At 71.6% G+C, this 57,671-nt stretch carries 42 protein-coding genes (1 of these 42 running past the window's edge); 18 read left to right on the top strand and 24 right to left on the bottom strand.

The genetic code is table 11. From position 1 onward, the window contains the following. Positions 1 to 1,473, top strand: the end of a protein-coding gene (locus tag ACFKCF_RS53680) for a protein kinase (RefSeq protein ID WP_394504195.1). The gene continues 1,836 nt to the left of window position 1, outside the view; the window shows 1,473 of its 3,309 coding nt (coding positions 1,837-3,309); its start codon lies beyond the left edge, outside the window; the stop codon is at positions 1,471 to 1,473. 2 nt (positions 1,474 to 1,475) lie between these two features. On the opposite strand, the gene ACFKCF_RS53675 is transcribed toward ACFKCF_RS53680, so the two are convergent. Genes ACFKCF_RS53675 through ACFKCF_RS53665 form a run of 3 tightly spaced genes read right to left on the bottom strand, consistent with a single transcriptional unit; the run spans position 1,476 to position 5,377 of the window. Beyond that, positions 1,476 to 3,248, bottom strand: coding sequence for a protein kinase (locus ACFKCF_RS53675; protein ID WP_394504167.1), 1,773 nt, complete (start codon positions 3,246 to 3,248; stop codon positions 1,476 to 1,478). 58 nt (positions 3,249 to 3,306) lie between these two features. After that, entirely contained in the window at positions 3,307 to 4,308 is a 1,002-nt protein-coding gene (locus ACFKCF_RS53670; protein ID WP_394504165.1) for a hydroxyacid dehydrogenase, read from the bottom strand. Between the two features lie 34 nt (positions 4,309 to 4,342). Beyond that, the gene (locus tag ACFKCF_RS53665) at positions 4,343 to 5,377 is read right to left on the bottom strand and encodes a LacI family DNA-binding transcriptional regulator (RefSeq protein WP_394504163.1); all 1,035 of its coding nucleotides are present in this window, start codon (positions 5,375 to 5,377) and stop codon (positions 4,343 to 4,345) included. A gap of 99 nt (positions 5,378 to 5,476) precedes the next feature. Between ACFKCF_RS53665 and ACFKCF_RS53660 the strand changes: the two genes are divergently transcribed. From ACFKCF_RS53660 to ACFKCF_RS53650, 3 genes are all read left to right on the top strand, one after another. Then, the gene (locus ACFKCF_RS53660; protein ID WP_394504162.1) at positions 5,477 to 6,583 is read left to right on the top strand and encodes a winged helix DNA-binding domain-containing protein; all 1,107 of its coding nucleotides are present in this window, start codon (positions 5,477 to 5,479) and stop codon (positions 6,581 to 6,583) included. 9 nt (positions 6,584 to 6,592) lie between these two features. Next, positions 6,593 to 7,549, top strand: a complete 957-nt coding sequence (locus tag ACFKCF_RS53655; protein ID WP_394504161.1) for a sugar kinase — start codon at positions 6,593 to 6,595, stop codon at positions 7,547 to 7,549. A gap of 67 nt (positions 7,550 to 7,616) precedes the next feature. After that, positions 7,617 to 7,874, top strand: a complete 258-nt coding sequence (locus tag ACFKCF_RS53650) for a DUF1876 domain-containing protein (RefSeq protein ID WP_185067965.1) — start codon at positions 7,617 to 7,619, stop codon at positions 7,872 to 7,874. A 1-nt stretch (position 7,875) separates the two neighbouring features. On the opposite strand, the gene ACFKCF_RS53645 is transcribed toward ACFKCF_RS53650, so the two are convergent. The 5 genes from ACFKCF_RS53645 to ACFKCF_RS53625 are packed head-to-tail and all read right to left on the bottom strand — an operon-like array spanning position 7,876 to position 14,257. Continuing rightward, complete coding sequence (locus ACFKCF_RS53645; protein ID WP_394504159.1) at positions 7,876 to 8,781, bottom strand: dihydrodipicolinate synthase family protein; 906 nt, start codon at positions 8,779 to 8,781, stop codon at positions 7,876 to 7,878. After that, positions 8,778 to 9,767 (bottom strand): oligopeptide/dipeptide ABC transporter ATP-binding protein, encoded by a 990-nt coding sequence (locus ACFKCF_RS53640; protein WP_394504157.1) that lies wholly within the window; start codon positions 9,765 to 9,767, stop codon positions 8,778 to 8,780. The genes ACFKCF_RS53645 and ACFKCF_RS53640 overlap by 4 nt, the downstream gene beginning before the upstream one ends. Continuing rightward, positions 9,760 to 11,700 carry a dipeptide/oligopeptide/nickel ABC transporter permease/ATP-binding protein gene (locus ACFKCF_RS53635; RefSeq protein ID WP_394504156.1) on the bottom strand — a complete coding sequence of 647 codons (1,941 nt, stop codon included), beginning with the start codon at positions 11,698 to 11,700 and terminating at the stop codon, positions 9,760 to 9,762. Before ACFKCF_RS53635 ends, ACFKCF_RS53640 begins: the two co-directional genes overlap by 8 nt. Next, entirely contained in the window at positions 11,697 to 12,656 is a 960-nt protein-coding gene (locus ACFKCF_RS53630; RefSeq protein ID WP_394504155.1) for an ABC transporter permease, read from the bottom strand. The genes ACFKCF_RS53635 and ACFKCF_RS53630 overlap by 4 nt, the downstream gene beginning before the upstream one ends. After that, positions 12,653 to 14,257, bottom strand: a complete 1,605-nt coding sequence (locus ACFKCF_RS53625) for an ABC transporter substrate-binding protein (protein WP_394504153.1) — start codon at positions 14,255 to 14,257, stop codon at positions 12,653 to 12,655. The genes ACFKCF_RS53630 and ACFKCF_RS53625 overlap by 4 nt, the downstream gene beginning before the upstream one ends. A 133-nt stretch (positions 14,258 to 14,390) precedes the next feature. On the opposite strand from ACFKCF_RS53625, the gene ACFKCF_RS53620 reads away from it, so the two are divergent. Next, positions 14,391 to 15,101, top strand: a complete 711-nt coding sequence (locus tag ACFKCF_RS53620; RefSeq protein WP_394504151.1) for a FadR/GntR family transcriptional regulator — start codon at positions 14,391 to 14,393, stop codon at positions 15,099 to 15,101. Here the strand turns inward: ACFKCF_RS53620 and ACFKCF_RS53615 are convergent. Further along, a complete protein-coding gene (locus ACFKCF_RS53615; RefSeq protein WP_394504149.1) occupies positions 15,098 to 15,685 on the bottom strand; it encodes an HD domain-containing protein in 588 nt (195 codons plus the stop codon). The two genes, ACFKCF_RS53620 and ACFKCF_RS53615, sit on opposite strands and share 4 nt — an antisense overlap. A 38-nt stretch (positions 15,686 to 15,723) precedes the next feature. Between ACFKCF_RS53615 and ACFKCF_RS53610 the strand changes: the two genes are divergently transcribed. Then, entirely contained in the window at positions 15,724 to 16,581 is an 858-nt protein-coding gene (locus tag ACFKCF_RS53610; protein ID WP_394504147.1) for a DUF4429 domain-containing protein, read from the top strand. 53 nt (positions 16,582 to 16,634) lie between these two features. After that, positions 16,635 to 17,063 carry a nucleoside deaminase gene (locus tag ACFKCF_RS53605; protein ID WP_394504145.1) on the top strand — a complete coding sequence of 143 codons (429 nt, stop codon included), beginning with the start codon at positions 16,635 to 16,637 and terminating at the stop codon, positions 17,061 to 17,063. Positions 17,064 to 17,146: 83 nt separating this feature from the next. On the opposite strand, the gene ACFKCF_RS53600 is transcribed toward ACFKCF_RS53605, so the two are convergent. Continuing rightward, positions 17,147 to 18,355: an NADP-dependent malic enzyme gene (locus tag ACFKCF_RS53600; protein ID WP_394504143.1), complete on the bottom strand. Its 1,209-nt coding sequence runs from the start codon at positions 18,353 to 18,355 to the stop codon at positions 17,147 to 17,149. Positions 18,356 to 18,662: 307 nt separating this feature from the next. Here ACFKCF_RS53600 and ACFKCF_RS53595 point away from each other — a divergent pair, with 307 nt between their 5' ends. Then, positions 18,663 to 20,075, top strand: coding sequence for an acyl-CoA carboxylase subunit beta (locus ACFKCF_RS53595; RefSeq protein WP_394504141.1), 1,413 nt, complete (start codon positions 18,663 to 18,665; stop codon positions 20,073 to 20,075). A gap of 12 nt (positions 20,076 to 20,087) precedes the next feature. Further along, complete coding sequence (locus tag ACFKCF_RS53590; protein WP_394504139.1) at positions 20,088 to 20,297, top strand: DUF5988 family protein; 210 nt, start codon at positions 20,088 to 20,090, stop codon at positions 20,295 to 20,297. Positions 20,298 to 20,549: 252 nt separating this feature from the next. Here ACFKCF_RS53590 and ACFKCF_RS53585 read toward each other — a convergent pair whose 3' ends face one another. Continuing rightward, complete coding sequence (locus tag ACFKCF_RS53585; RefSeq protein WP_394504137.1) at positions 20,550 to 22,217, bottom strand: 2-isopropylmalate synthase; 1,668 nt, start codon at positions 22,215 to 22,217, stop codon at positions 20,550 to 20,552. A gap of 209 nt (positions 22,218 to 22,426) precedes the next feature. On the opposite strand from ACFKCF_RS53585, the gene ACFKCF_RS53580 reads away from it, so the two are divergent. Next, entirely contained in the window at positions 22,427 to 23,305 is an 879-nt protein-coding gene (locus tag ACFKCF_RS53580) for a UbiA family prenyltransferase (RefSeq protein ID WP_394504135.1), read from the top strand. Positions 23,306 to 23,321: 16 nt separating this feature from the next. Here the strand turns inward: ACFKCF_RS53580 and ACFKCF_RS53575 are convergent, their stop codons facing one another. Together ACFKCF_RS53575 and ACFKCF_RS53570 are read right to left on the bottom strand one after the other, a co-directional pair. Then, complete coding sequence (locus ACFKCF_RS53575) at positions 23,322 to 24,251, bottom strand: aldo/keto reductase (RefSeq protein ID WP_394504133.1); 930 nt, start codon at positions 24,249 to 24,251, stop codon at positions 23,322 to 23,324. A 209-nt stretch (positions 24,252 to 24,460) separates the two neighbouring features. Then, positions 24,461 to 27,205: an AAA family ATPase gene (locus tag ACFKCF_RS53570; protein ID WP_394504132.1), complete on the bottom strand. Its 2,745-nt coding sequence runs from the start codon at positions 27,203 to 27,205 to the stop codon at positions 24,461 to 24,463. 886 nt (positions 27,206 to 28,091) lie between these two features. Between ACFKCF_RS53570 and ACFKCF_RS53565 the strand changes: the two genes are divergently transcribed. The 3 genes from ACFKCF_RS53565 (at position 28,092) to ACFKCF_RS53555 (ending at position 30,550) form a co-directional block, all read left to right on the top strand. Next, positions 28,092 to 29,039, top strand: a complete 948-nt coding sequence (locus ACFKCF_RS53565) for a sensor histidine kinase (protein WP_394504131.1) — start codon at positions 28,092 to 28,094, stop codon at positions 29,037 to 29,039. After that, positions 29,026 to 29,688 carry a response regulator transcription factor gene (locus ACFKCF_RS53560; RefSeq protein WP_185067983.1) on the top strand — a complete coding sequence of 221 codons (663 nt, stop codon included), beginning with the start codon at positions 29,026 to 29,028 and terminating at the stop codon, positions 29,686 to 29,688. Before ACFKCF_RS53565 ends, ACFKCF_RS53560 begins: the two co-directional genes overlap by 14 nt. Before the next feature lie 133 nt (positions 29,689 to 29,821). After that, a complete protein-coding gene (locus ACFKCF_RS53555; RefSeq protein ID WP_394504129.1) occupies positions 29,822 to 30,550 on the top strand; it encodes a 4'-phosphopantetheinyl transferase in 729 nt (242 codons plus the stop codon). Positions 30,551 to 30,856: 306 nt separating this feature from the next. On the opposite strand, the gene ACFKCF_RS53550 is transcribed toward ACFKCF_RS53555, so the two are convergent. Both ACFKCF_RS53550 and ACFKCF_RS53545 read right to left on the bottom strand, forming a co-directional pair. Next, entirely contained in the window at positions 30,857 to 31,696 is an 840-nt protein-coding gene (locus ACFKCF_RS53550) for an ABC transporter permease (RefSeq protein WP_394504128.1), read from the bottom strand. A gap of 8 nt (positions 31,697 to 31,704) precedes the next feature. Then, positions 31,705 to 32,550, bottom strand: coding sequence for an ABC transporter ATP-binding protein (locus ACFKCF_RS53545; RefSeq protein WP_394504126.1), 846 nt, complete (start codon positions 32,548 to 32,550; stop codon positions 31,705 to 31,707). A 161-nt stretch (positions 32,551 to 32,711) separates the two neighbouring features. Between ACFKCF_RS53545 and ACFKCF_RS53540 the strand changes: the two genes are divergently transcribed. The 5 genes from ACFKCF_RS53540 to ACFKCF_RS53520 all read left to right on the top strand — a co-directional run bounded on the left by ACFKCF_RS53540 (position 32,712) and on the right by ACFKCF_RS53520 (position 38,809). Next, positions 32,712 to 33,428 (top strand): ABC transporter ATP-binding protein, encoded by a 717-nt coding sequence (locus ACFKCF_RS53540; protein WP_394504125.1) that lies wholly within the window; start codon positions 32,712 to 32,714, stop codon positions 33,426 to 33,428. Further along, entirely contained in the window at positions 33,425 to 34,147 is a 723-nt protein-coding gene (locus ACFKCF_RS53535; protein WP_394504123.1) for an ABC transporter permease, read from the top strand. Before ACFKCF_RS53540 ends, ACFKCF_RS53535 begins: the two co-directional genes overlap by 4 nt. After that, the gene (locus tag ACFKCF_RS53530) at positions 34,144 to 35,445 is read left to right on the top strand and encodes a sensor histidine kinase (protein ID WP_394504121.1); all 1,302 of its coding nucleotides are present in this window, start codon (positions 34,144 to 34,146) and stop codon (positions 35,443 to 35,445) included. The genes ACFKCF_RS53535 and ACFKCF_RS53530 overlap by 4 nt, the downstream gene beginning before the upstream one ends. A gap of 3 nt (positions 35,446 to 35,448) precedes the next feature. Next, positions 35,449 to 36,084, top strand: coding sequence for a response regulator transcription factor (locus ACFKCF_RS53525; protein ID WP_364758878.1), 636 nt, complete (start codon positions 35,449 to 35,451; stop codon positions 36,082 to 36,084). 220 nt (positions 36,085 to 36,304) lie between these two features. After that, the gene (locus ACFKCF_RS53520; RefSeq protein ID WP_394504119.1) at positions 36,305 to 38,809 is read left to right on the top strand and encodes a PEP/pyruvate-binding domain-containing protein; all 2,505 of its coding nucleotides are present in this window, start codon (positions 36,305 to 36,307) and stop codon (positions 38,807 to 38,809) included. 49 nt (positions 38,810 to 38,858) lie between these two features. On the opposite strand, the gene ACFKCF_RS53515 is transcribed toward ACFKCF_RS53520, so the two are convergent. From ACFKCF_RS53515 to ACFKCF_RS53475, 9 genes are all read right to left on the bottom strand, one after another. Then, complete coding sequence (locus ACFKCF_RS53515; RefSeq protein WP_394504117.1) at positions 38,859 to 39,833, bottom strand: methyltransferase; 975 nt, start codon at positions 39,831 to 39,833, stop codon at positions 38,859 to 38,861. Between the two features lie 11 nt (positions 39,834 to 39,844). Further along, positions 39,845 to 40,588: a thioesterase II family protein gene (locus ACFKCF_RS53510; RefSeq protein WP_394504115.1), complete on the bottom strand. Its 744-nt coding sequence runs from the start codon at positions 40,586 to 40,588 to the stop codon at positions 39,845 to 39,847. Beyond that, complete coding sequence (locus tag ACFKCF_RS53505) at positions 40,585 to 41,619, bottom strand: Gfo/Idh/MocA family oxidoreductase (protein WP_394504113.1); 1,035 nt, start codon at positions 41,617 to 41,619, stop codon at positions 40,585 to 40,587. Before ACFKCF_RS53505 ends, ACFKCF_RS53510 begins: the two co-directional genes overlap by 4 nt. Continuing rightward, positions 41,616 to 42,884 carry a saccharopine dehydrogenase NADP-binding domain-containing protein gene (locus ACFKCF_RS53500; RefSeq protein WP_394504112.1) on the bottom strand — a complete coding sequence of 423 codons (1,269 nt, stop codon included), beginning with the start codon at positions 42,882 to 42,884 and terminating at the stop codon, positions 41,616 to 41,618. Before ACFKCF_RS53500 ends, ACFKCF_RS53505 begins: the two co-directional genes overlap by 4 nt. Beyond that, positions 42,881 to 48,478, bottom strand: a complete 5,598-nt coding sequence (locus tag ACFKCF_RS53495) for an amino acid adenylation domain-containing protein (RefSeq protein ID WP_394504110.1) — start codon at positions 48,476 to 48,478, stop codon at positions 42,881 to 42,883. Before ACFKCF_RS53495 ends, ACFKCF_RS53500 begins: the two co-directional genes overlap by 4 nt. Beyond that, entirely contained in the window at positions 48,475 to 51,756 is a 3,282-nt protein-coding gene (locus tag ACFKCF_RS53490) for an amino acid adenylation domain-containing protein (protein ID WP_394504108.1), read from the bottom strand. The genes ACFKCF_RS53495 and ACFKCF_RS53490 overlap by 4 nt, the downstream gene beginning before the upstream one ends. A 130-nt stretch (positions 51,757 to 51,886) precedes the next feature. Then, the gene (locus ACFKCF_RS53485; protein ID WP_394504106.1) at positions 51,887 to 54,964 is read right to left on the bottom strand and encodes an amino acid adenylation domain-containing protein; all 3,078 of its coding nucleotides are present in this window, start codon (positions 54,962 to 54,964) and stop codon (positions 51,887 to 51,889) included. Between the two features lie 2 nt (positions 54,965 to 54,966). Then, positions 54,967 to 55,785: a hypothetical protein gene (locus tag ACFKCF_RS53480; protein ID WP_394504104.1), complete on the bottom strand. Its 819-nt coding sequence runs from the start codon at positions 55,783 to 55,785 to the stop codon at positions 54,967 to 54,969. 26 nt (positions 55,786 to 55,811) lie between these two features. Then, on the bottom strand, positions 55,812 to 57,671 hold a 1,860-nt coding region (locus ACFKCF_RS53475; protein WP_394504103.1), incomplete at its 5' end, for a type I polyketide synthase.

The raw sequence follows: 57,671 nt of genomic DNA, 5'->3' as shown, positions 1-57,671 counted from the left end.
ACCAGGGCCGCCTTCTCCAGCCTGAGCGGGCGGGTCGAGCTGTGGGAGCTGGAAGGGCGGACCAGGACCGGCACCGTCTCGGTCCAGCCGCCCACCGGGGCGGACGCGGCGGCGCCCGCCCTGGCGTTCAGCCCCGACGGGGCGACGCTGGCCGTGGCCGGGCGCGACGGGATCACGCTCGTGCCGGCCACGTCCCCGAGCCCCGTCTCCCCCAAGCGGGCGACCACGCCGAACCCCGCCGCGTCCGGAACGCCCGAGATGTTCCGGGCGGACGGGCGCACCGCCCAAGAGGCGGCGCGCGGCGTCGAGGTGGTCGGCGCCGACTCCCTCGGGCACACCTCGGCCGACCCGCCCGCCTTCAGTCCCGACGGGCGCCTGCTCGCCCTGCCCGGCGACGGCGAGGTCCGGGTCTGGAACGTCGCCGAACGCCGCCTCGCGGGCGCCTACCCTCTCAGGAACCCCGAGCGCGGTCTGGCCTTCTCCGCCGACGGACAGTCGCTGCGCTACCTGAGCGGCACCGGCTCCGTCGTCTCGCTCGACGTCTCGGGGCTGCCCGTGCCGTCCGAGGACGGCCCCTCCGCCGCCTTCTCCGGCAACGGGCGGGTCGCCGCCAAGGAGGTCGGCGACTCCATCGAGCTGACCGACACCGTGGAGCGCAAGCCGCTCGGCCGCATCGCCGCCGCCGGTGACCTGGCCTTCGACGCCGACGGCCGGCTGCTCGCCGTCGCGGGCGACCCGGTGACCGTGTGGGAGGTGACCAGCAGCCGGCGGGTCGCCGCCATCGACGCGGGCGGCGACGTGCTCGCCGTGGCCCTCTCCCCCGCCGGCGACACGCTGGCCACCGCGCGGGGCAGGACCTTGGAGACGTGGGACGTGGGCAAGGGGCGGCGCATCAAGGCGTACGAGGGCGCGGGCGACCTGGCGATGGCCTTCAGCCCCGACGGCTCGACGCTGGCCGCCGGCGCCAAGCTCCTCGACCTGCGCACCGGCGCGGTCACCCCCCTGGACCTCGACCGGTCCGCCGACGCCGGGGAGGACCCACCCGCGCCGACCGCGCTCGCCTTCTCCCCCGACGGGCGCACGCTGGCGTTCGGGCTGGAGGGCGGGCACGTGCTCCTCTGGGACCTGCGCAAGGGGAAGCCGCGGGGCACCATCCAGACGGGCACGGCCCCGGTGGACGAGCTCCGCTTCTCCCCCGGCGGCGACCTGCTGGCCATCGACGCCGCCCACACCTCGCTCTGGGACGCGAGCACGATGCGGGAGGTCGGCCAGGCGGGCTCGTGGGCCGCCGGACCGGCCTTCACCCAGGACGGCAAGCGGCTGCGCGGTGTCGGGCTGGACGGCACCGTACGCGAGAGCCCGGTCGATCCCGCGCTGGCGGCACAGGAGGTGTGCACCAAGGCGGGCGGGGCGCTGAGCAGGGCGGAGTGGACCCGGCTGATCCCGGAGAGCGGATACCAGAAGATCTGCTGACGCTACTCGCTCGGGTAGGTCCTGACCACCTTGCCCTGGAGGTTGGCGACCAGGTAGCCCGAGCCGTAGTCGTCGGACGCGTAGACGAGCAGCACCTGGCGCGGGCTGGCGAACGCGTAGTCGGGGTCCACGATCAGGTACCGCGAGGTCGGCTTGGCGACGCCGAGGTCCTTGTTCGCCTTCTTCAACAGGGCGGGGAGGGCGTCCCAGTTGTACTTCTGCAGGTCCACGGAAGGCGTGCCGCTCATCTTGCCGCCGGCGCTCGAGCGGGTGATCGCGCCGTCGCGGTAGAAGTACGTGTCGTAGACCGCCTTGTTGCCCTTGGCCGGTGCCTCGATCGAGGCATAAGTGGGGTACACGGTCATCCTGACGACCTTGGTGCCGCCGAGCTCGGTCTTGATCTTGGCGACCAGTGCCCGCATGCCCGAAGGGGTGTGCAGGTTGCCGGGCGTGGCAGGCGTGTCCGTGGTCGGGGACTCGGGATCCGTGACCTCCTGCGAGGTGGGGTGCGCGGACGGGTCGTCCTTCGTGGTGCTCCTCGACATGGAGGGGAGCACCTGCCACACCAGCACGCCCGCCACCGTGACCGCGACAGCCGACGTCACGATGCCCACGGTGCGGCCGCCGCCGCGGCGGCGCGAGTGTACGGTGGTCGCCTTCGGGATCGGCGCCGGTCCCCACGGGGGCTGCTGCGGCGCGTGCCCGTACCCGGGCGGCATGGTCTGCCCGGAGTGCCCGGCGATGGGCGGTCCTGTGTGGCCAGCCATGGGCGGCACCGTGTGCGCGGCGTGCGGCTGCCCGGGCGTCGCGGGACCCGTCGCGTGGCCCATCGCGGGGCCCGGGCCCATCGCGGGGCCCTGCCCCATCGCGGAGCCCATCGCGGGTCCCTGGGCGTGCGGGCCCGGCATCGGTGGGGCGGGGGCGGCGGGCATCGGGGGCGGCGCCGCGCCGGGGTCGGCCGCCGAGGCCAGCATGCGGTCGAGGGTCTCGGCGTCGGGACGGGCCGCCGGCTCGCGCCTGAGCAGCGCGCTCAGCACGGGGGCGAGCGCCCCGGCGCGCTCCGGCGGCGGCACTTCCTGGTTGAGCACGGCGGCCAGGGTCGCCAGCGTGGTGCTCCGGCGCAGCGGGTGGCGCCCCTCCACCGCCACGTACAGCATCATGCCGAGCGACCAGAAGTCGGAGGCCGGGTCGCCCTCGACGCCGTTGATGCGCTCGGGCGCCATGTACTCGGGCGAGCCGATGAACGACCCGGTGGCCGTCAGGCTCGTCGACTCGCGTACCGCCGCGATGCCGAAGTCGGTGAGCACCGACCGGCCGTCCTCGCGTAACAGGACGTTGGCGGGCTTGACGTCGCGGTGCTGGATGCCGACGGCGTGCGCGGCCCGCAGCGCGGACAGGACCTCCCGGCCCAGGCGCGCCACCTCGTGCGGCGCCATGGGCCCGCGCTGGATGCGGTCCTGGAGCGAGCCGCCCGTGACCAGCTCCATGACGATCCACGGGTAGCCCTGCTCGCCCGGGTCGACGATGTGGTGGATGGTGGCCACGTGCGGGTGGTTCAGCCGGGCCAGGGCGCGGGCCTCGCGCAGCACCCTGGCACGCAGCTCGCGGGCGCCCGCCGGGTCGTGCTCGTCCATGGAGGGGTCGGGCGGGCGTACTTCCTTGAGCGCGACCTCGCGGTGCAGGGCCACGTCCCAGGCCCGCCACACCAGGCCCATGCCCCCGCCACCGAGCCGCTCCGTGAGCTCGAAGCGGCCGTCGATCACCCGTTTGTGCATGCAGAGCAGCGTAGGGCCGACCCGCGGCCCGCGCCATGGGACCCCGGCAGTACGGGCCTCACGCGCTGGTCGCCAGCGACCCCGCTTCGACGCCGTACCGGAAGGGCAGGCCCTGGGCGTACCTGGACAGCTCGTCCAGCGCCTGGTGGGCGAGGCGGGACAGCTCGCCGCCGAGCGAACCGGCGATGTGCGGGGTGAGCAGGACGTTCGGGAGGTCGAAGAGGGGCGAGTCGGCGGGCAGCGGGTCGGGCTCGGTCACGTCGATCACCGCGTACAGCCGCCCGCCGGCCAGCTCGGCGACGAGCGCGTCCTGGTCGACGAGCGCGCCTCTGGCCGTGTTGATCAGCGTGGCGCCGTCGCGCATGCGGGCGAGGCGGGCCGCGTCGATGAGGTGCCTGGTCTCCGGGAGCGAGGGCGCGTGCAGGCTGACCACGTCGCTCCGCTCGATCAGCTCGTCGAGCCCGACGTGCGGCACGCCCAGGTCCTCCGTCAGGTACGGGTCCGCGACGAGCACGTCGAGCTCGAACGGCCGCAGCAGCTCGATCACCCGGCGGCCGATCCTGGAGGCCCCGACGATGCCGACCGTGCGCCGGTAGTTGCCGAACCCGGGGAAGCGGGTGTCCGCGTCGATCCGCGCCCGCTGCTCGCGGTAGAGCGCGGCGATGTCGAGCACGCGCTTGTTGGCGAACAGGATCGAGGCCAGCGTGAACTCGGCCACCGGCTCGGCGTTGGCCGCCGCGGCGGACGACACCACGATGCCGCGCTCCCAGCACGCCTCGGTGACGTGGTGCTTCACGGTGCCGGCGGCGTGCACGATCGCGCGCAGCCGGGGCGCCCTGGCCAGCACGTCGCCGGTGATGGGCGGGCACCACCAGCTCGTGTAGAGCACCTCGGCGCCGGCCAGCGCCTCGGCCACGGCCGGATCGGCGAAGTCCTCGGCCACCAGGCCGGGGTCCACATCGGCGATGTCGACCAGGCGGTCGCGCACCTCGCCGGTGACGAGCCGGGCCGCCACCGGCCGTCCCATGGCCAGCAGCGTCTTCGTTCGTGACTCGCTCATATCGCTCTCCCCGCAATCAATACGATCGAATTGATCATAACGAAGGGGGTGCGGACGACTCCCGGGGCCTGAGCTCGGGCAGCAGCGCCACGTGGCGGCCGACCGGGGCGGCGCCCGCGGTCAGGCGGGCGACCAGCAGCTCGACCGCGCAGCGCCCGACCTCCTCCTTCGGCGGCGCCACGGCGGTGAGCGAGGGCGAGGAGAACGCGGCCACCTCGTCGTCGTAGGCGACCAGCGACACCTCCCCCGGGATGTCCACGCCCGCCGCGACCAGGTGCCTGACCAGCGTGAGCGCGTCCTCGTCGTTGTGCACGAGCAGGCCCGTCACGCCCCGGTCGCGCACCAGGCGCAGCACGCCCGCCACCAGCTCGTCGGCGCGGTCGCGCTCGACGACGACCTGCGCGGGGGTGTCCAGGCCCAGTGCCGAGGCGCCCGCCAGCAGGCCCGCCCGGATCCCCGGCATGGTCGGGCTGGGGCAGGCGACGAGAGCGAGCCCGCGGTGGCCCAGCTCGGCCAGGTGGCGCACGGCGAGGTAGGCGCCGTGGGCGTGGTCGGAGGCGACGGCGTCGAGCGTGGCGGCCGGGCTCGCCGGCTCGGCCCGGCGCTCCACCAGCACGGCCGGGACGCTCAGCCCGGCCAGCCACTCCACGTGGGAGTCGTCGGGCTGCCTGCTCGGGGTGAGCAGCAGGCCGTCGACGCCGCCCTCGACGAGCTGGCGCACCTGGGCGCGGTCCTCGGCGTCCTCGTACCGGGAGATGCCGAGCACGAGGCGCGCCCCCGCCCTGGCGGCCTGCTCCTGGGCGCCCTTGATCACGGCCGGGTAGTAGTAGCGCGCGGTCGGGACCAGCATGCCGACGGTCAGCCCGCCGGCCCGCCGGGCGGGGGCCTCGGCGGGCAGCGTGACGCCGCCGTGCACCCTGGTGAGCAGGCCCTGGGCGGCCAGCTGCTCGACGTCCCTGCGCAGGGTGACGGCGGAGACGCCCAGCGCCTCGGCCAGGTCGGCCACCCGGGCCGAACCGCGCTCGCGGACCTGGCGGAGGATGAGCCGGTGGCGCTGCTCGACGGACATGCCCTCGATCCTATGTCTTTCGAATGATCGTTTGGATTTCATTCGATCAATCGCGATCGAGGACTGGAATCGACCTCGTTAGCCCCTACCTTTGACCCCATGGATCCCTTCATCAGCCGCAGGGCGCTCAACCGGGCCACGCTCGACCGCCAGCACCTGCTGCGCCGCACCGACAATTCCGTGGTCGAGGTCGTGGAGCGCCTCGGTGGGCTCCAGGCGCAGACCCCGCACACCTGGTACACGGGCCTGTGGAACCGGGTGGAGGGCTTCAAACCCGCCGACGCCGCCGACCTGCTGCTCTCGCGCGAGCTCGTACGCATCGCGCTGCAGCGCGGCACGATCCACCTCGTCTCCGCCCGCGACTGCCTGGCCATCCGGCCGCTGCTGCAGCCCGCCCTCGGGCGCATGACCAAGTCGACGTTCGGCAAGCGGTGGCAAGGGGTCGACCTGGACGAGCTGGCGGCGGTCGGGCGGGCGCTGGTGGAGGAGCGGCCCATGACGTTCGCCGAGCTGGGCCGGAAACTGGCCGAGCGGTGGCCGTCGAACGATCCGCACGCGCTCGGCCAGGGCGTGCGGTGGCTGGTGCCGCTCGTCCAGGTGCCGCCCCGGGGCCTGTGGGGCAAGAGCGGGCCCATCGCGCACACGAGCGCCGAGTCCTGGCTGGGCTTCGAGGTGGCGCCGATGACGCCGGCCGAGCTGGTGCGGCGCTATCTCGCGGCGTTCGGGCCCGCGTCGGTGATGGACGTGCAGACGTGGTCGGGGCTGACGCGGCTGGGCGAGGTGGTGGACTCGCTCGACCTGGTCCGCTTCAGGGACGAGGCCGGCCGCACCCTCTACGACCTGCCCGACGCCGTACGGCCCGGCGAGGACACCCCGGCGCCGGTGCGGCTGATGTACGACTTCGACAACCTGTTCCTGTCCTACGCCGATCGCTCCCGGGCTATCTCCGACACCGGAGCGACCGCCCTCCAGGGCTTCATGGGCACGAACGTGGTGCCGCGCGTCATCCTGGTGGACGGTTTCACCGCCGGGGACTGGACGGTCGCCCGTGCCAAGGGCACCTCCACGCTCACCATCCACCAGTGGACGCCGATCCCGGTGCTGGATGAGGTCGAGGAGGAGGCGCGGAAGCTGCTGGAGTTCCTGGCCCCGGGCGACAAACACGAAATCTCGGTCTCCAACGGGCCTTCCATTCCCGGACACTAGGCTGCAGCCATGCACAAACCGGTGACCGACCTTGTGACCTTCGGCGAGACCATGGCGCTGTTCGCCGCCCGCCGTACCGGGCCGCTGCGCTTCGCCCGCGACTTCGATCTGGGCCTCGGCGGCGCCGAGTCGAACGTCGCCATCGGCGTGGCCCGGCTCGGGCACAGCGTGACGTGGGTCGGCAGGGTCGGCGCCGACGAGTTCGGCGACCTCATCCGGGCCACGCTGGCGGGCGAGGGTGTGGACGTGCGGGCCATCCCCGATCCCGGCGCGCCGACCGGGTTGATGATCAAGGGCAGGCGCACCGCCGACCTCATCGACGTGCGCTACTACCGCAAGGGCAGCGCCGGCTCGCGGCTGAGCGCCGCCGACCTCGACCCCGAGCTCATCAGGTCGGCCAGGGTGCTGCACGTCTCCGCGATCACGCCGGCGCTCTCGGAGTCCGCCCGCGAGGCCGTACGGCACGCCATCGCCGAGGCGCGGGCCGCCGGGGTGCTCGTCTCCCTGGACGTCAACTTCCGCAGGGCGCTCTGGACGCCCGAGGAGGCCGGGGCGTGGCTGCGTGAGACGGTCGCAGACGTGGACGTGCTGTTCGCGACCGAGGCCGAGGGCCGGCTGATCGCCGACGTGGACGGCCCCGACGAGCTGGCCAAGGCGCTGGCGGCGCTCGGTCCGCGGCACGTGCTGGTGAAGTTCGGCGCGAAGGGCGCGATGGAGCTGTCGGAGGGCGTCGTGTGGCGGGCGGATCCGTACCGGGTGACGGAGGTGGACTCCGTGGGAGCCGGGGACGCCTTCGCGGCCGGCTGGCTGGCCGACTGGCTGGCCGGGGCGGAGCCCGCCGAGCGGCTCAGCACGGCGTGCGCGGCGGGGGCGTTCGCGGTGACCTCCCAGGGCGACTGGGAGAGCCTCCCGCGGCGGGCCGACCTGAGCCTGCTGCGGCGGCCCGCCGACGGCGTGAACCGCTGATCGGGCACCCTGACCTTTACCTTTGGGCTCGTAAGAGAGACCCTCGAAGGTAGGGAGGTGGTCCTCCATGGAGTACAAACAGTGGAACATCCAGATCTGGATCAGTGAGGACGACGAGGACGCCGTGACCACGGCCACGGCGGTGCTGTTCACCGCGGACGGCAAACGTCACGAGAGCGTGGCGCACGCCCGACGCAATCCCACCGACCGGCCGGTGCCCGGGATCGGGGACGAGCTGGCCGCCGGGCGGGCCCTGTCCAACCTGGCCTCGAAGTTGATCGAGGACGGCGCGGACGACGTGGCCCAGCTGGCCGGCACGGCATAGTTCAGAGCAGCCCGGCGGCAGCCAGGAGCTTGCCGACCCGGCCGACCTCGTCGTCATTGAGCGGAATCTGCGGGAGCGCGGTGATCGGGCAGTCGATGACACCGCGTAGGTGAAGCGCGGCTTTGAAGGCTCCGAGGCCCGACGAGCTGCCGCCCATGCGTGAGCCGCCTACACGGACTATCTCGAACAGCCTGACCAGGCGCTCCTGCTCCGCTCTCGCCGCCTGCCAGTCGCCCCGGGCGGCGCACCGGTAGAGCTCGACGTATCCCTGCGGGTCCACGTTGCCCAGCCCGGGCACCACGCCGTCCGCGCCCATCCACAGCGCCGAGTCCACGGTCACCTCGGACCCCGTGAGCACGCTGAACGGCGCCTCGCGGCCCAGGATGACCTGGCGCAGGCCACCGTCGTCGCCGCTGGAGTCCTTCACTCCGGCCAGCGCCCCCTCCGCGGCCAGCCCGAGCAGCAGTTCGGCGCTCAACTTGGTGTGCACGGAAACGGGCAGGTCGTACGCGTAGACCGGCAGCCCGCCCCGCGCGGCGACGGTCCGGAAGTGGGTGCGGATCTCGTCCGGATGGGTACGCGTGTAGAACGGCGCGGTCGCCACCAGCGCCGACACGCCCGCCTCGGCCGCGACCCGCGCGTGTTCGAGCACGCGTGGCGTCGTCATGTCGATCACCCCGGCCAGCACCGGCACCTGCCCGCCCACGTGGCCGACCACGGTGTCCAGCACCACCCGCCGCTGCGCGTCCGTCAGGTAGGCCACCTCCGACGACGACCCCAGCACGAACAGCGCGTCCACGCCCCCTGCCAGCAGGTGGTCGACCAGCCGGACCAGCGAGGCGGCGTCCACCTCGCAGTCAGGGGTCAAGGGGGTGCAAACCGGAGGAATGACACCGGTCAAAGTCATACGCGCTCCTGGATCAGCTCGACATCGGTGGCTCCCGCCGCCACCGGGTGGTGGCAGTGGAAGAGGTGGTCGCCTTCGGCCCGCGCCGCGGGCCAGTCCTCGGCACAGAGGCGGTCTGCCCGCCAGCACCGGGTGCGGAACGGGCAGCCGCTCGGCGGCCTGGTGGCGGAGGGCACCACGCCCACGAGCGGGATCGGGTTGATGGGCGAGATCAGGCCCGGGGTCGCGGAGAACAGGGCCCGCGTGTACGGGTGGCGGGCGCCCATCGGCACGGCCCGCGCGGGCGCCTGCTCGACGATCCTGCCGAGGTACATGGTGACCACGCGGTCGCTCATCCTGCGTACCGTCTGGATGTCGTGCGAGACGAACACCAGCGCGAGCCCGAGCCGTTCCTTCAGGTCGAGCAGCAGGTTGAGGATCTGGGCGCGGACCGACACGTCGAGCGCGCTGGTGGGCTCGTCGGCCACGACCAGGTCGGGTTCGAGCGCGAGCGCCCGGGCCACGGCCACGCGCTGGCGTTGACCGCCGGAGAGCTGGCCGGGCAGCGCGTCGGCGGCGCCGGCGGGCAGGCCCACCAGGTCGAGCAGCTCGCGTACGCGGGCGTCGCGCTGGGCGGGGGTGCCGCGGCGGTGCACGTTGAGCGGGTCGCGCAGCACCTGCCTGACGGGCAGGCGCCGGTTGAGCGCCGTGGACGGGTCCTGGAAGATCATCCCGACGCTGGAGCCGATCAGCGCGCGCCGCTCGCCCTCCTTCAGCGCCCACAGGTCCTTGCCGCGGAAGGCCACGCTGCCCCGGGTGGGCCGTTGCAGGCCGACCAGCACCCTGGCCAGGGTGGACTTGCCGCAGCCCGACTCCCCCACGACCCCGACCGTCTCGCCGGGGCTCACCGTGAGGTCGGCCGCGGTCAGCGCGTGGACGCGGTCCCGGGAGAACAGGCCGCCCGAGCGGGCCTTGTGCACGACGTGCACGTCCTTCAGCTCAAGCATGCTGCTCACTCCCTACGAGCGCCGGATGATGGCAGGCCACCGCGTGCGTGGTGTCCCCCGTCAGCACCGGAGCCTCGGTACGGCACACGTCCGTGGCCATGGGGCACCGGTCGGCGAAGCGGCAGCCGGCCGGGAAGTCGGCCGGGGCTGGCACCACGCCGGGGATCTGCGTGAGCCGCTCGGCGCCCGACTCCAGCGACAGGACCGAACCCAGCAGGCCGCGGGCGTAGTGGTGGGCGGGCGCGCCGACCAGGGTCGCCGTGGCGCCGGTCTCGACGATCTGGCCTCCGTACATGACGACCACGCGGTCGGTGACGTCGGCGACCAGCGCGAGGTCGTGCGAGACGAGGATCAGCGCGAACCCCAGCTCCTCGCGCAGCTTCAGCAGCAGCTCGATGACCTGCGCCTGGACGGTGACGTCGAGTGCGGTGGTGGGCTCGTCGGCGACGATCAGCTTCGGGTCGCGCGACAGCGCCATCGCGATCAGCACCCGCTGCCGCTGCCCGCCCGACAGCTCGTGCGGGTAGGAGGACAGGGTGCGGCGGGCGTCGAGGCCGACGAGTTCGAGCAGCTCGGCGGGGGTACGCCGGCCGCCGCGCCGGGTGAGCTGCCTGAGCTGGGCCTTGATGGTCATGGCCGGGTTCAGGGAGGAGAGGGCGTCCTGGTAGATCATCGCCATCTCGTGGCCGAGCAGGCGGCGGCGGGCGCGGCGCGACTCCGAGAGCAGCTCGCGCTGGTCGAAGCGGACGTGGCCGCTGACGCGGGCGTTGCGCGGCTGCAGGCCCATGATGGTCAGCGCGGTCAGCGACTTTCCGCAGCCCGACTCGCCGACCAGGCCGAGCACCTCCCCGGGACGCACCTCGAAGCCGATGCCGTCCACGATGTCCACACCGTCCGCGAACCCGATCCGCAGCCGTTCCACCGCGAGGACCGGCGGCCCCTGCGGCAGCGGGCGGGCGCGTTCGGCCAGCCTGCGGGCGGCCTCGGCCAGCCCGGGCAGCTCGACGACCTCGCCGGAGCCGGGCCTGGCCCGCTCGAACGCGTCGTCCTTCTTCGGGGGGACGGCCCTGCGGGCGGCGGGCGCGGCCCAGGCGTCGGAGATGCCCTCCGAGAGGATGTTGAGCGCGAGCACGGTCAGCAGGATCAGCAGGCCGGGGAAGACCGTGGCCCACCAGCCGCCGAGCAGCACCATGTTCTTGCCGTCGGCGATGACGCTGCCCCAGGAGGGGTTCGGCGGGCGCACGCCGGCGCCGATGAACGACAGCGACGCCTCGAACACGATCGCGTCGGCCACCATCACCGTGCAGAAGACGAGGACCGGCGCGGCGCAGTTGATCGCGACGTGCTTGACGACGATGTACGGCGTGCGCGCCCCGATGATCCGCTCGGCCGCCACGTAGTCCTCGCCGTACTGGGCGATCACGTTGGCCCGCACGACCCTGGCCACGGACGGCATGTAGAGGAAGGCCATGGCCATGACCAGCACCGGGATGCCGCCGCCGAACACCGCCACCAGCACGGCCGCCAGCGCGATGCCGGGGAAGGCCATGACGACGTCGAGCAGGCGCATGATGGTCTCGTCCACGGCCCTGCGCGAGGTGGCCGCGATCGCGCCGACGACCGCCCCGGCCACCAGGGCGAGCCCGGTCGCGCCGAGGCCGATGATCAGCGACCAGCGTGCCCCGTACAGGAGCCTGGACAGGATGTCGCGGTTGGCGCTGTCGAGGCCCATCCAGTGCGCGACCGACGGGCCGCCGCCCGTGGCCTCCTGGAAGTACGGCGAGTGCGGCGCGATCCACGGCGCGAGCAGCGCGGCCAGCACGACCACGGCCACGATGCCGACCGCCAGCCACGACAGGGGGTTGAGGCGGCGCAGGCCCACGCCCGGCCCCTTTTTCGGCACGGAGAGCCGTTCCGTCAGTCCACGTCTCATGCGGCGCTCCTGAGGCGGGGGTTGACCAGCAGGTAGAGGATGTCCACGACCAGGTTGACGACCATGAAGCCGACCGCGATGGTCAGCACCACGCCCTGGACGACGGCCGGGTCACCGTCGCGCACGGCGTTGATCATGAGCTGGCCCATGCCGGGCAGGCCGTAGATGGTCTCGATGACCACGGTGCCGCCGATCAGGTAGCCGATGCGCAGGCCGAGCACGGTCAGCGGGGTGATCAGGGCGTTGCGCAGCACGTTCCGGCCGACGACCACGATCGGCGGCAGGCCGCTGCCGATCGCGGTGCGCACGTAGTCGCGGTCCAGCTCCTCCACCATCGACGTGCGGATGATGCGGGTGAGCTGGGCGGCGATCGGCAGCGACAACGACAGGGCGGGCAGCGTCATCGACTGCAGCCAGCCCGCCGTGGAGTCGGCCGGGTTGATGTAGCCGCCCGTCGGGAACAGGCCCTCGCCGACGGCCAGGTACTGGATCATCAGCAGCGCCAGCCAGAACGGCGGCGCCGCGACCCCGACCAGCGACACCACGCGGATCACCTGGTCCGGCCAGCGGTCGCGGAACAGCGCCGCGGTGACGCCGAACACCAGCGACAGCACCACCGCGACGGCCAGGCCCAGGAACGTGAGCTGCAGGGTCAGCGGCAGGGCGGTCGTGATGGACTCCACCACCGGCTTCTTGGTGAGCACGCTGGTGCCCATGTCGCCCTGGGCCAGGTCCGCGACGAAGCGGACATAGCGCAGGGGCAACGGGTCCAGCAGGCCGTTCTCGAGCTGGAACTGGTGGATCTGCTCGGGGGTCGGGTTCGCACCCTGGAAGTACGCGTACTCCGGCTTGCTGTTGGAGAAGCGCATCACGATGAAGACGAACGCGACCACGCCGAGCAGCAGCGGGATCAGCATGAGGAGCCGCCGGAGCAGCATCCTGGCGACGAGCGTCATGTCCTCTTGGCCTGCAGCAGGTTGATGCCGGGGTAGGGCTGGGCGCGGATGCCGGACAGCTTCTTCGGGTCCCAGGCGGTCATCAGCTCGTTGTGGACGACGGGGTAGAGGATGGCCTGCTCAGCCACAAAGTCCAGATATTTGTGGATAAGTTCGGTCCGCTGGGCCTGGTCGGTTTCCTTGCTGGCCTCGTCCATCATCGCGAACAGCTTCTTGGCGTCCGCGGTGCCGTCCCAGTGGCTGTACTTCATCCACAGGCCGCCGGGCACGTAGTTGTAGTGCAGGATCAGGTCGGCGTCCATGCCGAACTGGTTGGGGTTTGAGGCGGCGGCGACCACCTGGTAGTCCTGGAACTGGTCCATCTTGGTGAACAGCGCGGCCGTGTCCTGCGGCTCCAGCGTGGTCTTGATGCCGATGGCCTCCCAGGAGGCGGCGATGGTGGGCAGGCAGTCGGCGATCCAGCTCACGTTCACGGCCATGAGGTTGATCGTGAGGTTGCTCACGCCGGCCTCTTTGAGGAGGGCCTTGGCCTTCTCGGGGTCGTAGTCGTACACGACCGAGGCCCGCTTGTAGGCGGGGTTGCCCTCGTTGAGGAAGGAGCTGGAGGCCGTCCCGTGGCCCTTGAGCGCCACGTCGATCATCTTCTGCTTGTCGATCGCGTAGTGCAGGGCCTGGCGCACCCGTACGTCGTCGAAGGGCTTGGCGCCCGTGTTGAACATCAGGAACATGTGGTTCATGCCCTTGCCGCCCTCGACCGTCAGGCCCTGCTGCTTGAGCTGGTCGACGTTGGCGTACGGGATGTTGTCGGCGATCTGCGCCTCGGCCGAGCCGCCGGAGATCTTGGCCACGCGGGCGGCGGCGTCCACGATCGTCAGCCAGTTCATCTTCTTGGCCGTGGCCGGGCGCGGGCCGTTGTAGCCGTCGAACGCCTCGAAGGAGGTGTTGGACTTGGGATTGTGCGCGGTCTGCTTGTACGGCCCCGACCCCACCGCCATGCCGCTCTTGGCCTTGTCCCACGCGCCCGCCTGGCTGAAGACGTGCTTGGGCATGATCTTGGCGATGGTCAGCCTGGGCGCGGCGTCGGGGAAGGGGAACTTGAAGACCAGCTCGACGTTCCTGTCGTCGACCTTCTTCACCTCCTGGAGCCAGGACTTGAAGAAGTTGCCGGTCAGGACGTTGTCGGGGCCCAGGATCCGCTCGAAGGTGAAGACGACGTCGTCGGCGGTGACCGGCTGGCCGTCGTGCCACTTGGCGCCGTCTCTGAGCGTGAACTTCCAGGAGGTCGCGTTCAGGTCGGCAGGCAGTGCACTGGCCAGGGCCGGGTACGGCTCGCGTGTGATCGGGTCGGTGTCGAGCAGCCCCTCGTAGATGTGGTTGATCCCCGCCATCGCGAACGCCGACGCGGTCTGCGTCGGGTCCCAGCTCTGGTCGTTGCCGTACCCGATGACGGCGGTGATCAGGTCCTTGTTGGATCCGGCGCCGACCGATCCGGTCGAGGCCGGGCCGCCGGAACACGCGGAGAGCGTCGCCGCGACGAACGCCGCCGCACCCGTAGCCCCGCTGTAACGCAGGAAGTCGCGGCGGCTGAACTCAGAGCTCACGGAATTCCTCCTGGGACGTAGCACGTGGGACATCCCATGTCCTATCTTTGCCGTAACGTGGACGCTAGATGCTGCCCCGGCTTGAGGTCAACAGAAGATTTCCGGAATGTTACATACGATGAAAGGATCTTTCATGACCACAGTCCCGCGTCCGGCCCGGCCGAGCCGTGCCGTCGAGGCCCAGGAGGGCGTCAAGGACCTGATCGTCCGGCGTGGGCTGGTGGCGGGAGACCCCCTGCCGACCGAGTCGGAGCTCATGGAGGAGCTGCGGGTCAGCCGCAACTCGATCAGGGAGGCGCTCAAGGCCCTGCAGGCGGTCGGCATCGTGGACATCCGCCACGGCTTCGGCATGTTCGTGGGCCGGATGTCGCTGGCGGGGCTGGTGGACGAGCTGACCTTCCACAGCCGCATCACGCTGCAGAACGGCAAGAACCACCTGGCCAACCTGATCGAGATCCGCGAGATCCTGGAGAGCGGCCTCGTCGAGCGCCTCATCGAGCTGGGCCCCGAGGCCGACCTGACGCCGGTCGCCGACGTCATCGCCAGGATGGAGGCCGAGGCGCCGGCCGGGCCGGTCTCCCCCGAGACCGACCGCCTCTTCCACGACCTCCTCTACCGCCCGCTCGGCAACCCGCTGGTGAGCCAGCTCCTGGGGGCGTTCTGGGACGTCTACTACCAGTTGCGCGACGAGCTGGGCGCGCCCGACGAGCCGCCGGGCGACGTGGTCAGGCGCCATCGCGACATCTACACGGCCGTGCTGGCCGGCGACCGGGCCGCGGCCGTGGCCGCCGTACACGCCCATTTCGAGGGCGTGCGCAACCGCGTGGCCAGGATCGGCGGCTAGTACGCGCTGAGCCGCTCCACGCGGGGATGCCAGCGCGTGCGCCACTCCCCGAACCACCTGGCGAACCAGGGGTGAGCACCGGCCAGCGGCATGATGTAGGCCACGGTCTCCAGGTAGTAGCGCCGCTGGAACCGCCACGGCATCCGCTGCAGCTCCTGCACGTTGCTCACCCGGTCGGCCAGCTTCACGAACACCGCTTGCAGCGGCGCCTGCACGAGGGTGCTCAGGTAGTCGACCTTCGCGATCCCGCGGGGCTTGGTCACCCACCGTACGAGCTCGGCCACGCCGGCGCCGAACCTCCGCGCGACCTCCGCCTCGGTGCACGGCGTGTCCTCCAGCACGTCGTGCAGCACGATCGCCACGAGCACGTCCCGGTCGGTCAGCTCGGCGCCGACCACGGCCACCTCCAGCGCCTCGAGCAGATGCTCCAGGTACGGGCGCCCGGTCGGCCGCTGCTGCACCCCGTGCTGCGCACGGGCGAACGCCACCGCGTCGCGCAGGGATTCCGTGGTCCCCGGCGGGAGCGCCTCGCTCAGGGGGCGTTCCGCCTGCGCCCAGGACGACCAGCTCGTGAAGATCTCCATCCCGCTCCTCTCGACCCCGCGTGTCCTAGGCTGAGAATATGGCCGAGATCGCCGTCGCCGACGGCTCGTGGACGTTCAACGGCGAGTTCCTGCGCATTGTCCCCGGAAGCGACAAGGGCGTGCACGAGCTGCGCAGGACGCTGGGCGAGCTCGTGGTGCCGCTGGAGGCGATCGCGAGCATGACGTTCGAGCCGTCGCGCAAGGGCGGCCACGTGCGGATGCGGCTGCGCAAAGGGGCCGACCCGCTCTCCGACGCGGTGGCGGGGCTGCTCGGCCCGCCCGCCGACCCGTACCGGCTGGCCGTTCCCAAGAGCCGCGCCGGCGCGGCCGAATACTTCGCCGACGAGGTCCGCGACACCCTGCTCGTCTACCAGACGCCCACCGCCGCCTGCGACGACTACCTCCTGGCCGGGCCCGCCGTGCCCGTCTCGGCCACGGCGGGCGACGGCACCGCGCACTTCGACGGGGAGCGGGTGCGCCTGGAGTGGACCGGGTTCGCGAGCGCGGAGAAGGACAAGGCCGGACCGCAGGAGTTCCCGCTGTCGGACGTGGCCGGCGTCGAGTGGAAGCCGCAGTCCGGCATGGGCTACGGCACGCTGCGCTTCCGCGTCAAGGGCGAGGGCCCCGCGCAGCCGCCGCAGAAGGATCCCCACTGCGTGTCGTGGGGCATCCAGCGCTTCGGCGGGACCACCGCTCTGGTCGCCGCGGCCGTGCTGGCCCGGCTCCCGAGGGAGGCCGAGCTGCCGCCGCCTCCCCCGCCCGCGAACGACGACGTGCACGACGCGGTCCTGCGCCGCCTGGGGGAGCTCGGGGAGCTGCACCGGTCCGGGGTGCTGACCGACGAGGAGTTCACGGCGGCCAAGCAGGCCATGATCCGCCGCCTCCAGGAGACGTGACCCCGCCCGAACGGGGGAAAATATGGCCAGATGCCCAGGATGGAGAACCTAGCGTGACCCACGACGAAGAGAAACTCCTGCGCCGCGCCATCGAGCTGGCGGCGGAGGCCCGTGCCGGCGGCAACCCGCCGTTCGGCTCCCTGCTGGCGGGCCAGGACGGCTCGATCCTGGTCGAGGAGCGCAACAGCTCGCTCACCGACCACGACATCACCGCGCACCCGGAGCTGAAGCTGGCCCGCTGGGCCGCCCGCGAGCTCGACCCCTCGGCCGCGGCCACGACCACGATGTACACCAGCTGCCAGCCGTGCGGGATGTGCGCGGGGGCCATCGCCCGTTCGGGCCTCGGCCGCGTCGTCTACGCGCTGTCCGGCGAGCAGCTCAACGGCCTCAAGCCGCCGGGCAGCGCCTTCGTGGACCCGCCCGCCGAAGGCCCGGCCCTGTACGACGAGGCGCGCGTACCCGTTGAGGGCTACTACGTCTGACCCTTCCCGCGACGCGGGGCCTGCCGGGACGCGTCCGGCCTCCGAGGTGTGATCGGAGAGCAGGGCGCCCCGGCCGGTGCGCCTCAGAGGCCGCGCAGGCGGGCCACGCCGTCGCGGCGGGCCTGGTCGGCCACCGCCGCGGCGACCGCGGGCACCACCCGGGGGTCGAACGGCTCCGGGATGATCCGCTCCGCCGACAGCTCCTCCTCGATCACGCTGGAGAGGGCGTGCGCCGCGGCCATCTTCATGTTCTCGGTGATCTCCATGGCCCGCGCCGACAGGGCGCCCCTGAACACGCCGGGGAAGGCGAGCACGTTGTTGATCTGGTTGGGGAAGTCGCTGCGCCCGGTGGCCACGACGGCGGCGTGCTCCATCGCGATCCCCGGGTGGATCTCCGGCTCGGGGTTGGACAGGGCGAAGACGATGGAGCCCGGCGCCATCGACGCGATGGCCCGTTCGCTGATCGTCGAGCCCGACAGGCCGATGAAGACGTCCGCCCCAGCCAGGGCCTCCTCGGTCGTGCCGGTGTGGCCCGACTGGTTCGTGCAGGTCGCGATCAGGGCCTTGTACGTGTTGAGGTCGTCACGGCCCTGGTGGAGCACGCCTTTGCTGTCGGACACGATGACCTCGGCGATACCGGCCTTGAGCAGCATGCTCGTGACCGCGAGCCCGGAGGCGCCCGCGCCGGCCACGACGGCCCGCAGGTCCCACAGCCGCCGCCCGGTCAGCCGGGCCGCGTTGCGCAGCGCGGCCAGCACCACGATCGCCGTGCCGTGCTGGTCGTCGTGGAAGACCGGGATGTCCAGCCGCTCCCTGAGCCGGCGCTCCACCTCGAAGCAGCGCGGTGCGCTGATGTCCTCCAGGTTGATGCCGCCGAAGGACGGGGCCATGCGGGCGATCGTCTCCACCAGGTCGTCGACGTCGGTGCAGTCCAGGCAGATAGGCACCGAGTCCACGCCCCCGAACTGCTTGAACAGCAGCGACTTGCCCTCCATGACCGGCATGGCCGCGGTGGGGCCGATGTCGCCGAGCCCGAGCACGGCGGTGCCGTCGGTGACCACGGCGACCACGTTGGACCGCCAGGTGTAGTCGTCGGCCAGCTCCGGCCGCTCGGCGATGGCCGTGCACACGCGGGCCACCCCCGGCGTGTACGCGAGCGACAGGTCGTTGGCGTCGCGCACCGGCACCGAGGGGCGCGTCTCCAGCTTGCCGCCCTCGTGCAGGCGGAAGGCCGGGTCATGGTCGAGGAGCGTGGCGAGGCTGATGGCCGGCGCGGTGATTTCGGTCGTCATCCGGAGCCCCTAGAACCGCATCAGCCGGCCGGACGGGGTGCGCATGTCAGGCACCTCATTTCGCACCGTGGTACGCGCGGGGCGCGCCTTTTTGAGCTGTGCACGTTTCATGGCGTCCATCCCTTTCCGCGACGATCGCTGTGATTAACAACACATCCCGAGTGTCACACGGGCGGCAATTCCCGGTCACCCCACGTGCCCCCTATATCGGGACCGCCCCCTGGTAAGAGGTACGAGGCAGTAGGGGTTGTCCGAGATAGGGGTCGGTCGGGAAATTCGAAGGACAGATACCTGCGAAAGGACAACGATGACGGTCCTGACCGCTTTTCCCACGGAAGCACCACTCGATCCGCGGACGCCATCGGCACGCCTCTCGCGGCTCCTGGATCCCGGTTCCCTGGTGCCGATGCCCGGCGACGACGAGAGCGGCGTGCAGACCGTACACGGTCTGATCGACGGCTCTCCGGTCATCGCCTACTGCACGGACGCGACGCGCATGGGCGGCGCGCTGGGCTGGGCAGGCGCGAATCGCATCGTCGAGGCCATCCAGCTGGCCGTCCGCCGGCGCTGCCCGGTGATCGGCCTGTGGCACTCCGGCGGCGCCCGGCTGGCGGACGGCGTGGAGTCGATGGACGGCGTCGGACGCATGTTCGCCGCCATGACCTCGGCCTCCGGCCTGATCCCGCAGATCTCGGTCGTCCTCGGACCGGCCGCGGGCGCGGCCGCCTACGGGCCCGCGCTGACCGACGTGATCATCATGTCGGACGTCGCGCGGGTCTTCATCACCGGGCCCGACGTCGTCCGCAGCGTCACCGGCGAGGAGATCGACATGGCGGGCCTGGGCGGCCCGGAGGCGCACGGCCCCAAATCGGGGGTCGCGCACATCACGGTCGACTCCGAGCAGGCGGCCTACGACCGGGCCCGCCTGCTGACGGGGTTCTTCACCCACCCCGGCCGGTTCGACTTCGCCGCGCTGAGCGAGCCGCGCGACCTGCGGGCCCTCCTCCCCGAGCAGCCGCGCCGCGCCTATGACGTCCGGCCGGTCCTCCGCGAGCTCCTTGACCCGGAGTTCCTGGAGTTCCAGCCGCGCTGGGCCCCCAACATGGTGGTCGGACTCGGCCGGCTGGGCGGGCGGGCCGTGGGCGTGATCGCCAACAACCCGCTGCGCAAGGGCGGCTGCCTCGACTCGCTCTCGGCGGAGAAGGCCTCGCGTTTCGTGCGGATGTGCGACTCGCTCGGCGTCCCGCTCGTGGTCGTGGTCGATGTGCCCGGCTACCTGCCCGGCGTCCAGCAGGAGTGGGGCGGCGTGGTCAGGCGGGGCGCCAAGCTCCTGCACGCCTTCGCCGAGTCGGTCGTCCCGCGCGTCACGCTCATCACCCGCAAGTCGTACGGCGGCGCCTACATCGCCATGAACTCCAGGTCGCTGGGCGCGACCGCGGTGTACGCCTGGCCCGACGCGGAGGTGGCGGTCATGGGGGCCGAGGCGGCGGTCGGCATCCTGCACCGCAAGCGACTGGCCGCGGTGCCCGAGTCCGAGCAGGCGGACCTGCACGCGCGACTGGTGGAAGAGCATCGGCGGACGGCCGGCGGAGTCGAGCGGGCGATGTCGCTCGGCGTGGTCGACGCGGTCGTCTCGCCTCTCGAGACCCGGCTCCGGCTGGCGGAAGCACTGGCATCGGCACCGCAGGCCCGCGGCTGCCACTCCAACATCCCGCTCTGAATCGAGGAGAGCATGTCCAACATCAAGGTGATGCTCGTCGGCGGACCGAACCACCTGCCGGCCGAGCAGCGGATCGTGACCCTCGCGAAATTCTGCGAGAAGATCAAACTGCCTTTCGGCAGCGGGTACGAGCACTTTCTCCACAAAGGCGAGCGCACCCACGTCGACGGGCAGGAGGTGCCCGCCTATCACTGGATCATGCGGACGGCCATTGCCGAGTGACCGGTGACCGCCTAAGGGTTCGCTAGGGGTGGGATAACAGCCGGACCGGCGATTCAATATGAGTAGTCGGGTTTTGACGGATGTTTATCCCGCCGGAGAGGTGAGGCATTGAACTAGACGGCACTTCCCCTTTTGCCAAGCCCCAGCAGAACGAGAGCCACCGCCCATCATGAAATGGGCGGTGGCTCTCGTCGTTTTTTCAGAAAAAGCCCCCGGAAAACGCCGCGGCGGCCGCCGGCGTGTCCTCCGGCATCAGCTGGCGTTCGCGAGCGGGACCTGCGTCCGGCCGCTCCGCCTGGCGGCCGAGCCGACCGCGGCCAGGGTCGCGTCGACCACGTTGGTGTCGACGCCCACGCCCCAGACCGTCATGCCGTCCACCTTGCATTCGGCGTAGACCGTCGTCTTCATGCTCGTGACACGCTCGGTGCCGTCGGCCCGGTGCACCGCCCGCACGTCGACGCCCCAGGGCGCCATCGTGGCCCCGATGGCCCTGACGGTCTGCTCCTGCTGGCCGTCCATGTGGAGCGTCGCGGTGATCCGGTCGTCCCGCCGCAGCGGGTCGGTCCGGACCTGGCCGGCGAGGTACTCCTGCTCGAACAGCGCCCAGATCTCCTCGGGCGTCAGCTCGCTGCCCCGTGCCTCCGCCCGGGCCTGGACCAGCCCGGCGAACTCCCGCTGCAGCTCGCGGGGCAGCCGCATCCCGTGCCAGGCGCTCATGACGTACGCGATGCCGCCCTTGCCCGACTGGCTGTTGATCCGCACGATCGCCTCGTACGTGCGCCCGACGTCCTTGGGGTCCACCGGCAGGTACGGCATGCTCCACGGCATCTCGTCGACGCCGGCCCCGCTCTCGCCGGCGGCCCGCTCCAGGTCGTCGAAGCCCTTCTTGATCGCGTCCTGGTGCGAGCCGGAGAAGGCGGTGTACACCAGCTCGCCGCCGTACGGGTGCCGGGGGTGCACGGGAATCTCGTTGCAGAGCTCGACCGTGTCGCGGATCCGGTCGATGTCGGAGAAGTCGATCCCCGGGTCCACGCCGTGGGTGAACATGTTCATGCCGAGCGTCACCAGGCAGACGTTGCCCGCCCGCTCGCCGTTGCCGAACAGGCACCCCTCGATGCGCTCGGCCCCGGCCAGCAGCGCCAGCTCGGACGCGGCCACCCCCGTGCCGCGGTCGTTGTGCGGGTGGATGGACAGGCAGACGTGCTCCCTGCGGGAGAGGTTGCGGTCCAGCCATTCGATCTGGTCGGCGAACACCGAGGGCAGGGACCGCTCGACGGTGGTGGGGAAGTTCAGGATGATCGGGCGGCCGGGGCCGGTCTCCCACACGTCCATGACCGCCTCGCAGACCTCCAGGGCGAAGTCCGCCTCGGTCTCGTTGAACAGCTCGGGCGAGTACTGGTAGCGCAGGTCGCAGTCCGCCAGGTCCCGCTCCGCGTACTTCATCATCAACCGGGTGCCGTGCACGGCCAGGTCCTTGCACTGGGCGCGGTCCATGTTGAACACCACCCGCCGGAACAGCGGCGCGGTCGCGTTGTAGAGGTGGAACGTGGCGCGAGGGGCGCCGGCCAGCGCGGTGACCGAGCGCTCGATCAGCTCGTCCCGCGCCGGTACGAGCACCGAGATCCATACGTCGTCCGGGATGCGGTCCTGCTCGATGAGCATCCGGACGAAGTCGTAGTCGTCCTGGCTGGCCACCGGGAATCCGACTTCGATCTCCTTGTAGCCGATGTCGACGAGCAGCTCGAACATGCGCAGCTTCCGCGCCGGCGACATCGGGTTGGCCAGCGACTGGTTTCCGTCGCGGAGGTCCGTCGACAGCCAGCGGGGCGCCGCCACGATCCTCTTGTCCGGCCAGGTCCGGTCGGCCAGTGCCAGCGGGGTGAAGTTCGAGTAGCGCTCGACGGGGCGGGTCGGGGCCATCGTGAATCTCCTTCGCAGGTCTTTTGGTGTGGCTCTAGGAGATCTCCGGACTCAACGTACAGTCGGCGACAGGCCCCGCAACAGGTCGAGGATCATGAGAGTGCCGGTCCTGACCAAGGGATCCGGCGGGGGTATCGAGAGTGCGCGCCCCCGGTATCTTTCGACGCACCCCCCTTCTCGGGCCCCTGCCGGCCCTTCACACTCCGATCATGGCGACTATCGAACCGGCGCTCCGGCGAGGCCGTCTGTGCTTCGCGGAAGCGCGGCCTACAGTGCAGGTCATCTTCTTGCTGCGCTTCCTCACCGGCACGGCGCTGTGCGCCTCGGTCGCCGGCGACGACGGCCACCTGGGCAGAACGGCCTGGGGCGCCGCGGCATGGGTGATGATGATCTTCGCCGTCTACCTCTTCAACGGCGTCATGGACGTGCCGGAGGACCGGCTCAACGGCTCACGCAGGCCCATCGTCCGTGGCGACCTGCCGCCGGGATTCGCCCGAGCGGTCGCGATCGGGTCGGCCCTGCTGTCGCTCGCGGCCGGCTTCGCGCTCTCCCCGCTCATGGGCGGCATGCTCGCCGTCGTGCTGGCGCTCGGCTACCTCTACTCGGGCCCGCCGTTCCCGCTCAAGCGCAGCTCCGGCGGCACGGTCCTGACGGGAGGCCTGGCCACCCTGCTCACCTACTACGGGGGCGCCTTCTCCTACGCGAGCGAGATCAGGAGCTCGCTGATGCTGGTCGTCTTCGTGCTCGCCGCGTCGCTGTGGACCGCTCTCGTGGGCTCGACGACCAAGGATCTGCCGGACATCGAGGGCGACGCCCGCGCCGGGCGGATGACCTTCGCGGTCATGCACGGCGAGCGCGTCCTGCGGCTGGCGATCTGCTGCACGGCGATCGGGCTGGCGCTGGCGTTCGGCGCGACCGTCCTGCTGCTGCGACTCCCGCTGTGGCCGTCCGCGCTCGCCATGATCGGCGGGGCGCTGGTCATCACGGTCCTGTGCTTCAAGGGCCGCCGCCGCGAGCCGTACGGCGCCTTCATGGCCACCCAGTACGCCCTGCACGGCCTGGCGATCCTGCCGCTCTTCCTCATCTGACAGGCGGACCGGCAGATCAGGGCGCGCAGTCCGCGCCGGTCGAGCCGGGCGGGAAGGCCTCCTCCAGCCGCCGGCACACCGCCTCGGTCAGCCGGAGCCTGACCGAGCCCACGTTCATCTCCAGGTGGACCGGGTCGCGCGTGCTGGGCACCGGCACCACGTCCGGCCCCCGCGACAGCAGCCAGGCCAGGGCCAGGCGGCCCGTGCTGACATCCATGTTCGCCGCCTCGGCCTGCACCCGCCGGAGCAGCTCGATGTTGCGCGGGAGGTTGTGCGGCGAGAACCGGGGATCCGCCCGGCGAGGGTCGGCCGGGTCGAGCCGCGAGGGCGACAGGCTCCGCCCGGTCAGGAAGCCGCGGCCCAGCGGCCGGCAGGCCAGCACGCCGATCCCGAGCTCGCGCGCCACCGGCAGCCGGTCGAGCTCGACCGCACGGTGCCACAGGGAGTATTCCATCGCCAGGGCGGCCATCGGGTGGACCGCGTGCGCCCGGCGGAGCTCGTCCCCCGTCACCCCCGACAGGCCGACGTGGCGGGCCTTGCCCGCGGTCACCAGGTCGGCCAGCTGGTGAGCGGTCTCCTCGACCGGCACGGACGGCTCCTCGGGGCGGGCTATGTAGAGGTCGACGTAGTCGACGCCCAGGCGCTTCAGCGAGGCGTCGCACGCCTGCGCCAGCTCGCCGCAGCCGGTGCCGCGCTGGACGGTCCGCGTCGCCAGCAGCACGTCGTCGCGCCAGGGCCGGACGGCCTCGCCGACGAGCCGCTCGACCTCGCCGTCGGCGTGGTCGTCGGACATGTCGAGCAGCGTCACGCCCACGTCGAGAACGTAGTGGATCAACGCCAGGGACTCCGCGCGATCCACGTGGCCGTACACGCCTGAGAGGGCCAGACACCCGAAGCCCAGACACGAGGTGATCAGCCCCGCATCGCCCAGCCTTCTGCTGTCCACGACACTCCCCTCCATTTGACCGTCACGTTATACATACGATCGGCGGGCCGTGATTGTGCCACAACCCCTATCTCCCCTACGGGCAGGCGAATAAGGGGAGAATTTTTCCCGTTTATCCCGTATGACACAGAACGCAACGATCAGTTATACGTCTAGTTAATGGAGCTACCCACCACGCGGACTCCGCGTGGTGGGCAGGATTGGGAGGGTTACCGGACGGCCGGGCTCAGCTCCAGATCCGTGGGGAGATCGGAGCGCTGAGTGATTCCGAGCTTGCGATAGATGCGCGTCAAGTGCTGTTCCACCGTGCTCACCGTGATGAACAGCTTGGCCGCGATCTCGCGGTTGGTGTAGCCGACGGAGGCCAGGCCCGCGACCCGGCGCTCCGCGTCGCTGAGGATCGCCACGACCTTGCTGATCTCGGCGTTCTGCCCGTCGCCGCCGGAGGAGCCGTCACCGGTCAGCGCCTGGCTGAGCGGCTGGGCGCCGCACTCCTGCGCGAGGATGCGCGTACGGCTGGCGATGATGCCCGCCCTGCGGAACTCCCCGACGCTGTGGAACGCCTCGGTGAGGTCGAACAGCGACCGGGCCAGCTCGTAGCGGTCGCCGCAGGCCTGCAGGCGGTCCGTGGACTGCCGCAGGAGCATGGGCCGGTGCCGGAGCTCGCTCGTGGCGGCCAGCAGGCGCAGCGCGATCCCCTGCGTGCGCGAGGCCATGGGGCCGCAGCGCGACAGCTGCTCCTCGACCAGGGCACGGGCCTCGTCGTGCTCACCCATCCGGATGAGCGCCTCCGCCGCGTCGGCACGCCAGGCGATGAAGCCTGGTGTGTCCATCTCCCACTCGCCCATGAGCTCGCCGCAGAAGCGGAAGTCCCGCAGTGCCGCCGCCGGATGGTCCACTGCCAGGTGGTAGCGCCCGCGGGCGTGCAGGTAGTGCAGCCCGAACCGGGTACGCAGCATGGCCTCCGGGACCGCGGTGTTGACCTGGGCGAGCGCCTGGTCGTACTGACCCATGGCCGTGCCGGCCAGCATCAGGTTGGCCAGCGGCGAACCCACGGTCACACCCCAGCTGGCCGGCGGGATGAGCTCCAGGGCCAGGCGCGCGGACGAGGCGGCGGTCTCCAGATCGCCGCGCCGCATGGCGATCTCAGCGCGGATCGCGGTGAGCCGGGCCCGGCGGGCCGGCGCGCTGCGAGACTGCGCCTCCTCGATGAAGGCGTCGCACCACGGCGCCGCCTTGTCCGGCCAGCCGCCGTAGGTGAGCGCGAGCAGCGAGCTCTCCACCGTGTCCATGGACATCTCGTCCAGGCGCGAGCTGTGCAGGATCCGCTCCACCGTGGTCGGGGTGCGCTCGCGGGGACCGCGGGTGAGCACCGAGGTCAGGGCGTTGATCGCCTCCAGCCGCCGGCTCACCCGCACCGGTAACACGGCCTCCTTGTTCTGCTCGGTGGTCGCCCTGTCGACGTGGGCCAGCAACGGCGGCGCCGAGGCGCGCAGCCACAACCGGGTGCCGACGAGCTCGGCCACGGTCTGCGGCTCGGTGTCGCCGCTCTCCTTCAGGTGTTCGAGCACCTGGCAGGCGTCGTCCACCTTGCCGTGCCACAGCAGCGCCCTGGCCAGGACGACCGCGTCGCTACCGCGCAGGGTGCCGTTGCGCAGGGCGTCGGTCAGCTCGGCGATGTGCTCGGCCGGGGTGCTGGGGTTGATGCGCCACTCCGCGCGCATCAGGAGCGTGGCGATGGTGGTACGCCGCCGCTCGTCGGTGCAGCAGCGCCAGGCGAGCTTGAGGTAGTCGACGGCCTCGTCCACGAACCCGTCGTCCAGCCGGTGCAGCGCCGCTGCCTCCAGCACGGGGACGGCCCACGGCAGGTCGGTGGCGTCGGCGCCGACCAGGTGCTCGGCTATCGCGAGATCGTCGGCCCCCTCCAGGTGCAGCAGCTCGGCGGCCCTGTGGTGCACGCTGCGCCGCATCTCGTCACCCAGCTCGGCCAGCACCGTCTGCCTGGCGATCTCGGCCCGGTAGTGGCCCGACTCCAGCAGCCCGGCGGTCTCCAGCCAGCGGGTGGCCTGGGCCACCGTCGTGCCGTCCGCGTCGACCAGGCGCTGCAGGAGCCCCTCGTCGTCCAGCACCGCGAGCCAGCCGGCGACCTGCAGGAGCTCGGGGTCGGCCCGGTGCAGGCAGGACAGCACGGCCTCGCCGTAGCGCTCGGCGGGGGCGCCGCCGCTCGTCCCGAAGTCCTCGACCAGGCCCCTGAGCAGGAGCGGGTTGCCGCCGCTCAGCGCGTACCAGTCCGGTGCCACGGCTTCGGCCGCCGCCTCTCCCAGGTGCTCGGCCGCCATGCCGGCCACCGCGTCGTACGACAGCGGCGCCAGCCTCACGGGCGTGCAGTGCGGCTGGCGCAGCATCTCGGTGGCGAAGAAGCCGTGGGTGTGCGGCCGGTAGTCGGCCTGGCCGAACACCGCCATGAGCGGGGAGTATCTGGCCCTGCGGACCAGGTAGGACAGGCAGAGCAGCGAGGCCCTGTCGGCGAGGTGGACGTCGTCGACGACGATCGCCAGCGGGTGGCGCTCGGCGAGCGAGAGCAGCACCGCGCACAGCGAGTGCACGATCTGGGCGTCCACCTGTTCAAAGCTCTCCCCCTTCGCGGGGGAGGCCATCTGCGCGCCCTCTCGCAGCAGGTCAGCCGCGAGCGCGCGTACGTCTTCCTGTAGTGGCGTGTTCTGGAAGAGCTGGCCGAGCACGCCCAGCGGCAGGTCGCTCTCCGCCCGGGTGGCGGATGCCACCAGCGGCAGCGCGCCACGCTCCAGAGCCTGCTCGGCGAAGGCGTGCAGGAGCTCGCTCTTGCCCGTCGCAACGACTCCCGTCACCATTGCGACCCGGCCCTTGCCGCCCACGGCCTCGGCGAGGAGACCTTGCATGGAGGCCATGGCGGTGTCTCTTTCGTACAGCCCCATGATGGACACCCCTTTTAGAAAGGCAATTTCCGGCCGGAAGGGGTTCTGAGGTCCAGGGAGCCATTTAGCTCTTTTTTCGGCTTCGATTTCACGATCCGTCGGACTTGCCGCATGACCCTCAACCTCTTCCGTACCCGGTTATGGGTTGACGGTCATCACGTTAGGTGTCAGTTCGGGGTGCCCACAATATGACTTATCCTTAATAACGCCCGCCGCTCCACACGGACCAGATCGTCTCCAACTTTCGGACCAGCGCGCGGTCCGAGTCGATCCGCCGGACGGTCACCTCGGTGCGGCACCAGGCCCTGCGCCGCCGTCCGGGGTCCCGCGGCGCAGGGGTGGGCGGCGGCCGCGGCCGTCCGGCAAAGCGCTTGAATCATTTATTACCCGCCAGTCAACATTAGCCGGGCAGGGCTAATGCGAGCCATGCTCATGTCGATCTCGGCCTTACCGACCGTCGCAGCTTCACATCTCACAAACAACCCCTATTGGACGGTGAGCACGAGATCGCCCTCGCCTCACCGGCCTCCGGAGCCCCGCCGAGCCGCCCCAAGACAGGGCACCCTAAGTCACGAAATATTGACATTCCCACGTCGCACGCGTTCTCACTGGTCACAGGGCTCGCGAGCTCGGGGCGCAGGCCCGCGGCGCATGGGGGCCTATGTTCATACAGTTGCCTACTCATCAGTGTTGACCCAAGATGTAAGCATTCGTGCATTTCCAAGGGGACGTGGTGGGAGAAATTGCGCAAAGGGGCCAGCAAGATGCCACGGGAACGGCGAATCTTATCGAGGAGTGTCGAGCCGACATACTGAGCAAGTACGAGCAGGGACTGGCCTCGATCGGCAGCGTACTGATCAGGGATCAGCACACGAAAGCCCAGGTCATGGCGAACGCGGGCGAGATCCTGACGGAGATGGCCGGCACGCTGCGGGCAGGCCACTTGCTCGACGATGAGACGTCCCGTTTCCTGTCCTGGGACATCGGCGTGGCCAGAGCGTCCGCCGGTATCCATCCGAGAGAATCCCTACTGGCCGCGTCGGTCTTCTTCCGCGCCGCCTTCACTACTCTCAGTCACCGCCTTCAGGACGACACGCAGGCTGCCCGGCTGCTCAGGCTCGTGGTGACGGCTCTGGAACAGAGCATCTCCCTGCGCATCAGAGAGGCTTCGAGCAGCTACACCGGGTTCTTGCTGAACCAGGTGACCGAGGCGCAGATGGCCGAGCGCCGCCGGATCGCCAGGGAGCTACACGACCGCATCGGCCACAGTCTCAGCGTCGCCCAGCGCCAGCTGGAGCTGTCGAACCTCTACCGGCCGACCGAGCCGGCCAAGGCGCTGGCCAAGCTGGAAATGGCGCAGCAGGCCATCCAGGAGACGATGTGCAGCCTGCGCCAGGTGACCTCCGACCTCCATCCTCCCGACGGGAGGACTCTCGAGAAGGGCCTGCTCGGCTACCTGGACGTGATCGGGACGGACGACGTGCAGGTCGAGCTCGTCGTCAACGGCGACCAGAGCTGGGCGCCCCCGATCGTCAGCGAGGAGTGCCTGCTCATCCTGCGCGAAGCGGCCCGCAACGCGCTCACCCATGGAGACCCTTCGACCATCTTCATCAGGATCGACGTCGCGCCGCACGAGCTGATCGCCTCCGTGATCGACGACGGCTGCGGCTTCGACCCGAACCAGCAGGCGCCCAAGGGCAGCCTGGGCCTGTCCTCCATCCGGGAACGCACCCAGCTGCTCGGCGGCACGGTCACCATCGCGAGCGAACCCGGCAAGGGGGCGAGGGTCGACCTCGCCGTGCCCATCCAGAGGCGACTCGATGATCAGGAGTGAGCAACCGACCACAGTGGCCATCGTGGACGACCACGCGCTCTTCCGCGAGGGACTCAGGGAGATCCTCGAATCCCAGGAAGGCCTGGTCGTGGTGGGCGAGGCCGGCACCTCCAGCGGCGCGCTCAGCATGGTGGCCGACAAGAAGCCGGACATTCTCCTGCTCGACGTGGAGATCCCCGGCGACTCCGCCACCGACACCGTGACGCGCCTGCGAAGCCAGTCGCCGAACACGCAGATCATCATCCTGAGCATGTACGACGGACCGCAGCTGCTGCACCGGCTCCTGGCCGCCGGCATCCGCGGATACCTGCTGAAGAGCGTCCACTGGCACGAGCTGGTGTCGGCCATCCGGAGCGTGCACGACGAACCGGAGCGTGTCGTGCTCGCTGTCTCCCGCGAGAGCCTCGCCCAGATGGAGAGCTCACCGTCCGAGGTGCTGACGAGCAAGGAGCGGGAGGTGCTCGAACTGGCCGCGCAGGCGCTCAGCAACCGGCAGATCGCCGCCCGCATCAACACCACGGAAGCCACGGTGAAGCGCCACCTGCGCAACATCTTCGTCAAGCTCGGCGCCGCCTCGCGCATCGACGCGGTCAACCGGGCGATCGACGCCTCACTGATCACACCATCACGGACACGATCCGACAACTAACCTTCAACCGCCATATATATGAATAAATCGGACCCCCTTCCCGGGGTAGGTTCACCCCGCAACCGTCTCCGGAGAGCCCGAGAAGAAGCGCCCGGACATTCTCTTCCGCGAAGGCCCTGCCTAGCGTGGAATTGTGAACACCAATGCATTTATCGGGAGCATCCTCCCGCCGTGGGTGGTGGCGGTCGACACGTTCGACGACCACGACGCGGTGCTCTTCCCTGGGGAAGAAGAGGTGATCAGCCGATCGGTGGAGAGCCGGCGCAAGGAGTTCGCCACGGCACGCATGTGCGCGAGGACCGCGATGGGGCTGCTCGGCCTGCCCGAGCAGCCCATCCTGCCGGGCGTGCGCGGTGAACCTCAGTGGCCGAAGGGCTTCGTGGGCAGCATCACCCACTGCGCCGGTTACCGCGGCGCCGTCGTCAGCCCCGGCACCGACACCATCACGATCGGCATCGACGCCGAGCCCAACCAGCCGCTGTCGTACGGCGTCCTGGAAGCGGTCTCCCTGGTGGAGGAGCGCAAGTCGCTGAGCGCGCTCGCCGCCGACTACCCGGACGTCGCATGGGACCGCCTGCTGTTCTCGGCGAAGGAGTCGGTCTACAAGGCCTGGTTCCCGCTGGCGAAGCGGTGGCTCGACTTCGAGGACGCGATCCTCACCTTCAACCCGGTGCAGGGGACGTTCTCCGCCCGGCTCCTGGTGACCGGGCCGCACGTGGAGGGCCGGCAGCTGATGGGCTTCTCCGGCACGTGGAAGGCCCAGGACGGTCTCATCGTCACCGCCATCGTCAAGGCCACCGGCTCCGCCACCCGCCGCCGCCCCGCGCTCAGGCGCCCCGCCGCCCAGCCCGTCAAGGCCTGACCCGGCCGGACGGCGCGGCACACGCCTGCCGCGCCCGACCTCGCACCTCCGGCCGGGGTACGGCGGCGCCGCGCCACGCGCGCCCGCCCCTCTCAGCGCGGCCCTTCCTCGCGCTCGTCCCTCTCAGCGCCCGCGCTCCCGCGCCTTCCCTCCCGGGTCCGCAAGGCGCGTGGACGGCTCCCGATCCGGAGCAGCCCCCGGCGGCGACGTGTGCGGAGCCACCGACGCAGAAAGCCCGGCACAGGTGCCGGGCATGCGATTGACGGTGGCGTTCAGATGACCCGCCACCGTCACGAGGGTTCGAGGTCAGTTGTCCCTGGCCGTCCAGCGGAACGTCTTCAGGCACAGCAGCAGCGCGCCCACGCACCAGGCGGCGAGCACGATGGCCGTCATCGGATGCTGCCACGAGCCGGAGGGCTCCAGTGCCGCCGCGTGTTCCGGCAGGAAGACAGAGCGCATGCCCTGGGTGATCCACTTGAGCGGGAACAGCGACGCGAAGAACTGCAGAATGCCCGGCACGTCGGAGAAGGGCATGAAGACGCCGGAGCAGAACTGCACGATGAGGAAGGGCAGCGTGATCACCGCGTTGGCCCCGCGCGTCGACTTCGGCAGGCTGCCGGCCGCGATGCCCAGGAGCGCGCAGGCCGTGCCGCCGAGAAGGAGCACCCACGTGAACGTCAGCCACCGGTCGAGCGAGGTGGGCACCTGGACGCCGAACAGCAGTGCTCCCACCGTGACCAATATGGCGACCTCGGCGATCATGCACACCAGGACCTGGATGACCTTGCCACCGAAATACGCCATCCGCGGCAGCGGCATGCCGTAGAGCCTCTTCAGGGTCCCGTCATGGCGTTCAAGGGCGATGTTGATGCCCAGGTTCTGGAAGGACGTGCCCATCACGCCGGCGCCGATCATGCCCGCCGTGAGGATCTGGGCGCCCGTGATCCCGGCGATGGCCGGTTTGTTGATCTGCATCGCGCCCAGCAGCATCAGCATGATCGCCGGGAGCGAGAAGATGACGATGAACTGGCTCTTGGTGCGGAAGAAGCTCCTGAGCTCCAACGCGCCGCGCTTGAACGCCAGGCTCCAGGCGCTGGGCAGGCCCGCCGAGCCCGCGGCGGGAATGCGGGTCGTCGGTCTCGACATCGTGGTTGTCACGGCTGGTCTCCGATCAGGCCGAGGTAGATGTCTTCGAGGGTCGGCCGGGTCACGGCCAGCTCCGGGATCTCCCCCTCGAACTGGCGGCCCAGCTCGGCGACGACCTGCGTGGGCGTCGCCGTCTTCACGCTGCGCTCCCCGTCCGGGCCGGTCCAGCTGACGGTGGCCATCGCCTGCGCGCGGCCGGCCAGCGTGGCCGGCTCTCCCAGCGCGACGACCCTGCCCCCCATGATCACTCCCACCCGGTCGGCCAGCGCCTCGGCCTCGTCCAGGTAGTGGGTGGTCAGCAGGATGGTGGTGCCCTCGTCGGCCAGTTGCGAGATCAGGTCCCAGAACTGGCGGCGCGCCATGGGGTCGAACCCCGTGGTGGGCTCGTCCAGGAAGACCAGCTCGGGATTGCCCACGACGCCGAGCGCCACGTCGACCCTGCGCCGCTGGCCGCCGGAGAGATGGCGGGTGCGGACGTCGGCCTTGTCGGTGAGCCCGACGAGCTCGATCACGTGGTCGGGGTCACGCGGGCTCGGGTAGTAGGTCGCGTAGTGATGCACCATCTCCCGGACGGTCATCTCCGCGGCGTCGGTGGCCGACTGCAGCACGATGCCGAGCCTGGCGCGCCAGGCCCGGCCGGCCTGGCCGGGGTCCTCGCCGAGCACGCTGATGTCGCCGGCGTCACGGCGGCGGTGCCCTTCGAGGATCTCAACAGTGGTCGTCTTGCCCGCGCCGTTGGGGCCGAGGAGCGCGAACACCTCACCCCTGGCGATGTCCAGGTCGACGCCGTCTATGGCGACCACGTCGCCATATCTCTTGCGCAGCTCACGTACGCGCACCGCTGTATCGCTCATACCCATCAGGGTTGGGGATCGGCTCCGCCGCCGACACCCCTATTTAGGGTTTCACCTGGTCATACGCCTAAGCCGCAGGTCGGACCCCAAATCAAGGAGCTGACCCCCTATCAACCGTTCGGAGGATGTCGAAAGTCGCGGCCACCGATGATTCTGTAAACATGACAGTCATCGAAATCGAGGGTATGAGTAAGAGCTACCGAGACAAGCAGGTTCTCGAGAGCGTATCCCTGAGGGTGGAAAAGGGCGAGATCTTCGGGATCGCCGGCCCCAACGGAGCGGGCAAGACCACGACCGTGGAGTGCATGGCGGGCCTGCGGCAGCGCGACGGCGGTGTGCTGCGCGTGCTGGGCCTCGACCCGCAGACCGACCGGAGCCGGCTCCTTCCGCGCATCGGCGTTCAGCTGCAGGAGGCGGCCCTGCCGGACGCGCTCAAGGTGGGCGAGGCGCTGAAGATGTATGCCTCCTTCTATGACAAGCCCGCCGACTGGAGGGCGCTCATGGACGAGTGGGGGCTGACCGAGCGGCAGCGCTCCAGCTTCAGGAGCCTGTCGGGCGGCTGGAAGCAGCGCCTGTTCATCGCGCTGGCCCTGGTCGGCAACCCGGAGGTCGTCTTCCTCGACGAGCTCACCACCGGCCTGGACCCCTCCGCGCGCCGCATGACGTGGGGCCTGGTCCGCGAGATCCGCGACCGCGGGGTGACTGTCGTGCTGGTCACCCACTTCATGGACGAGGCCCAGGCGCTGTGCGACCGCATGGCGATCATCGACCGGGGCCGCGTCATCACCCACGGCACCCCGGGCGAGCTGAAGGCCCAGGGCCGTACCGAATCGCTCGAGGACGCGTACTTCGCTCTGACGGGAGGGCAGGCGGCATGAGAGGCATCACTCAGGTCATCGCGGTCGAGCTCAAGCTGATCGCACGGGACCCGATGTCGGCGTTCTTCGCGCTGGCCTTCCCCGCGATCATGCTCTGCGTCAAGCTGCGCAACGGCGGCTCCCTTCCCAGCGGGCTGTCGCTGGCGGACGCCAACGTGCCGATGCTGACCACCTTCGTCATCGGCATGGCCGCGCTGGTCATCCTGCCGGCCACGGTCGCCCAGTACCGGGAGCGCCTGGTGCTGAAGCGGCTGCGGGCCACGCCGGCCTCGCCCGGCATGCTGTTCGGCGCCCAGTGGGTCGCTCACATGCTGCTGGCCGTGTTCGGCACGGCGCTGCTGGTTGCCATCGGCTTCTTCGTCTTCGGCGCCTCGGTCCCCGCCAACGTGGGCGGCGTGGTCGTGGCGTGGATCCTCGCCGCGCTGAGCCTCAGCGCCATCGGCTTCCTGCTCGGCGCCGTGGTGCCCTCCGGCCGCGGCGCGACCGTGATCGGGCTGAGCCTGTTCTTCCCGATGGTCTTCATCTCCGGCGCCGTTATCCCCCGCGAGAGCATGGGCGGTTCGATGCAGGCGATCGGTGACCTGACCCCCATGGCACCCGCCGTCCAGGCCATCCGCGCCGGCTGGGAGGGCAGCGCGATGTCCCCGATCTCGCTGGCCGTCATGCTCGCGATCTGCCTCGTCGCCGGCGGTGTCGCCATCAGGACCTTCCGGTGGTGAGCAGCGTCGACCGCGAAGGGCCGGGGCCGGTGGTCACCTCCACCGGCCCCGGCCCTTCACGATGGGACCGGGTCTGGCCCTACCTGCCTTACCTGTTCATCCTGCTCCCGACCGGTTTCTCCCTGCTGCAGAACTGGCGGGCGGACACGCTGGTCCTGGCGCTGTTCGCGATGGCCTGGCACTGGTTCATGGTCGGCGCGCACCCCGAGTGGATCAAGCACCACCTCGTCGCGCTCGCCTACTTCGCCGTCCTGCTCGCCGCCATCGGGGCGCTGGTCAGCATCGACTCGGTGTTCACGGTGGCCGGTCCGGCGGTGTTCATCCAGTCCTTCGCGCTGCTGCCCCGCTGGTGGGCCTACGCCGGGGTGGCCGCGACCGCGGGGGTGCTGGTCTCGATGCGGCCGGAGGCCGGGCGGAGCCCGGGCCAGATGCTCTTCTCGTTCCTGGTGGCCGCGCTGGTCGCCTCCGCGGTCGGCCTGGTCGTCCAGACCATCTCCGACCAGAACGAGAGCCGCAGGGTGATGATCGCGCAGCTCCAGGAGACCGGCGCGAGGCTGGCCGCCCTCGCGGCGGAGAACGCCAACCTGCAGGCCCAGCTGCTGAACAGGGCCCGCGAGGCCGGGATGCTCGGGGAGCGGCAGCGCCTGGCCAGGGAGATCCACGACACGATCGCGCAGGGCCTGACCGCCATCGTCACCCAGGTGGAGGCCGCCGAGGAGGCGCTCGACGACGTCAAGGCAGCTCGTGCCCGCCTTGACACGATTCGCACGCTGGCCAGGGACAGCCTGAAGGAGGCCCGCCGGTCGGTGCAGGCCCTGCGCCCCGCGCCGCTGGCAGAGTCGCAGCTGCCGGCCGCGCTGCAGGACGTCTCCGGCAAGTGGTCGAAGGCGAGCGGCGTGCTTTCGTCCCTGGAGGTCACGGGCGAGGCCCGGCCGCTGCACGCGGAGGTGGAGATCACCCTGCTGCGGGTGGCGCAGGAGGCGCTGGCGAATGTCGCCAAGCACGCTTCTGCCGGACGAGTTGCCCTCACCCTGTCGTACATGGAAGATGTCGTGGTGCTGGACGTACGCGACGACGGAGCCGGTTTCGCCCCCGGGCCACCCGGCCTGCCGGCCGCGCCCGCCTCCGAGACGGGCGGTTTCGGCCTCCTGTCCATGCGCCAGCGCGTGACCAGGCTTGCGGGCGACTTCCAGATCGAGTCGGCCCCCGGCGAGGGCACCGGCATCTGCGCCACCGTTCCCGCCATCCCCGCCGAAATGGGCCTCGAGCCATCCGACCGATCCAGAAACGCCGGGTGAGACATGCCGATTCGGCTGATCATCGTGGACGATCACCCGGTCGTCCGCGACGGGCTGCGCGGGATCTTCACCGACGACGAGTTCGAGGTGGTCGGTGAGGCGGGTGACGGGTTCGAGGCGCTGGCTGTGGTGGAGCGCACCAATCCCGACGTCGTGCTCACCGACCTGCGCATGCCGAGGATGAAGGGCGCGGAGCTCATCCGCCGGCTGCGCGAGCAGGCGCCCGACGTCCGCGTGCTCGTGCTCACCACGTTCGACGACGACGTGGACGTGCTGCCGGCCATCGAGGAGGGGGCGACCGGCTACCTGCTCAAGGACACCCCGCGCGCCGAGCTGCGCCGCGCCGTGCAGGCGGCGGCGCGCGGCGAGACCGTGCTGTCCCCCTCCGTGGCCGGCGTGCTGACGCAGAAGCTGCGCGCGCCGCGCCAGCAGCCTCTCAGCCGCCGCGAGCTGGAGGTCCTGTCGCTCATCTCCCGGGGCGCCACCAACCGCGACGTGGCCAAGCGGCTGTTCATCACCGAGGCCACCGTGAAGACGCACCTGCTGCACATCTTCGCCAAGCTCGAGGTCAACGACCGTGCGGCCGCCGTCGCCGCCGCCTACGAGACGGGCCTGCTCAAGCCGGGCGCCGACAGCTGATTAAGGGCGCCTAGGGGTGTGCCGCCCCTCCGGGGGCTTCGTACCGTGGAAGAGGCGGCCGTTCCATCTCTACCGAGGGCACCTTTCCCGCCCCGAACCCGACGAGTCAAGCGGTGTGTCAAATGTGGCCACCGCGTTTCCTTTTTCCCCTGCTGAATTCTTTCCGCGTGCCGCCGAATCGGTTTCTGGAGATCGTCCGGAAGGATTTGGAGATGAGCACATGAACACGCTTGCCCTGGCCGACCCGAGGGCCGAGCTGGAGATCGTCGGTGGCAAGGGGGAATCCCTGGCACGCCTGGCCAGGGCCCGGCTGCCCGTGCCGGCGGGTTTCCACGTCACCACCGGCGCCTACCGCGACTTCGTGGCCCGCCACGGTCTGCGCGAGGCGATCCTGTCCGGGGACGCCGCGGAGATCCAGGCGCTGTTCGCCGGGTGCGAGATCCCGCCGGAGATCGCCGAGGACATTCTGGCCGCGTACGCCACGCTGGGCGAGGACGTCGCTGTGGCCGTCCGGTCGTCGGCGACCGCGGAGGACCTCCCGGGGATGTCGTTCGCCGGGCAGCAGGACAGCTACCTCAACATCCGCGGCGCCGAACAGCTCCTGGACGCGGTCAGGCGCTGCTGGGCCTCGCTCTGGACCGACCGGGCGATCGCCTACCGCGACCGCCACGACATCCCGCGGGACCAGGTGGCCATCGCCGTCGTCGTCCAGGAGCTGGTGCCGGCCGACGCGGCGGGCGTGCTGTTCACCGAGGACCGGGTCTCCCCCCACGACCGGCTGACCATCAACGCCGCATGGGGCCTGGGCGAGGCGGTCGTCGGCGGCCTCGTCACGCCCGACACGATCACCGTCGACCGCGCCGGCCTCACGGTCGTCGAGGAGCGCATCGCGTCCAAGACCGTCATGACCGTGCGCACCCCGGACGGCACCCGGGAGGAGCCCGTCCCGCCCGCCAGTCGTGACGAGCCGGTCCTGACCTCCGCGCAGGCGACGCGGCTGGCCGAGCTGGGCCTGGAGATCGAGGAGCTGTACGGCCGCGCGATGGACATCGAGTGGGCCCTGCACGACGGGCGCCCGCACATCCTGCAGGCCAGGCCGATCACCGGCCAGCGCGAGGTGTGGAACGACTCGCTCAAGGGCGACTACCTGTGGACCAACGGCAACCTGGGCGAGGCCATCCCCAGCGTCATGACGCCGTGCACCTGGTCGCTCGTGCAGGCGTTCATCTCCGAGATCATGATCGTCGGCGACCTCGGCGGCCACCCCATCTGCGGCAACATCGGCGGCCGCGTCTACATGAACATGAGCCTGACCGCCTCCCTCGGCAGGGCGCTCGGCATGACCAGGAAGATCAAGGACACGCAGGAGCCGGTCTACGGCAGGCTGCCCGAGGGCGTGCAGACCCCGCTGCTGCCGATGTCGCGCTGGCAGACCCTCAGGGCGGCCAGGCCGATGCTGGGCGGCCGCCGCGAGATCCAGAAGCTCGTGGAGCGGATCCCCGAGTACATAGCGCAGGCCCCCCGCCGCACGGAGGAGCTCCGCGCCATGATCGCCGAGAGCGACGACCTGGTCGCCCTCTGGCAGAGCGAGATCGAGCCCAGGTTCGGCGAGTGCAACCGCATGCTGGCCGCCGCGGCCCGCCAGGACGCCGGCTCGCTGGTCTATCTCGGCGCCCGGCTGACGAAGCTGGTCGGAGAGGCGGACGCCACAGTGCTGATGTCCGGCATCCAGGCCGGGGACGGCCGCCTGGAGAGCCTCGGCCCGCTGCTCGGGCTGGCCAGGCTCAAGCGCGGCGAGATCTCCCGCGAGGAGTACGTCCGCCGGTACGGGCACCGCTGCCCGGACGAGTTCGAGGTCTCGGCCGCCCGGCCGGTGGAGGACCCGGCCTGGATCGACGAGCAGCTCGCCGGCCTCACGGTCGACCCCACCGAGCTGCTCGAACGCCAGAAGGCGGCGAGCGCGGCGGCCTGGCGGCGCTTCCGTGAGCGGCACCCGAAGCAGGCCGAGAAGTTCCGCCGCCAGATCGACCGCTGGGAGGCGATCGTCCGCTCCCGCGAGGAGACGCGGTCGGAGATGATGCGCGGCTTCTGGATGGTGCGCGACTTCGTCCTGCGCGCCGGCGAGGTGACCGGGCAGGGCGACGATCTGTTCTTCCTGACGATCGAGGAGATCCTGGGCGTGCTGCGCGGCTGGAACCGGCCGCTGTCGTACGTCGCCCGGCGGCGGGCCACGTACGAGCTGTACAAGGCGCTGCCGCCGTACCCGGGCGTCATCCGCGGCCGGTTCGACCCCGAGCGGTGGGCCGCGGACCCGCACCGGCGCGGCGACGTGTTCGACGCCGAGGACACGGCGGCGCCCCCGTCGCAGACCATCAGCGGCTTCCCCGGCGCGGCCGGCGTGGTCGAGGGGACCGCCCGGGTGCTGGCGTCGGTGGCGGAGGGCGACCGGCTGGGCGAGGGCGAGATCCTCGTGACGACGGTGACGAACGTGGGCTGGACGCTGCTCTTCCCGCGCGCGGCGGCGGTCGTCACCGACGTCGGCGCTCCCCTGTCGCACGCCGCGATCGTGGCCCGTGAGCTGGGCATCCCCGCCGTCGTCGGCACCAGGAACGCCACGATGCTGGTGCGGGACGGCGACCGGATCCGGGTCGACGGCAGCAAGGGCAGCGTCGAGGTGATCGGCGAGTCGGCGCGGGAGCGGGAGGAGGCGCTCGTCCTGAGCTGAGACCACGCGAAAGGCGCCGGGCTCCCTGCGAGCCCGGCGCCTCTGTTTTTCAGCGGGTGGCGGTGAGCAGCCGCATCCCGAGCGGCAGGTCGAGCAGCCTGCCCGGGGTCAGGTCGGCCTCCTCCAGGAGCGCGCGGTACTCCGCCTCTGTGCGCTCCCGCCCGCCGGTCATCACCATCATGTGCAGGTCGAACGCGAGCGGCAGGTACGAGTCCTCGCCCACGACGCGTTCGACGACCAGCAGCTCGGCTCCCGGCTCCATCGCCTTGGCGCAGTTGGCCAGCAGGACGGCGCAGCGCTCGTCGTCCCAGTCGTGCAGGACGCGCGAGAGCACGTAGACGTCGCCGCCCTCCGGCACGGAGTCGAACAGGTCGCCGCCGACCAGCTCGCACCGGTCCAGCACCCCCATCCGCTCCAGGTGCGCGGGCGCGGCCTCGACCACCTCCGGCACGTCGAACAGCACACCTCGCGCCGCGGGGTTGCTCCGCAGGACCGTGCCCAGCAGGGCGCCGGTGCCGCCGGCCAGGTCGACCACCCGGCGCGCGCCGGAGAAGTCGTAGGCGTCGGGGACGCCGCGGAAGAACGAGGCGCCCGCCGCCATCCCGGCGTTGAAGACGGCCGCCTTGCCCGGGTCGCCGGCCAGGTGCGTGAAGACGGGCTCGCCGTGGACGTGCTCGAACGCCGATTCCCCGGTGCGGACCGCGTGGGCCAGGCCGTCCCAGGCGGAGGCGAAATAGTCCTCGCCGTAGAGGGCGGCCAGCGGGCCCAGCGCGTCGCCGCGCAGCTGCGCCCCCATCGGGGTCAGCCCGTACCTGTCGTCGCCGTCGGCGTCGGCCAGGCCCACGCCCGCCAGCAGCCGGAGCAGGCGGTGCAGCGCGCCGGGGTGCGCGCCGACCTCCTCGGCGATCTCCTCGGGGGCCAGGCGCCGCCCGTCGAGCACGTCCGTAACGCCCAGGCGCACCGCGGCGAACGTCGCCTGCGCCACCCATCCTCCGGTGAGGATGCGCATCAGATCCTGCTCCATCGAGTCCTTCCTCAGGGTGTGGAGGGCCACGCGGTGGCGACGGCGCGAGACAGCTCCGCGATGACGTCGCCCTGCCTCGGCACGAGGTAGAAGTGGTCGCCCTCCATCACGCGGACGGCGAATCGGTCTCCCGTGAGCTCGCCCCATCGCGCCGCCTGCCCGGCGGTCACCTCGGGGTCGTCGCTTCCGAGCAGCGCGGTGACGGGGCAGGCGAGCACGCCGCCCGGCCGGTGCCGGTAGGTCTCGTCGACCCGGTAGTCGTTGCGCACGGCGGGCAGGGCCAGCTCGCGGATGTCCGGATCGTTCATGAGCTCCCGCTCCACGCCGCCGAGCCGGACCAGCTCGTCCACCAGCTCGTCGTCGGAGCGGGCGTGCGTGTCGCCGGGCCGGTGCTCGTGCGGGGCGTGCCGGCCCGAGGCGAACAGGTGCGTCACGCCCCTGCCCCTGGCCTCCAGCGCGCGGGCCACCTCGTACGCGATCAGCGCCCCCATGCTGTGCCCGAACAGCGCGACCGGCCGGTCGAGCAGCGGCGCCATGGCGTCGGTGACGAGCTTGGCGAGGTGGACGGCGTCGTCCACGAGCGGGGCGGCGCGGTGATCGCCGTGTCCCGGGTACTGCACGGCGCGTACCTCGACGGAGTGCGGCGCGTCCCCGTGCCAGCCCCGGTAGAAGCTCGCGGAGCCGCCCGCGTGCGGGAAGCAGAACAGCCGCAGCCCGGCGTACGGCCTGGGCCGGTAACAGTGGAACCAGTTCATGTGAGCTCCGCGGCGGACAGGGGTCGGGGTGCCGGCTGGACCAGCAGTTCGGGCCGGCCGATCGCGGCGGTGGCGTCGAGCCAGAGGCGGCTGAGCGTCAGGTGGTACTGGCCCTGCCGCAGCGGATCCCGCCCTTCCTCGGCGTCCTGGCGCAGCTCCGACAGCGCCCGCCGGACGCCGTCGGGCCACAGGGACGTGACGATGTCCGCGAAGGTGGGCGCGTGCGCCGGGCCGATGGTGGTGGCGCTGGGCAGGCGCAGGTGGTCCGCGCCGGTGTCGAAGCGGTCGTCGGCGTCGCGGCCGACGTACATGCGGGGGCTCCACACGAGCGGGCCGTGCGTGTTGACGAGGGTGAGGCTGCCGCCCTCCGTCCCCACCGTGATGCGGTGGAGCAGGTGCAGGTGGGCGTCGGGGTCGTTGGGCGCGATCTGGTTCTGCACCCGGAGGGTCAGCGGCACGCCGCCGACGGTGCCGGTGAGGCAGGTGAAGGGGGTGCCGGGGGCCGTGGCGGTGAACGTCCACGGGCGTAACGCGCCCAGGGCGCGGCCGAGGATGTCGAACAGGGCGTAGGCGACGTGGACGCTGCAGGCGGCGTCCACGTAGAGGGGCTGCTGGAGCTCGAACAGGCGGCGGGCGGTCTCGATGAACCGGCGTACCGGGTCGAGGTGGACGTACAGGGTGTTCACGTGGTGCACGGCGGACGCGGCCCGGGCGGTGCGCAGGCAGCGGGCCAGCTCGTCGGCGTGCAGCGGATGCTCCTGCAGCACGTGCACGCCGCGGGCCAGCAGGGCGCCGGCCAGCTCGCTGCCCTCTCCCCCGACGACTCCCGACCGTACGACCACGCAGGCCAGGTCCGCGAGCTCGGGCACCTGGTCGGGGTCGGTGAGCAGCGGGACGCCGTACTCCTCGGCGTACGCGGCGGATCGGGCGCTGCCGCGGGCGAGGACGCCGGTCAGCTCGAAGGGGCCGTCCCGCAGCGCGGACAGGTAGATCTGGCCGAACTTGGTCCCGCACACCACGACCCGCTTCACAGCGCGCCCTCCTCGAACACCGGCGCGACCAGGTCGATCGGCGCCACCGTGTCGGTGAGCTCGATCTTCGCCACGGGCTCCAGGTCCGCCAGCACCCGGGCCGGGTCGAGCACGGCGTCGGCGTGGTGCAGCCCCGCCGCCACGTCGCCGCGGAGCACCGCCATGGCGGCGTGGGCGGCGACCGCGGCGGTGAGCGCGTAGGAGTCGTGGGTGCGCAGCGCCAGGGTGCGGGTGCCGTGCGGGCCGCTGAGCTGGAAGAGCAGGACGTAGTACGGGGTGCGCCCGGCCAGTTCGAGCTCGGCCGCGCGGGTCAGGTCCGCGGCCTGGCCGGCGGTGCTCGCGGCGGCGAGGACGCCGTCGCCGGTGATGACGTTGTACCAGCGGGCCTGCGCCAGCCCGAGCTCCACGGCCACCCGCTCGGCCTCGGCGCTCAGGTAGGGGTAGGCGGTGACCGGTCCGGGAAAGTAGGGAAGCTGGACGTCGTGGACGGGGGCGAGGGCACGGGCGACCCTGGCGCCGTCACGCCACGCGGCCAGCGCGGCGCCCCGCTCCTCCTGACCGGCCAGCAGGAAGTCACCGGCGGCGGCGGGGGTGAGCCGGTCCAGCCCGCCGGTGTAGACGTCCAGCCGGAGGCCGGGCTCGTCGGGTTGGCTGCGGGGGAACGGGTCCGGCGTCGGGGCTTCTCGGACGTTCGGGGTCGGGGCTTCTCGGGTGTTCGGGGTCGGGGCTTCTCGGGTGTTCGGGGTCGGGGCTTCTCGGGTGTTCGGGATCGGGGCCTCTTGGGCGAGGGTGGCCAGGTGGCGGGGCACGAGGCCGGTGAGGCCGGGGAGCATTCCCGCCGACAGCACCGCCGTACGTCCCCCCATGCCCCCGCCCGCACCCGTGCCCGCGCCCGCGCTCGCGCCGGTCGGCCGGGCGAAGGCCGCGACGTCACCGGCGGCGTCCACGTAGTCGGCCCCGGCGGCGAACGCGGCCCGCGCCACCCGGTCCCGCAGCAGGTAGGAGGGGCCGGCGCAGTTGACGACGACCTGGCAGCCCGCGCAGAACCGGGCGAGCTCGGCCGCGTCGAGCGCGTCCACCTGCCAGGCCTCGCCGTGCCCGCCCAGCTCCGCGTCGACGAAACGCCGGGCGGCCGCCCCGTCCCGCCCGCCCACGCGCACATCCGGGTGGCCGGCATCCCGTCCGCCCGCCCGTGGGCCGTGCCCGGCGAGCAGGCGGGCCACGGTGCCGCCGACCGCGCCGTAACCGCCGAGTACGCCGATCACGTGGTCACCTCGGCCGCCTCGGTCACCAGTTTCGCCACGTCGGCCGCGTACGGCCCGCTGAGGCAGCTGAAGTGGTCGCCCTCGATGTCGAGCGCCGTGAGCCGGCCCAGGCAGAGGTTCTGCCAGAAGGCCGTCATGTCGTCCTGCAGGGTCGGCACGAGGTTGGTGACGCCGCGCTGGCGGAGGAACGTGATGTCGCCCGCGTACGGCTCCGGGTCGTAGTGGGTGACGGCCGTGAAGCTCTGCCGGAAGACCCGGTAGGCCAGGTCCACCCGCTCGGGCGGATGGCCGAGGGCACGGGCGACGGCGGCCAGCCGGTCCGGGGGTGACGTGGCGGCCAGCTCGGTGAAGTGCCGGCCGATCTCGGCGAGGCCGGGATCCGCGCTGCCGGCGAGCGCGGCCAGGCTGCCCTCGCGCACGTGTCCGGGCGACGACTCCAGCACGACCCGCAGGGCCCGGGCGAGGTCTCCGCCGGGGTAGCCCAGCGGCGCCGGGTCCAGGCCGCAGGCCTGCGCGAAGCCGTACTCCAGCATGAGCTCGTCGCTGATCCGGTAGGGGAAGCGCGAGCTGCTGATGACGGTGAGCCCGTCGACGACCGCGCCGCTCTCGGTGAGGCGGCGGGCGACCTCGGTGGCGATGAGGCCGCCCATGCAGTAACCCACGATGTGGTAGCCGGGCGCGCCCTCCTTGAGCAGGAGCCGCGCGTACGATCCGGCCAGCGATTCCACCGTTTCCGCCGGGTCCAGCTCCAGGTAGCGCTCCGCGTCGTTGACCACCAGGCCGAGCAGGGGCGTCCCGGAGAGCTCGGGGACGAGCGCCCGGTACGGAGTCAGGGTGCCGGTGCCGTCGTGCAGCAGCACCCGTACCGGACCGTCGCCCCCATCACCGGACAGGCGTACCAGCGGGCTGGCGTGCGTTCTCGGCAGCCCCTGTTCGCGGTCGTCGCGGGCCCGGCGCAGGTGGGCGGCCAGCGCGGCGACGGTCGGCTGGTTGACGAGCTGGCGGACCAAACTGTCCCAGTAGAAGCCGCTCGCCTCCGCCAGCTCCTCGCGCACCCGCCCGGCCAGGCGGGTGACCAGCAAGGAGTCGCCGCCCAGCGCGAAGAAGTCCTGGTCCCGGTAGACGCGCGGGAGCCCGAGCAGCTCGGCCCAGAGGGCGGCCAGCCGCCGTTCGAGGTCGTCGCGCGGCTCCTCGCCGCCGGGCGCGCTCTCCCCGGCCGTACCCGGCAGGAGGGTACGCAGCCGCGCCCGGTCGATCTTGCCGTTGTCCGTCAGCGGCAGCTCGTCGACCACCTGGACGTGGGCCGGGAGCATGTAGTCGGGCAGCCGCTCGGCGAGGAACGCCCGCAGCTCCGCCAGGTCGATCCGCTCCCGGTCGTCGGGGAAGCGGGCCGCGAAGACACACTGCCCGAGGGAGGCCAGCGGGTCGCCCGGCCCTGGCAGGCAGGCGAGCGTACGGGCGCCTGCCCCGCGCAGCAGGTCGAGCCACTCGTCACGGGTGACGAACGTCCGGTCACGGCCCTGCCGCACGTCGGCGTAGTCGTGCGGGTTCATCAGGAACTCCATCGAGCTCATGATCTGGACGTGCTCGCGGGTCGTCTCGATGAACACCAGCCACCCGCCGGGCACCAGCAGCTCGCGGAACCTGGCCAGCACGGCGGCGGCGTCGTGGGAGTTGTGCAGGACGTTGGCGCAGAGGATGACCTCGAAGGAGTTCGGCTCGTACCCCTGGGCGCGATAGTCGGCGTTGATGTCGAACAGGCCGTAACGCACCCACGGGTGGTCCGCGAACCGTTCGGCGGCCTGGGTGAGGAAGAACCGCGACAGGTCGGTGAAGACGTACTCGACCTGGTGTCCGGCCAGCTCCGGGATCAGCTCGGCGCTGGTGCCGCCCACGCCCGCGCCCGCTTCCAGGACGCGCAGCGGCCCGCCGGTGTGGTGCTCGGCCACGCGGCCGAGCACCGCGCGCACGATGCGGTTGACGTACCTGCTGAGCACGTTGTCCTTGTACGCGCCCTCGGCCGTCCCCACGTCACCCTCGGGGAAGAGCAGCTCGCGGGCGTCGAGCTCGCCGCGCATCAGCTCGGGCAGGTGCGTGGTGCTGACCCGCAGGAACCTGACCAGCTCGGCCCCGTAGTCGAGTCCCTCGGTCAGGCTCTCGACCCGGCGCCACAGCGGGTCCACGGCGGCGTCCCCGCGCAGGTTCCGGTACCGTCCGTCGGGGTCGCGGTCGAGCCGTCCGCGCTCGTGCAGCGCGGCGAGCCAGCGCCGGACGAGCCGGTAATGGTGCGGCGCGACCCGCGCGGCGGCCAGGATCTCCTCAAGGCTGTGGCCGTCCTCGGTGGTGAACAGGCCGCCCGTACGGAGCGCCGCGGCCATCGAGGCGAGGGCGATCTCGTCGAGCGTCTCGGCCACCGCCACGACGCGCGCCAGGTCGACGCCCTCCAGCGCCGCGACCGCCGCCGCCTCGGCCGCACCCTCGACATCGGCCACGCCCCCGACATCGGGTACGCCCTCGACATCGGTCACGCCCCCGGCATCGGGCACTCCCCCGAGATCAGGCACGCCACCCCGACCAGCCCCTGAGCCCGACGCTCCTCCTCCCGTCCGCTCGTCCGGCACGCCGTCGTCCTTACGCGCGGCCTGGGCGAAGGCGATCAGGCGGCGTTCCAGCGCGCGGTCGCCGTCCACGATCACGGTCCCGGCCGCGACCGCGGGATGCGCCTGCAGCGCGGTCTCCACTTCGGCCAGCTCGATCCGATGGCCGCGGATCTTGACCTGGGAGTCCTCCCTGCCCAGGAACTCGATGTTGCCGTCGGGCCGGTAGCGGCCGAGGTCGCCGGTGCGGTAGAGGCGCTCGCCGCCGTGGCGCACGAAGCGCTCGGCGGTCCTGCCCTCGTCCCCGAGGTAGCCCATCGCCACGCCGGAGCCGCCGATGTACAGCTCTCCCGGCACCCAGTCGGGGCAGGGCCGCATGGCGGTGTCGAGCACGTGGAAGGTCTGGTTGGCCAGCGGCTTGCCGTATGGGACGCTCACCCAGCCGGGCAGCGGGTCGTCGACAGGGTGGTAGATGGACCAGATCGCGGCCTCCGTGGCCCCGCCCAGGCTGATCACGTCCAGTCCCGGCACGCGGCGGCGGATCTGGCCGGGCAGCGCCACCGGGATCCAGTCGCCCGACAGCATCGCCAGCCTCAGGGCGGGCAGCTCCGCCTCGGGCTCCGCGTCCAGGTAGTGCTGGAGCATCTGGAGTTGCGCGGGCACCGAGTTCCACACGGTGACCCCGTGCCCGGCGGCGAGCTCGGCCCAGTGGGCCGGGTCGCCCCGGCGTGACGGGTCCGGCAGCACGAGTGCCGCCCCGACGGCGAGCGGTCCGAAGATGTCGTAGACCGAGAGGTCGAACCCCAGGTTGGCCAGCCCCAGCACCCGGTCGTCCGGACCGACGCCGAAGCGGGCGTTGATGTCGTCGATGGTGTTGCGGGCGGCCCGATGGCTGATCATCACGCCCTTGGGCACGCCCGTCGACCCCGAGGTGTAGATGACGTAGGCCAGGTCGTCAGGGTGCCGCCGAGCGCCGTCCGCGACGCGGGCCGCTGGGAGGGCGCGGCCGGCGACCCGGCCGTCCTCGGCGCGGGGCAGGGGCGGGGTGTCGACGGCGACCCGGCCGTCCGCGGCGCGGGCCGGGGGCAGGGTGTCGACGGCGATCCAGTCGTGCTCGGCGTGCCAGGACTGCGTGAGCACCAGGCGGGCCGAGGCGTCGGCGAGGATGCGGTCGCGCCTCGCCGGTGGCTGCCCGGTGTCGACGGGCAGGTAGGCGCCGCCGGCCAGCAGCGTGCCGAGCACGGCCACGACCTGCTCGACGCCCTTGTCCATGACCACGGCGACGATCTCGCCGGGCTGGAGCCCCGCCTCGTGCAGCGCCCGCGCCACCGCCGCCGCCCGGTCCAGCAGCTCTCCGTACGTGATCGAGCCGGCGCCCGTGACGACGGCGATCCGCTCCGGCGTGCGGCGGGCCTGGGCCACGACCTCCTCGTGCAGCAGCCCGTCCGGGAGCGGCGCGGCGGTGGCGTTGACGAGGGCGCGGCACCGCGCCTGCGCTCCGGGCAGCTCGACGGGGGAAGCGGACGACCAGGCCTCGTCCGAGGACAGGCCGTGCAGGAGCGCGGTGAAGGCGGCGAACATGTCGTCCACGAGCCCTTCGGGGAACACTCCCGCGCGCACGTCCCAGTTGACCAGCAGGGCGCCCCGGTGCTCCTTGACCTGGCAGTCGATCCACACCTGGGGCGTCTGGCTGATGCCGTACTCCGGCGTGCCGTGCTCGGCGTCGTCACGGCCGAGGCCGATGGCGCTGGTGAACACCACCGGCATCAGCGCGGCGTCCCGGCCGCGCCGGCGGGCCAGCTCGCGCATGACCTCGATGCCGCCGCAGCGGCGGTGCTCCAGGTCGGCGAAGAGCTGCCGGCCGACCTCGTGGGCGCGCTCGACGAAGGGGCGGCCGGGCGTGGTGTCGACGGCGAGCAGGTTGAGCGTGGTGAAGTCGCCGACGACCTGGTCGATGTACGGGTGCAGCGGCGGGCGGTCGAGCAGCGTCAGGTTGAGCGTGAACCTGGGCCGGCGGCTCCACCGTCCGATGACCTCGGCGTAGGCGGCCAGCACGGCCTGCGACGGCGTGATGCCGGCCGTGGCGGCCCGGGTGCGTAACCGCGCCCATTCCGCCGGCTCCACCCTGCTCTCCCACCGCAGGAACCGGGCGTCCGCGACGGCCTGGTCGAGCGCGGGCAGTTCGGGCGCCGGCGGCAGGTCGTCCATCCGGCCCCACCAGTAGGCGCGGTCCCGATCGTAGCGGGCGCTCTCGCGCTGCGCGCGCAGGGCCAGCAGGCAGTCGCGAAAGCTGACCGGGACGGGTGGCAGGTCGGCGTCGGGGTTCTCGTGCAGCAGGTGCAGCTCGCCCAGCAGCAGCTGGATGCTGACGTAGTCGGCGATGAGCAGGTCGATCGAGGCGTGCAGGAGGGCTCCGCGATCGGTGAGCGAGATCCGCAGCTCGAACAGCGGCCAGCTGCCCGCCGGGTAGACCGTGTGCGCCATCTCCTCGCGGACGGCGGCGAGCCGCTCCTCCGGGTCGGTCCCGCGCAGGTCCGTCACGCGGACCTCGTAGCCGGGAACCTCGGCGAGCACCTGCTGGTGGCCGTCGGGGTGGATCACGGCGCGGAGCATGTCGTGGCGGGCGATCAGGGCGCGCCACGCGGCCTGCACGCGTTCCGGGTCGAGCCGGGGGAAGGAGACCTCGACGTAGCCGTGGCAGGCGACTCCGCCGTAGCCGAACGCGTCGTTGCGGCCGAGCAGGTAGGCCTGCTGCACGTCGGTCAGCGGGAAGGGCTCGAGGCGGCCTCCGGGGTCGGGCCGGACCGTCTCGGCCTCGGACTCGCGGCGCAGGTGCGCGATGATCTCGGGCTTGGCGCCGACCAGCGCCGCGCGCCGCTCCTCGGTCAGCGCTCCCTTGGGGGCCCGGAAGCGGAGGCTGCCGTCGTCCTCCCACAGCCGGATCCCGGCGGCCTCCATGTCGGCGATGAGTTCGTGTACGGCCGGTGCCTGGGTCACAGCACGCCCTCTTCCGTCTCTTGGGTGTCGTCCGCCGTCAGGCCGATCGCCTCGGCGCAGTCGGCGATGGTGGGAGTGGCGAAGAAGCGGCGCAGGGACAGCTCGACGCCGAGCCGCCGCCGTACGGTCTCGGCGAAGCGGGTGGCGAGCAGGGAGTCGCCGCCGAGGGCGAAGAAGCTCTGGCCACGGCCCGGCGGCGAGATCTCCAGCAACTCGGCCCACAGCTCGGCGAGCAGCGCCTCCGTGCCCGGGCGTGGCGGGTCGTCATCCGGCAGCGGTTCCAGCTGGGTGGCCAGAGCACCTCTGTCGATCTTGCCGTTGGCGGTCAGCGGCAGCCGGCCCAGCGCGGCGATCGTCGGCGGGACGGCATACCCGGGCAACCGATCAGAAAGGAACGAACGCAACTTGTCCACATCGACGTCCTCAGGAGTGACGAACGCGGCCAACCGGCGCTGCCGCCGATCCCCCACCGCCACCGCCACCGCACGAGCCACCTGCGCAAACGCCTCCAGCGCCGCCTCGATCTCCCCCAGCTCGATCCGATGACCCCGGATCTTCACCTGATGATCGGCCCGCCCCAGGAACTCCAACGTCCCATCCGGCCAGTACCGGCCCAGATCCCCGGTCCGATACCACCGCTCGCCCCCGCTCTCGACGAACTTGGCCGACGTCGTCTCCGGATCCCCCCGGTACCCGACCGCCACCCCGGCGCCACCGATCCACAACTCCCCCGCCACCCAGTCCGGACAATCCCGGCCGCGCCCGTCCACCACCCGATAACGCTGATTACGCAACGGCAACCCGTACGGGATCGACGTCCAATGCGCCGGAACCCGGTCCACCTCCCACGCGTTCGACCAGATCGCCGCCTCCGTCGCCCCACCCAACGCCACCAACCGGCACGACCCCTGAGCGGCCAGCCGCGCGTGCAGGTCCAACCCCACCCAGTCACCCGACACCAACGCCAGCCGCAGACTCGGAGCCGTGGTGTGCAGCAGCATGTCCAGCAGGGTCGGGACGGTGTTCCAGATCGTCACCCCGTGCGCGGCGCACAGCTCCGCCCACCGTTGGGCGTCGCGCCGTTCGTCCTCTCGGGGCAGCACCAGCGCGCCACCCACGGACAGCAGGCCGAAGATGTCATACACCGACAGGTCGAAGTCCAGCGCCGACACCGCCAGGACCCGATCGTCCGGCCCCACACCAAAGCGCTGGTTGATGTCCTCGACCGTGTTGAGCGCCGCCCGATGAGCGACCTCCACCCCCTTCGGCTCACCCGTCGACCCCGACGTGAAAATCACATACGCCGACATATCCGGCACGACCGCCACCGGCCCAGCCAGCCGCGGCCCTTCCCCCGGCAAACCGGTCAGGACATGACGAACGCCCGCCCGCGACAGGATCCGCTCCCGCCGCGCGACCGGCTGATCCACCCCCACCGGGACATACACCCCACCAGCGGCAAGAACCCCCAAAACAGCCGCCACCTGATCCGGCCCCTTCGGCAGCACCACCCCCACCGCATCGCCCGGCCCAACCCCCACCGTCCGCAGATGCCCCGCCACCCGCAACGCCCGATCGGCCAACGCCCCGTAGGACACGACCTCACCGTCAGCGATCAACGCCACCCGGTCCGGCTCACGACCCGCCCACGCAAAGAACCCCCCGTGCAGAACCCCCTCAGGCAACGGCCCCGAAGTGCCGTTCACCCGCTCCCGCACCCGCACTTGACCAGCCGGCAACCCCACCGGCGCCGCAACCGACCAATCCCCCTCCGCCAACCACTCCAACAACCGCTCGTAAGCCGCGAACATCGCATCCAACACACCGGGCGCGAACAGCTCCTCCACCGCGTCCCACGCCAGATGCAGCCCGTGGTCGTACTCGTTGATCTGGTGATCGAGCCAAACCTGCGGCGTCTGCGTGATCATCCAGCCGGGTGTGCCGAAGGCCTCGCGTACCTCCGGGACGATCAGTTCGGTGCCCAGGTTGCAGGCGAACACCACCGGAGCCCCGGTGTGCTCGCCGCCACGGGCGAGGTCGCGGAGCACCTCGACGCCGGAGTACCCGGTGTGGCGCGCGTCGGCGCGGAAGCGGGCCTGCAGGGTTCTGGCGCGCTCGGCGAACGGCTGCGCCTCGGACAGGTCGGCGGCCACCAGGATCAGGTTGGTGAAGTCCGCGACCAGGTGGGCCACGTCCGGATGCACGGTCTCGTCCCGGTCGAACAGCGGCAGGTTGAGCAGGAAGCGCGGTTCGCCGCTCCACGCGGCGAGCACCTCGGCGTAGGCGGCGGCCAGCACCATGGCGGGGGTCAGCCCGTACGTTCGGGCCTGCTCCTGGATCCGCTGCCACGAGTCGAGCGGCAGCCGGCTCTCGCGGCGGACGAACCGGGGCCGGGCGATCCGGCCGGGCTCCACGGCGAGGGGCAGCTGGGGCGCGCCGGGGAGTTCGTCCAGCCGGCCGCGCCAGTACTCCTGGTCCCGTACGCGCCGCGCCGCGCGTTCGGCGTCGCGGGCCGCGAGATAGCGGGGGAACGAGCAGGCGAGCTCCGGGAGCGGCCGGTCCGGGTGCAGGTAGAGCAGGGCCAGGTCCCGCAGCAGGATCTGCAGGCCGAGCACGTCGGCGACCAGGAAGTCCACCTCGAAGTGCACCCTGGAGCGGCCGCCGGGCAGCAGCGACAGCCGTACGTCGAACACCTCGCCCCTGGAGGCGTCGAAGCGGCGGTGCGACAGCCGCTCTCTGACGGCCTCCGCGGCCTCCTCGCCGAGGCCGGGCTCCGTCAGATCGTGGACGGTCAGGCCCGGCCAGGGGCTGGTGTCCGTGATCTGCTGGGTGCCGTCGTCGTGGAAGATCGCGCGCAGCATGCCGTGCCGGTCGATCAGGGCGCGCACGGCCCGCTCCAGCCGCGCCGGGTCGATGCCGGAGCCGTCGAACTCCAGGTACGCGTGGCAGCCGACGCCGCCGATGACCTGCCCGTCGCCGCGCCCGATCCAGTACGCCAGCTGGACCGGGGTGAGCGGGAACGGCGCCGCCTCGTCCACGACCCGCTCCGGCGCGCAGTCCTCCACCGGCGGGGACAGCCGCGAGCTGACCAGCGACCACCAGGCCGCGAGGGTGAACTCCGTCGCCAGCTCGGCGAACGCGATGCCGGCTCCCGCGCGCCGCCACCGCCCGGCCAGCCTCATCGCGCGGAGCGAGTCGAGCCCCAGGCTGATCAGGTCGGCGTGGTCGGTGACCGCCGAGGGGTCGAGGTCGAGCTGGCCCGCGATGTCCGCGCGCATCGATTCGAGGGTCGGCGGAGAGGTGGAAGGGGCATGGGGAACGACGGCTTTTTCCGACACGAGAGAACCCGCCTATCGAGTAGTGCTTGCATCGCGCCCGCGGCCGGGTGGGGACCCGGCCGCGGTTTCGTCAGAGGTTCGCGTTGGCCGCCTGCAGCCTCCGGGCGAGGCCGGCGGGTGTCGGCTCCTCGAAGATGTCCTTGAGCTTGAGCCGGATCTGGGTCGCCCGCTTGATCTCCTGCAGCAGCTTGACCGCCAGCAGCGAGTGCCCGCCGAGCGCGAAGAAGTGGCTGCTGGGGCCGAGATCGGTGCGGTTGAGCATGACCGTCCAGAGCGCCACCAGGGAGTCGACCAGCTCGTCCCCGCTCTCGGACGGGAGTTCCTCCTCCACGCTGGACTCGGCGTCGCGCAGCTCCATGGCCAGGCGGCGGAGGGCGGGGTAGTCGACCTTGTCGTTGCCCGTCATCGGGAACGCGTCCACGGTCACGTACTCCTGGGGAGTCGCGGCGTACGGGAGGGAGGCGCTGGCGTGCTCCCACAGCTCCGAGGTGACCTCGGGGCGCTCCGGCGCCACCACGAAGGCCCACAGGACGGCGTCGGCGCTGGGGTCGCCGACGACCACGACCGCGGCGGCCCTGACGTCCGGGTGGGTCAGCAGCACGCCCTCGACCTCGGCGAGCTCGATCCGGTTGCCGCGCAGTTTGATCTGGCGGTCGAGCCTGCCGAGGATCTCCAGCCGGCCGTCGGACGTCCACTGGGCCAGGTCGCCCGTGCGGTAGAACCGGCCGTACACGGGGTGCTCGCCGAACCGCTCGGCGGTCAGCGCCGGGCGGTCGTGGTAGCCGATGGCCACCCCGTCGCCGGCGATGCAGAGCTCGCCCCGGGTGCCGATCGGCAGCGGGCGGCCGTCGGGGGCGGAGACGTACACCTTGGTGTTCGCGATGGGCACGCCGACGTCGACGCGGTCGGCGGCCGGGTCGATGCGGCCGGAGGTGGACCAGATGGTGGTCTCCGTGGGGCCGTACACGTTGTAGAGCTCGCACCCGGTCGCCGACAGCCGTTTGGCCAGGACGGCGGGCATCGGCTCGCCGCCGCAGAGCACGCGGCGGCCGGCCAGCTGCCCGGCCACCTGGTCGATGACCAGGCGCCAGGTGGTCGGCGTGGCCTGGGCGATGGTGACGTCGTAGCGTCGCAGCGCCTCCGCGAGGGGTTCGCCCTGGGTGCGGGCGTCGTCCGGCGCGACGGCCAGCCGCGCGCCCGTCGTCAGGGGCAGGAACAGCTCCAGGGCGGAGATGTCGAAGCTGAACGTGGTCAGCCAGAGCACGGTGTCCGCCGGACTCACGGCCAGCTGGTGCGCGAAGTGCGCGATCAGGTTGGCGAGGCTGTAGTGGTCGATCAGGGTGCCCTTGGGCAGCCCGGTGGAGCCGCTGGTGTAGATGAGGTACGCGCAGTCCTCCGGCCTGACGCTGTTGAACGCCGTCACCGTGCCGGAGACCGGTGTCACCGAGTCGAGGGGCACGAGCGGCAGGACCGTACGGTCACCGGAGACGGCGATCCCCTCGCCCGCCAGGACCACGGCGGCGCCCGCGTCGTCGAGCTGGTAGTCGAGCCGCTGCTGCGGGTGGTCCGGCTCGAGCGGCAGGTACGCCGCCCCGGCGAGCCACACGCCGACGGCGGCCGCGGCCAGCTCGGGACCGCGCCGCGCGAGCAGCGCGACGACGTCGCCCCTGCCCACGCCGGCGGCCTGCAGCGCGTCGCGGGTGGCCTCGGCGGCGGCCCACAGGTGGCGTAACCCGACGCGGCGCTCGCCGTCGAGCACCGCGTCGGTGTCCTCCGGCGGCGCGGCGGAGACCTGGCGGGCGATCTTGTCCAGCACGGTCGCCGGCGTCACCGCGCGCTCGGTGGCGTTGGCCAGCTCGATGGCCGCCCGGTCCTGGTAGCACCAGGCGGAGATCTCCGCGAGCGGCGTGTCGGGCTGCTCCGCGAGCGTGACGAGCAGCTCGTCGAAGCGGGCCAGCAGCAGCTCCACGTCGGCCCGGTCCAGGACGTCCACGCAGAACGCGGTCCTGATCCTGATGGCCTCGGGGGTGGAGGTGACGAAGAACTCCAGGTCGAACTTGCTGAAGCCGTTCTCGATCACCACCTGCGCGGCCCGCAGCCCGCCCAGCATGAACTCGGCGGACAGGTCGGCGGGCACGTAGTTGAAGGTGTGCCGGAAGAGGTTGTTGCGCCAGCCGTCGCGGGGGACGATCTCCAGCAGGTCGTCCACCGGGTGGTCGGCATGCGACATGGCCTCCATGAACGTGCGGCGGGTGAGCCGTGTGTACGTGCGGAAGGTGTTCGCCCATTGCACGCGGGTGCGCAGGGTGAGCACGTTGATGTGGTAGCCGATCCGCAGGGCGGCCTCGGGCGTCCGCACGCTGACGGGCGAGCCGATGGTGAGGTCGGGGCCGGCCCCGTGGGCGGCGAGCAGCACGCCGTACGCGGCCATGAGGACGACCGACTCCGGCGAGCGCAGCTCGCGCTGCATCTGCCGCGCCGCGTCGCGCGCGGCAGGGGACAGCTCCCAGTTGACCACGTCGCCCAAGAGGGTGACCTGCGAGGCCTCCGGCTGCTCGCACCACAGGTCCAGCTCGTCGGCGCGGAACCCGTCCAGCTTGTCGTGCCAGAACTCCCGGCTGCGCGGGTTCGCGGCCGGCTCCTCCCAGGCCGGCACGGTGTCGCACGGCGGCGACTCGCCCGCCGCGAGGGCGTTGTAGGTCGCGGCGAGCTCGTTCATCAGCAGCGCGGACGACAGCCCGTCGAAGATCGAGTGGTGGATCGCCAGGCAGTAGACCTCGCCCGCCTCCTCCTCCAGGACGGCGGCGCGCACCAGAAGCTCGCCGTCTGGCTGGAACGGCCGGGCCACGAACTCCGTCAGCCACTCGCGCGTGGCGCCCCGGCCGGCCTGCTCGAAGCGCAGCTCGGCGTACTCGGGCGGCACGACCTCCCGCGTCATGCCCTCGGCCTCGATCCCGAAGACCGTGCGGAGGATCTCGTGCCGGCGCAGGACGTGGTTGATCGCGTCCAGCATGAGGGTGCGGCTCGGCAGGCTCGCCACGCTGAACGCCACGCCCAGGTTGTTCACCCCGGTACCGGGGACCAGCTCTTCCAGCATCCACAGCGCCTGCTCCTTGCGCGAGGCGCGCTGACCCAGCATCTGCTCCATGATCATCTCTCCAGCAGCTTGGTGACGGCCTTGGCGACCTCGTACGAGGTGAGCAGCACGTCGTGGCCCTCCGCGAACCTGAGCTCCTCGGCCACGACGATGCGGCCGGATTCACGCAGCCGGTTCAGGCCGTTCCTCGGGTTGGACGAGCTCACCGCGGTGGCGCGCAGCCACCCCTCCCAGGGGTCCAGGTGGTCGGCGTAGGTGAGGAAGGCCAGGAAGGCGCTGAACGTCTCCCACATCTCCTCGGAGTACTCCGGGTCGAACCCGGCCCTTTCGAACGCGCGGTGCCCGACCTCGCGGAAGGTGGCATACAGCTGGGTGGCGTAGCCCTCGACCGTGATCCCCTCGACCTGGAGCGTCGTGTCCATGGTCTCCCGGATCTGGGCGACGTCCTCCTCGTTCAGGATCGAGGAGAGGATGCCGAAGACCTTGCCGAACTGGAAGTAGACGTTCTCCAGGCTCGTGGGCTCCGGGTCGAAGAGGATCAGCTCGGGCGTCGAGCCCTGCAGCTCGGCCAGCCTGTCAACGAGTTCGGCCGCGTAGACGGCGCCCACGCAGTAGCCCATGACCGCGTGGACCTTCCTGCCGCTCTCCTTGATGGGCTCCACCCAGGAACGGACGTAGGCGGCACCGTCGATCCCGCAACCGGGCGTCACAGCGGGAGGGCGCACGTGCCAGAAGGTCGCGTCGTAGTCAATGTTCGCCACCAGGTCGGGGAAGCCCGCCTCCGCGCGGCCGGTCTCCGTGAAGTCGACGCAGAGGACGAGGTCCGCCGAGTTGGATTCTTTGAGCGTCGTCCAAGTGGTTACCAGGGTCATGATCATTCCTTTGATCGGAGTTCTGCCTAGGAACTCCCGCCTTCAAGGGCGAGCTGAATCAGGAGGTCGGCGTCCATGCTGTCGATCTCCTCGGTCCTGCCGTTCGTCTCTCCGTCCTCCTCCGGGCCGGCTAGGCGGAACAGGCTGTCCAGCAGCCCGGCCTCACGTAGCCGTGAGATCGGGATGGTCGTCAGGAGCTGCCGTACCTCGGCGTCGCTCCGGACCGCTGCGGGCCCGGCCGTCCTGGCCGCGGCGGCCGGGAAGAGCTGCTCCAGTACGAATCGCGTCAGGTCGTGGGGAGTCGGGTAGTCGAAGACGAGCGTGGCCGGGAGCTGCAGTCCGGTGGCCGCGTTGAGCTGGTTGCGGAGCTCGACCGCGGTCAGGGAGTCGAAGCCGAGATCCTGGAACTGGCGCCCCGGCTCGATCGCCGACCCGTCCGCGAACCCGAGCACCGCCGCGACCTGGCCTCTGACGAGCTCCGACAGGGTGTCCTGCAGCCGGTCCGGCTCCATCGTGGCCAGCCGCTCCGCCAGTCCCTGGGCCGGGCGGGCACGGCGTGGCCGGGTACGGGTCCCGGCCCTGGTGAACTTCGCCGGGACCAGCGCGGCGCGGCCGGAGCGGATGCCGAGGTCGAAGAGTTCCAGTCCCTCCTCGGTGGTCAGGGGCTGCACGCCCGCGCGTTCCATGCGCCGCAGGTCGGACTCCGCCAGCTCGCCCGCCATGCCGCTGGTCGTCCAGAGGCCCCAGGCGAGGGAGGTCGCCGGGAGACCCTGCGCTCTGCGGTGGTGTGCCAGGGCGTCCAGGTACGCGTTGGCGGCGGCGTAGTTGCCCTGGCCCGCGCTGCCCAGGACGCCGGCCAGCGAGGAGAACAGCACGAACGCGGTCAGGTCGAGCCCTCGCGTCAGCTCGTGCAGGTGCCAGGCGGCATCGGCCTTGGGCCGCAGTACGACGTCCAGCCGCTCGCCCGACAGGGACGTGATCACCCCGTCGTCCAGCACGCCTGCCGTGTGCACCACACCGGTCAGCGAGTCCGCCACCGACGCGATCATCCCGAACAGCGCCTCACGATCGGCCACGTCACACGCGGCCACCTCCACCTCGGCGCCCAGCCCTTCGAGCTCGGCCACCAGCTCGGCCGCACCCGGCGCCTCCGCGCCGCGACGGCTCACCAGCAGCAGGCGCCTGACCTCGTGCTCGGTGACCAGATGACGCGCCACCAGCGCCCCCAGCCCGCCCGTGCCACCGGTGACCAGCACCGTGCCTTCCGGGCCGAACACCGCACCCTGATCCTCCAGCTCCGTGACCCGGCCCAGCCGCGGCGCCCAGATCTCCCCCGCCCGCACCGCGACCTGCGACTCACCCGACGCCAGCACCCGCGCGAGCACCTCGGCGGAGGGCGCCTCGACGTCCAGGTCCAGCAGCACGAACCTGCCGGGCTGCTCGGCCTGCGCGGCCCGGACCAGCCCCCACACCGCCGCCTGGGCCGGCTCCGGTACGTCGTCCGCGGCTGCGACGACCGCGCCGTGAGTGACGACGACCAGCCGGGACGAGGCCAGGCGCTCGTCGGCGAGCCACTCCTGGACCAGCTCCAGCGTCGCGCGGGTCGTGGCGTGCACGTCGCCGCCCTGACACGCGACCAGGACCGCCTCCGCCGGCTGGATCGAGGCCAGGTCGGGGTACGTCTGGGCATCGGTGCCCAAGTCGTCGGGGCCCAGCACGACCCACCGAGGTGCCTGCGAGCCGGACGCGGGCGGGATCGCGATCCAGTCGAGCTGGTGCAGCAAGCCCTGGGTGTCGGATGCGCTGAGTTCGGTGGCGGACAGAGCACGCAAGGTGAGCGCATTGACCTCGGCCACCGGCGCGCCGGTCTCGTCGGCGATGCTCAA

Origin of the sequence: Nonomuraea sp. JJY05 (assembly GCF_043496855.1) — a bacterium.
In the GTDB taxonomy this organism is placed as follows: Bacteria; Actinomycetota; Actinomycetes; order Streptosporangiales; family Streptosporangiaceae; genus Nonomuraea.
The sequence above is the reverse complement of the archived record's forward strand: the minus strand, read 5'-3'. Positions and strand labels throughout refer to the sequence as shown.

What these genes read in the sequence shown, in the direction of transcription:
- ACFKCF_RS53675 (WP_394504167.1), bottom strand. Translation starts at nt 3,248, where the DNA reads ATGCACAAACGGGTGATCGACGGCCGCTTCGAGCTCACGGAGCGGCTC.
- ACFKCF_RS53670 (WP_394504165.1), bottom strand. Translation starts at nt 4,308, where the DNA reads ATGAGCGAGTCACGAACGAAGACGCTGCTGGCCATGGGACGGCCGGTG.
- ACFKCF_RS53665 (WP_394504163.1), bottom strand. Translation starts at nt 5,377, where the DNA reads ATGTCCGTCGAGCAGCGCCACCGGCTCATCCTCCGCCAGGTCCGCGAG.
- ACFKCF_RS53660 (WP_394504162.1), top strand. Translation starts at nt 5,477, where the DNA reads ATGGATCCCTTCATCAGCCGCAGGGCGCTCAACCGGGCCACGCTCGAC.
- ACFKCF_RS53655 (WP_394504161.1), top strand. Translation starts at nt 6,593, where the DNA reads ATGCACAAACCGGTGACCGACCTTGTGACCTTCGGCGAGACCATGGCG.
- ACFKCF_RS53650 (WP_185067965.1), top strand. Translation starts at nt 7,617, where the DNA reads ATGGAGTACAAACAGTGGAACATCCAGATCTGGATCAGTGAGGACGAC.
- ACFKCF_RS53645 (WP_394504159.1), bottom strand. Translation starts at nt 8,781, where the DNA reads ATGACTTTGACCGGTGTCATTCCTCCGGTTTGCACCCCCTTGACCCCT.
- ACFKCF_RS53640 (WP_394504157.1), bottom strand. Translation starts at nt 9,767, where the DNA reads ATGCTTGAGCTGAAGGACGTGCACGTCGTGCACAAGGCCCGCTCGGGC.
- ACFKCF_RS53635 (WP_394504156.1), bottom strand. Translation starts at nt 11,700, where the DNA reads ATGAGACGTGGACTGACGGAACGGCTCTCCGTGCCGAAAAAGGGGCCG.
- ACFKCF_RS53630 (WP_394504155.1), bottom strand. Translation starts at nt 12,656, where the DNA reads ATGACGCTCGTCGCCAGGATGCTGCTCCGGCGGCTCCTCATGCTGATC.
- ACFKCF_RS53620 (WP_394504151.1), top strand. Translation starts at nt 14,391, where the DNA reads ATGACCACAGTCCCGCGTCCGGCCCGGCCGAGCCGTGCCGTCGAGGCC.
- ACFKCF_RS53615 (WP_394504149.1), bottom strand. Translation starts at nt 15,685, where the DNA reads ATGGAGATCTTCACGAGCTGGTCGTCCTGGGCGCAGGCGGAACGCCCC.
- ACFKCF_RS53610 (WP_394504147.1), top strand. Translation starts at nt 15,724, where the DNA reads ATGGCCGAGATCGCCGTCGCCGACGGCTCGTGGACGTTCAACGGCGAG.
- ACFKCF_RS53600 (WP_394504143.1), bottom strand. Translation starts at nt 18,355, where the DNA reads ATGACGACCGAAATCACCGCGCCGGCCATCAGCCTCGCCACGCTCCTC.
- ACFKCF_RS53595 (WP_394504141.1), top strand. Translation starts at nt 18,663, where the DNA reads ATGACGGTCCTGACCGCTTTTCCCACGGAAGCACCACTCGATCCGCGG.
- ACFKCF_RS53590 (WP_394504139.1), top strand. Translation starts at nt 20,088, where the DNA reads ATGTCCAACATCAAGGTGATGCTCGTCGGCGGACCGAACCACCTGCCG.
- ACFKCF_RS53585 (WP_394504137.1), bottom strand. Translation starts at nt 22,217, where the DNA reads ATGGCCCCGACCCGCCCCGTCGAGCGCTACTCGAACTTCACCCCGCTG.
- ACFKCF_RS53580 (WP_394504135.1), top strand. Translation starts at nt 22,427, where the DNA reads ATGGCGACTATCGAACCGGCGCTCCGGCGAGGCCGTCTGTGCTTCGCG.
- ACFKCF_RS53570 (WP_394504132.1), bottom strand. Translation starts at nt 27,205, where the DNA reads ATGGGGCTGTACGAAAGAGACACCGCCATGGCCTCCATGCAAGGTCTC.
- ACFKCF_RS53565 (WP_394504131.1), top strand. Translation starts at nt 28,092, where the DNA reads ATGGCGAACGCGGGCGAGATCCTGACGGAGATGGCCGGCACGCTGCGG.
- ACFKCF_RS53560 (WP_185067983.1), top strand. Translation starts at nt 29,026, where the DNA reads ATGATCAGGAGTGAGCAACCGACCACAGTGGCCATCGTGGACGACCAC.
- ACFKCF_RS53550 (WP_394504128.1), bottom strand. Translation starts at nt 31,696, where the DNA reads ATGTCGAGACCGACGACCCGCATTCCCGCCGCGGGCTCGGCGGGCCTG.
- ACFKCF_RS53545 (WP_394504126.1), bottom strand. Translation starts at nt 32,550, where the DNA reads ATGAGCGATACAGCGGTGCGCGTACGTGAGCTGCGCAAGAGATATGGC.
- ACFKCF_RS53540 (WP_394504125.1), top strand. Translation starts at nt 32,712, where the DNA reads ATGACAGTCATCGAAATCGAGGGTATGAGTAAGAGCTACCGAGACAAG.
- ACFKCF_RS53535 (WP_394504123.1), top strand. Translation starts at nt 33,425, where the DNA reads ATGAGAGGCATCACTCAGGTCATCGCGGTCGAGCTCAAGCTGATCGCA.
- ACFKCF_RS53525 (WP_364758878.1), top strand. Translation starts at nt 35,449, where the DNA reads ATGCCGATTCGGCTGATCATCGTGGACGATCACCCGGTCGTCCGCGAC.
- ACFKCF_RS53520 (WP_394504119.1), top strand. Translation starts at nt 36,305, where the DNA reads ATGAACACGCTTGCCCTGGCCGACCCGAGGGCCGAGCTGGAGATCGTC.
- ACFKCF_RS53515 (WP_394504117.1), bottom strand. Translation starts at nt 39,833, where the DNA reads ATGGAGCAGGATCTGATGCGCATCCTCACCGGAGGATGGGTGGCGCAG.
- ACFKCF_RS53510 (WP_394504115.1), bottom strand. Translation starts at nt 40,588, where the DNA reads ATGAACTGGTTCCACTGTTACCGGCCCAGGCCGTACGCCGGGCTGCGG.
- ACFKCF_RS53490 (WP_394504108.1), bottom strand. Translation starts at nt 51,756, where the DNA reads ATGCGCGCGGACATCGCGGGCCAGCTCGACCTCGACCCCTCGGCGGTC.
- ACFKCF_RS53485 (WP_394504106.1), bottom strand. Translation starts at nt 54,964, where the DNA reads ATGGAGCAGATGCTGGGTCAGCGCGCCTCGCGCAAGGAGCAGGCGCTG.
- ACFKCF_RS53480 (WP_394504104.1), bottom strand. Translation starts at nt 55,785, where the DNA reads ATGACCCTGGTAACCACTTGGACGACGCTCAAAGAATCCAACTCGGCG.